The sequence below is a fragment of the Leisingera sp. SA32 genome, from assembly GCF_056033425.1.
Genome location: NZ_JBVYHB010000002.1, coordinates 151,191 through 206,813 on the forward strand (window position 1 = coordinate 151,191; position 55,623 = coordinate 206,813).

General features: G+C 63.2%; 55 protein-coding genes. 25 read left to right on the plus strand and 30 right to left on the minus strand.

What is annotated here, in order from left to right; all coding sequences use genetic code 11:
- Positions 1-145 precede the first annotated feature (145 nt).
- The 7 genes from preA to AC0IPL_RS03375 all read right to left on the minus strand — a co-directional run bounded on the left by preA (position 146) and on the right by AC0IPL_RS03375 (position 7,453).
- Positions 146-1,450 (minus strand): NAD-dependent dihydropyrimidine dehydrogenase subunit PreA, encoded by a 1,305-nt coding sequence (preA, locus tag AC0IPL_RS03345; RefSeq protein ID WP_474272195.1) that lies wholly within the window; start codon positions 1,448-1,450, stop codon positions 146-148.
- Positions 1,451-1,504: 54 nt separating this feature from the next.
- A complete protein-coding gene (locus AC0IPL_RS03350; RefSeq protein WP_474272197.1) occupies positions 1,505-2,839 on the minus strand; it encodes an NAD(P)-dependent oxidoreductase in 1,335 nt (444 codons plus the stop codon).
- 164 nt (positions 2,840-3,003) lie between these two features.
- Positions 3,004-3,402, minus strand: coding sequence for a RidA family protein (locus AC0IPL_RS03355; protein WP_474272198.1), 399 nt, complete (start codon positions 3,400-3,402; stop codon positions 3,004-3,006).
- Between the two features lie 109 nt (positions 3,403-3,511).
- The gene (locus tag AC0IPL_RS03360) at positions 3,512-4,249 is read right to left on the minus strand and encodes an SDR family oxidoreductase (RefSeq protein WP_474272199.1); all 738 of its coding nucleotides are present in this window, start codon (positions 4,247-4,249) and stop codon (positions 3,512-3,514) included.
- Entirely contained in the window at positions 4,246-5,574 is a 1,329-nt protein-coding gene (locus AC0IPL_RS03365; RefSeq protein ID WP_474272200.1) for an FAD-binding oxidoreductase, read from the minus strand. The genes AC0IPL_RS03360 and AC0IPL_RS03365 overlap by 4 nt, the downstream gene beginning before the upstream one ends.
- Positions 5,571-5,993 carry a GtrA family protein gene (locus tag AC0IPL_RS03370; RefSeq protein ID WP_474272201.1) on the minus strand — a complete coding sequence of 141 codons (423 nt, stop codon included), beginning with the start codon at positions 5,991-5,993 and terminating at the stop codon, positions 5,571-5,573. The genes AC0IPL_RS03365 and AC0IPL_RS03370 overlap by 4 nt, the downstream gene beginning before the upstream one ends.
- A gap of 11 nt (positions 5,994-6,004) precedes the next feature.
- Positions 6,005-7,453 (minus strand): UbiA family prenyltransferase, encoded by a 1,449-nt coding sequence (locus AC0IPL_RS03375; RefSeq protein WP_474272203.1) that lies wholly within the window; start codon positions 7,451-7,453, stop codon positions 6,005-6,007.
- A gap of 199 nt (positions 7,454-7,652) precedes the next feature.
- Between AC0IPL_RS03375 and AC0IPL_RS03380 the strand changes: the two genes are divergently transcribed.
- Positions 7,653-9,053, plus strand: a complete 1,401-nt coding sequence (locus AC0IPL_RS03380; protein WP_474272204.1) for a hypothetical protein — start codon at positions 7,653-7,655, stop codon at positions 9,051-9,053.
- A gap of 40 nt (positions 9,054-9,093) precedes the next feature.
- Here the strand turns inward: AC0IPL_RS03380 and AC0IPL_RS03385 are convergent, their stop codons facing one another.
- Positions 9,094-9,357, minus strand: coding sequence for a DUF2312 domain-containing protein (locus AC0IPL_RS03385; RefSeq protein ID WP_474272205.1), 264 nt, complete (start codon positions 9,355-9,357; stop codon positions 9,094-9,096).
- A 210-nt stretch (positions 9,358-9,567) separates the two neighbouring features.
- Between AC0IPL_RS03385 and AC0IPL_RS03390 the strand changes: the two genes are divergently transcribed.
- Positions 9,568-9,786: a hypothetical protein gene (locus AC0IPL_RS03390; protein WP_474272207.1), complete on the plus strand. Its 219-nt coding sequence runs from the start codon at positions 9,568-9,570 to the stop codon at positions 9,784-9,786.
- A 109-nt stretch (positions 9,787-9,895) separates the two neighbouring features.
- Here the strand turns inward: AC0IPL_RS03390 and AC0IPL_RS03395 are convergent, their stop codons facing one another.
- On the minus strand, positions 9,896-10,111 hold the full coding sequence (locus AC0IPL_RS03395) for a hypothetical protein (protein ID WP_474272208.1): 216 nt from the start codon (positions 10,109-10,111) through the stop codon (positions 9,896-9,898).
- Between the two features lie 253 nt (positions 10,112-10,364).
- On the opposite strand from AC0IPL_RS03395, the gene AC0IPL_RS03400 reads away from it, so the two are divergent.
- Both AC0IPL_RS03400 and AC0IPL_RS03405 read left to right on the plus strand, forming a co-directional pair.
- The gene (locus AC0IPL_RS03400) at positions 10,365-11,228 is read left to right on the plus strand and encodes an MBL fold metallo-hydrolase (protein WP_474272209.1); all 864 of its coding nucleotides are present in this window, start codon (positions 10,365-10,367) and stop codon (positions 11,226-11,228) included.
- A 134-nt stretch (positions 11,229-11,362) separates the two neighbouring features.
- Positions 11,363-11,788: a protein tyrosine phosphatase family protein gene (locus AC0IPL_RS03405; protein WP_474272210.1), complete on the plus strand. Its 426-nt coding sequence runs from the start codon at positions 11,363-11,365 to the stop codon at positions 11,786-11,788.
- A gap of 231 nt (positions 11,789-12,019) precedes the next feature.
- On the opposite strand, the gene AC0IPL_RS03410 is transcribed toward AC0IPL_RS03405, so the two are convergent.
- The 5 genes from AC0IPL_RS03410 to AC0IPL_RS03430 all read right to left on the minus strand — a co-directional run bounded on the left by AC0IPL_RS03410 (position 12,020) and on the right by AC0IPL_RS03430 (position 18,360).
- The gene (locus AC0IPL_RS03410) at positions 12,020-13,333 is read right to left on the minus strand and encodes a FliM/FliN family flagellar motor switch protein (protein ID WP_474272212.1); all 1,314 of its coding nucleotides are present in this window, start codon (positions 13,331-13,333) and stop codon (positions 12,020-12,022) included.
- A gap of 84 nt (positions 13,334-13,417) precedes the next feature.
- Positions 13,418-16,096, minus strand: a complete 2,679-nt coding sequence (locus AC0IPL_RS03415; RefSeq protein ID WP_474272213.1) for an ATP-binding protein — start codon at positions 16,094-16,096, stop codon at positions 13,418-13,420.
- Positions 16,096-16,398, minus strand: a complete 303-nt coding sequence (locus AC0IPL_RS03420; protein ID WP_474272214.1) for a hypothetical protein — start codon at positions 16,396-16,398, stop codon at positions 16,096-16,098. The genes AC0IPL_RS03415 and AC0IPL_RS03420 overlap by 1 nt, the downstream gene beginning before the upstream one ends.
- Before the next feature lie 184 nt (positions 16,399-16,582).
- Positions 16,583-16,963: a response regulator transcription factor gene (locus tag AC0IPL_RS03425; RefSeq protein WP_474272215.1), complete on the minus strand. Its 381-nt coding sequence runs from the start codon at positions 16,961-16,963 to the stop codon at positions 16,583-16,585.
- Between the two features lie 98 nt (positions 16,964-17,061).
- Positions 17,062-18,360 (minus strand): helix-turn-helix domain-containing protein, encoded by a 1,299-nt coding sequence (locus AC0IPL_RS03430; protein WP_474272216.1) that lies wholly within the window; start codon positions 18,358-18,360, stop codon positions 17,062-17,064.
- Between the two features lie 231 nt (positions 18,361-18,591).
- Here AC0IPL_RS03430 and AC0IPL_RS03435 point away from each other — a divergent pair, with 231 nt between their 5' ends.
- The 9 genes from AC0IPL_RS03435 (at position 18,592) to aat (ending at position 27,287) form a co-directional block, all read left to right on the plus strand.
- Entirely contained in the window at positions 18,592-19,938 is a 1,347-nt protein-coding gene (locus AC0IPL_RS03435; protein ID WP_474272217.1) for a substrate-binding protein, read from the plus strand.
- A 147-nt stretch (positions 19,939-20,085) separates the two neighbouring features.
- Positions 20,086-21,108 carry a branched-chain amino acid ABC transporter permease gene (locus tag AC0IPL_RS03440; protein WP_474272219.1) on the plus strand — a complete coding sequence of 341 codons (1,023 nt, stop codon included), beginning with the start codon at positions 20,086-20,088 and terminating at the stop codon, positions 21,106-21,108.
- Positions 21,109-21,112: 4 nt separating this feature from the next.
- Complete coding sequence (locus tag AC0IPL_RS03445; protein ID WP_474272220.1) at positions 21,113-22,315, plus strand: branched-chain amino acid ABC transporter permease; 1,203 nt, start codon at positions 21,113-21,115, stop codon at positions 22,313-22,315.
- Positions 22,316-22,327: 12 nt separating this feature from the next.
- Entirely contained in the window at positions 22,328-23,083 is a 756-nt protein-coding gene (locus AC0IPL_RS03450) for an ABC transporter ATP-binding protein (RefSeq protein WP_474272221.1), read from the plus strand.
- Positions 23,084-23,095: 12 nt separating this feature from the next.
- Positions 23,096-23,851 (plus strand): ABC transporter ATP-binding protein, encoded by a 756-nt coding sequence (locus AC0IPL_RS03455; RefSeq protein WP_474272222.1) that lies wholly within the window; start codon positions 23,096-23,098, stop codon positions 23,849-23,851.
- A gap of 177 nt (positions 23,852-24,028) precedes the next feature.
- The gene (locus tag AC0IPL_RS03460; protein WP_474272224.1) at positions 24,029-24,565 is read left to right on the plus strand and encodes a LuxR C-terminal-related transcriptional regulator; all 537 of its coding nucleotides are present in this window, start codon (positions 24,029-24,031) and stop codon (positions 24,563-24,565) included.
- Positions 24,566-24,720: 155 nt separating this feature from the next.
- A complete protein-coding gene (gene accB, locus AC0IPL_RS03465) occupies positions 24,721-25,212 on the plus strand; it encodes an acetyl-CoA carboxylase biotin carboxyl carrier protein (protein ID WP_474272226.1) in 492 nt (163 codons plus the stop codon).
- 9 nt (positions 25,213-25,221) lie between these two features.
- Positions 25,222-26,571, plus strand: coding sequence for an acetyl-CoA carboxylase biotin carboxylase subunit (accC, locus tag AC0IPL_RS03470; RefSeq protein WP_474272228.1), 1,350 nt, complete (start codon positions 25,222-25,224; stop codon positions 26,569-26,571).
- Between the two features lie 83 nt (positions 26,572-26,654).
- Entirely contained in the window at positions 26,655-27,287 is a 633-nt protein-coding gene (aat, locus tag AC0IPL_RS03475) for a leucyl/phenylalanyl-tRNA--protein transferase (RefSeq protein ID WP_474272229.1), read from the plus strand.
- On the opposite strand, the gene AC0IPL_RS03480 is transcribed toward aat, so the two are convergent.
- The 6 genes from AC0IPL_RS03480 to AC0IPL_RS03505 form a co-directional block, all read right to left on the minus strand.
- Entirely contained in the window at positions 27,251-27,625 is a 375-nt protein-coding gene (locus tag AC0IPL_RS03480) for a DUF2155 domain-containing protein (protein ID WP_474272230.1), read from the minus strand. The two genes, aat and AC0IPL_RS03480, sit on opposite strands and share 37 nt — an antisense overlap.
- Entirely contained in the window at positions 27,625-28,074 is a 450-nt protein-coding gene (gene mlaD / locus AC0IPL_RS03485) for an outer membrane lipid asymmetry maintenance protein MlaD (protein WP_474272231.1), read from the minus strand. Before mlaD ends, AC0IPL_RS03480 begins: the two co-directional genes overlap by 1 nt.
- A 24-nt stretch (positions 28,075-28,098) precedes the next feature.
- Entirely contained in the window at positions 28,099-28,485 is a 387-nt protein-coding gene (locus AC0IPL_RS03490) for an NADH:ubiquinone oxidoreductase subunit NDUFA12 (protein ID WP_474272232.1), read from the minus strand.
- A 141-nt stretch (positions 28,486-28,626) separates the two neighbouring features.
- Positions 28,627-28,986 carry a Rid family hydrolase gene (locus AC0IPL_RS03495; RefSeq protein WP_474272233.1) on the minus strand — a complete coding sequence of 120 codons (360 nt, stop codon included), beginning with the start codon at positions 28,984-28,986 and terminating at the stop codon, positions 28,627-28,629.
- 119 nt (positions 28,987-29,105) lie between these two features.
- A complete protein-coding gene (gene clpX, locus AC0IPL_RS03500) occupies positions 29,106-30,374 on the minus strand; it encodes an ATP-dependent Clp protease ATP-binding subunit ClpX (protein WP_474272234.1) in 1,269 nt (422 codons plus the stop codon).
- A gap of 147 nt (positions 30,375-30,521) precedes the next feature.
- Positions 30,522-31,154, minus strand: a complete 633-nt coding sequence (locus tag AC0IPL_RS03505) for an ATP-dependent Clp protease proteolytic subunit (RefSeq protein ID WP_474272236.1) — start codon at positions 31,152-31,154, stop codon at positions 30,522-30,524.
- Between the two features lie 254 nt (positions 31,155-31,408).
- Between AC0IPL_RS03505 and AC0IPL_RS03510 the strand changes: the two genes are divergently transcribed.
- Positions 31,409-32,416, plus strand: a complete 1,008-nt coding sequence (locus tag AC0IPL_RS03510) for a GlxA family transcriptional regulator (protein WP_474272237.1) — start codon at positions 31,409-31,411, stop codon at positions 32,414-32,416.
- Between the two features lie 58 nt (positions 32,417-32,474).
- On the opposite strand, the gene AC0IPL_RS03515 is transcribed toward AC0IPL_RS03510, so the two are convergent.
- From AC0IPL_RS03515 to AC0IPL_RS03555, 9 genes are all read right to left on the minus strand, one after another.
- Positions 32,475-33,584: a c-type cytochrome gene (locus AC0IPL_RS03515; protein ID WP_474272238.1), complete on the minus strand. Its 1,110-nt coding sequence runs from the start codon at positions 33,582-33,584 to the stop codon at positions 32,475-32,477.
- A complete protein-coding gene (soxC, locus tag AC0IPL_RS03520) occupies positions 33,568-34,836 on the minus strand; it encodes a sulfite dehydrogenase (protein ID WP_474272239.1) in 1,269 nt (422 codons plus the stop codon). The genes AC0IPL_RS03515 and soxC overlap by 17 nt, the downstream gene beginning before the upstream one ends.
- Positions 34,837-34,945: 109 nt before the next feature.
- Entirely contained in the window at positions 34,946-36,643 is a 1,698-nt protein-coding gene (gene soxB, locus AC0IPL_RS03525; RefSeq protein WP_474272580.1) for a thiosulfohydrolase SoxB, read from the minus strand.
- Positions 36,644-36,742: 99 nt separating this feature from the next.
- Complete coding sequence (gene soxA / locus AC0IPL_RS03530) at positions 36,743-37,591, minus strand: sulfur oxidation c-type cytochrome SoxA (RefSeq protein ID WP_474272240.1); 849 nt, start codon at positions 37,589-37,591, stop codon at positions 36,743-36,745.
- Positions 37,592-37,666: 75 nt separating this feature from the next.
- Positions 37,667-37,996, minus strand: coding sequence for a thiosulfate oxidation carrier complex protein SoxZ (soxZ, locus tag AC0IPL_RS03535; protein WP_474272241.1), 330 nt, complete (start codon positions 37,994-37,996; stop codon positions 37,667-37,669).
- Between the two features lie 42 nt (positions 37,997-38,038).
- Positions 38,039-38,455 (minus strand): thiosulfate oxidation carrier protein SoxY, encoded by a 417-nt coding sequence (soxY, locus tag AC0IPL_RS03540; protein WP_474272242.1) that lies wholly within the window; start codon positions 38,453-38,455, stop codon positions 38,039-38,041.
- Between the two features lie 57 nt (positions 38,456-38,512).
- The gene (soxX, locus tag AC0IPL_RS03545; protein WP_474272244.1) at positions 38,513-39,025 is read right to left on the minus strand and encodes a sulfur oxidation c-type cytochrome SoxX; all 513 of its coding nucleotides are present in this window, start codon (positions 39,023-39,025) and stop codon (positions 38,513-38,515) included.
- 128 nt (positions 39,026-39,153) lie between these two features.
- Positions 39,154-39,735 carry a thioredoxin family protein gene (locus AC0IPL_RS03550; protein WP_474272245.1) on the minus strand — a complete coding sequence of 194 codons (582 nt, stop codon included), beginning with the start codon at positions 39,733-39,735 and terminating at the stop codon, positions 39,154-39,156.
- Positions 39,736-39,757: 22 nt separating this feature from the next.
- Positions 39,758-40,495, minus strand: coding sequence for a cytochrome c biogenesis CcdA family protein (locus AC0IPL_RS03555; RefSeq protein ID WP_474272581.1), 738 nt, complete (start codon positions 40,493-40,495; stop codon positions 39,758-39,760).
- Between the two features lie 116 nt (positions 40,496-40,611).
- Between AC0IPL_RS03555 and AC0IPL_RS03560 the strand changes: the two genes are divergently transcribed.
- The 11 genes from AC0IPL_RS03560 (at position 40,612) to mdoH (ending at position 54,634) form a co-directional block, all read left to right on the plus strand.
- Positions 40,612-40,995 carry a hypothetical protein gene (locus tag AC0IPL_RS03560; RefSeq protein ID WP_474272246.1) on the plus strand — a complete coding sequence of 128 codons (384 nt, stop codon included), beginning with the start codon at positions 40,612-40,614 and terminating at the stop codon, positions 40,993-40,995.
- Positions 40,996-41,047: 52 nt separating this feature from the next.
- The gene (locus AC0IPL_RS03565) at positions 41,048-41,386 is read left to right on the plus strand and encodes an ArsR/SmtB family transcription factor (RefSeq protein WP_474272248.1); all 339 of its coding nucleotides are present in this window, start codon (positions 41,048-41,050) and stop codon (positions 41,384-41,386) included.
- Between the two features lie 11 nt (positions 41,387-41,397).
- A complete protein-coding gene (locus AC0IPL_RS03570) occupies positions 41,398-42,456 on the plus strand; it encodes a YeeE/YedE family protein (RefSeq protein ID WP_474272249.1) in 1,059 nt (352 codons plus the stop codon).
- Between the two features lie 138 nt (positions 42,457-42,594).
- The gene (locus AC0IPL_RS03575; RefSeq protein WP_474272250.1) at positions 42,595-44,628 is read left to right on the plus strand and encodes a PhoX family protein; all 2,034 of its coding nucleotides are present in this window, start codon (positions 42,595-42,597) and stop codon (positions 44,626-44,628) included.
- 158 nt (positions 44,629-44,786) lie between these two features.
- Positions 44,787-45,266: a DUF302 domain-containing protein gene (locus tag AC0IPL_RS03580; RefSeq protein WP_474272251.1), complete on the plus strand. Its 480-nt coding sequence runs from the start codon at positions 44,787-44,789 to the stop codon at positions 45,264-45,266.
- Between the two features lie 162 nt (positions 45,267-45,428).
- On the plus strand, positions 45,429-47,042 hold the full coding sequence (locus AC0IPL_RS03585; RefSeq protein WP_474272252.1) for a thiamine pyrophosphate-binding protein: 1,614 nt from the start codon (positions 45,429-45,431) through the stop codon (positions 47,040-47,042).
- On the plus strand, positions 47,029-48,228 hold the full coding sequence (locus tag AC0IPL_RS03590; RefSeq protein WP_474272253.1) for a CaiB/BaiF CoA transferase family protein: 1,200 nt from the start codon (positions 47,029-47,031) through the stop codon (positions 48,226-48,228). Before AC0IPL_RS03585 ends, AC0IPL_RS03590 begins: the two co-directional genes overlap by 14 nt.
- Before the next feature lie 262 nt (positions 48,229-48,490).
- Positions 48,491-49,852: a tetratricopeptide repeat protein gene (locus AC0IPL_RS03595; protein WP_474272255.1), complete on the plus strand. Its 1,362-nt coding sequence runs from the start codon at positions 48,491-48,493 to the stop codon at positions 49,850-49,852.
- Between the two features lie 59 nt (positions 49,853-49,911).
- Positions 49,912-51,192, plus strand: a complete 1,281-nt coding sequence (locus AC0IPL_RS03600; RefSeq protein WP_474272256.1) for an OpgC family protein — start codon at positions 49,912-49,914, stop codon at positions 51,190-51,192.
- Positions 51,189-52,697, plus strand: a complete 1,509-nt coding sequence (locus AC0IPL_RS03605; RefSeq protein ID WP_474272257.1) for an OpgD/OpgG family glucan biosynthesis protein — start codon at positions 51,189-51,191, stop codon at positions 52,695-52,697. The genes AC0IPL_RS03600 and AC0IPL_RS03605 overlap by 4 nt, the downstream gene beginning before the upstream one ends.
- 26 nt (positions 52,698-52,723) lie before the next feature.
- Positions 52,724-54,634, plus strand: coding sequence for a glucans biosynthesis glucosyltransferase MdoH (gene mdoH, locus AC0IPL_RS03610; protein WP_474272582.1), 1,911 nt, complete (start codon positions 52,724-52,726; stop codon positions 54,632-54,634).
- A 124-nt stretch (positions 54,635-54,758) separates the two neighbouring features.
- On the opposite strand, the gene AC0IPL_RS03615 is transcribed toward mdoH, so the two are convergent.
- On the minus strand, positions 54,759-55,580 hold the full coding sequence (locus tag AC0IPL_RS03615; protein ID WP_474272583.1) for a CE1 family esterase: 822 nt from the start codon (positions 55,578-55,580) through the stop codon (positions 54,759-54,761).
- Between the last annotated feature and the right edge of the window lie 43 nt (positions 55,581-55,623).

Genomic DNA, 55,623 nt, shown 5'->3' on the forward strand with positions numbered 1-55,623 from the left:
AGCCAGTTGGGGGGACACAACCTTGTGGGGGGGGGGTGGGTAGCAGCAAAGGGCGCGCCCCCCGGCCCAACGGGAGGCGTGTCTCCTGAACAGGAGACCAACGACGGGCGGGAGCCGCAGCCGCCCCGGATCCATCGCCATTGGGTTATTCTGCCGCCTGCGCGGCCGGGTTGTTGGGATGCGTCGTCCAGTTTGCATAGTCGTCTGACACCACCTCACCGGTGCGTTCGTCGACTTCCCCTGCGGCGACCTCCTCCATGGTGATGCAGCCTTCGACCGGACAGACATTCACACACAGGTTGCAGGCGACGCATTCATCGTCCTTCACGGTGAAAACCCGGTCCTCACTCATCGCGATGGCCTGATGCGAGGTGTCCTCGCAGGCCGCGTAGCAGCGGCCGCATTTGATGCAATCGTCCTGGCTGATCCGCGCCTTGGTCACGTAATTCAGGTCCAGATATTGCCAGTCGGTCACATTCGGCACCGCCATACCGATGAAGTCCTGGGTAGAGGTATAGCCCTTCTCGTCCATCCAGTTCGACAGACCGGAGATCATCTCCTGCACCACCTTGAACCCATAAGTCATCGCTGCGGTGCAGACCTGCACGTTGCCGGCCCCGAGGGCCATGAACTCCGCCGCGTCGCGCCAGGTGGTGACCCCGCCGATGGCCGAGATCGGCAGGCCGCGGGTCTGCGGATCCCGAGCGATCTCTGCCACCATGTTCAGCGCAATCGGCTTGACCGCCGGGCCGCAATAGCCGCCGTGGGTGCCCTTGCCGCCGATCGTCGGCTCCGGGGCCATGTTGTCCAGATCGACCGAAGTGATCGAGTTGATGGTGTTAATCAGGCTGACCGCATCGGCGTTGCCCGCATGCGCCGCCCGCGCCGGGTGGCGGATGTCAGCGATGTTCGGGGTCAGTTTCACGATGACCGGTTTGGAGTAGTACGTCTTGCACCATTCGGTGACCATCTGGATGTACTCCGGCACCTGCCCCACGGCGGAGCCCATGCCGCGTTCGGCCATGCCGTGCGGGCAGCCGAAATTCAGCTCGATACCGTCAGCGCCAGTGGCCTCCACCTGCGGCAGGATATCCTTCCAGGCCTGCTCCTCACAGGGCACCATGATCGACACGACCACAGCACGATCCGGGTAGTCTTTCTTGACGCGGGTGATTTCCTCGAGATTGGTCTGCAAGGGCCGGTCGGTGATCAGCTCGATATTGTTGAGCCCCAGCAGCCGACGGTCAGCGCCCCAGATTGCGCCGTAGCGCGGACCGTTCACGTTGACCACCGGCGGGCCTTCGGCGCCCAGGGTCTTCCAGACCACTCCGCCCCAGCCCGCCTCAAAGGCGCGGCGGACGTTGTATTCCTTGTCGGTGGGCGGCGCCGAGGCCAGCCAGAACGGATTGGGGGATTTGATGCCCAGAAAATCTGTAGTCAGATCAGCCATTTGATCTCTCCTCTTAAGGCTAGCGCAGAGCGGCACTTCCGCTCCGCGGCTGGCTCAGTCCATCAGGCTGGAGTGAATGTCCATTGCGGCGTCGCGGCCCTCCGCCACGGCGGTCACGGTCAGGTCTTCGCCGCCAGAGGCGCAGTCCCCACCGGCCCAGACCCCGGCGATAGAGGTGCGCCCGGTCGCGTTGACCTTGATCTTGCCGCCCTCCAGCGCCAACGCCTCCGGCTGATCCTCCAGCCGCTGACCGATTGCCTTGAACACCTGATCCGCCGCCAGTCGGAACCGCTCGCCGGTGCCAGTCACCTTGCCGCCCGTGACCTCAGTGTACTCCAATTCGATCTCTGCCGCTGCCCCATTGCCATGCACGGCAACCGGCATCACGTTGAACATCAGCTTGACCCCCTTGGAGGCCGCCAGATCCTGTTCGAACCGGCTGGCGCCCATCTCCGCACGGCTGCGGCGATAGACAATGGTGACGTTTTCTGCGCCCAGCAGTTTCGACTGCACCGCCGCATCCACCGCCGTCATGCCGCCGCCGATCACCACCACATTGCGGCCCACAGGCAGGGTCGTCAGATCGTCCGCCTGGCGTAGTTCGGCGATGAAGTCGACCGCGTCGCGGACGCCGTCCAGGTCCTCCCCCGGCGCGCGCAGGGCATTGACGCCGGTCAGCCCGATGGACAAGAACACCGCGTCATATCGGGACTGTAGATCGTCCAGCGACAGCGCGTCCCCCAGTTTCTGATCGTATTCCATCGTGATGCCACCGATTTGCAGCAGCCAGTCGACCTCACGTTGCGCAAAATTCTCGGTGGTCTTGTAGGCGGCGATGCCAAACTCATTCAGCCCGCCGGGTTTGCTGCGCGCATCGTACACCACCACGTCATGCCCCAGCATCGCCAACCGGTGCGCCGCGGCCAGACCGGCGGGACCGGCGCCGACAACGGCCACCCGTTTGCCGGTTGCGGCCGCGCGGGTAAACGGATGCAGGCCTTTCATCATCAACTGGTCTGTCGCGTAGCGTTGCAGGCGACCGATCTCCACCGGTTTGCCCTCCGCGGCCTCGCGCACGCAGGCCTCTTCGCACAGGGTTTCCGTGGGGCAGACCCGCGCGCACATGCCGCCGAGGATGTTCTGGTCCAGAATGGTCTTGGCGGCGCTGTCGGCATGGCCTGCCTGGATTTCACGGATGAATTGGGGAATGTCGATGCTGGTCGGACAGGCCGTCATGCAGGGCGCGTCATAGCAGAAATAGCAGCGGTCCGCCGCCACCGCCGCCTCATGCGCGTCATAGGCTGGATGCAGGTCCGAGAAGTTCTCGGCAATTCCGACCGCGTCCATGCGCGCGGTGCGAATTCCGGATGCCTGATGGCTGGTCGCCATTGGGTGTCTCCCTGATTTTATGTGTTCTTACCCTTCAGAGTGCCACAGTCCTGTTTTTTATCAACTGGTAAAATTTTCTGCGGGTGCACAAAAAATGGCCGCCCCGACGGGGGCGGCCTGCAAGGTGTTGATTTAACATCCGTCTTCAGACGAGGCGCGGCCCGTCAGCTGGGCAGAACCGCGGTTGCTTCAATCTCGATCTTGGCCTCATCTTCGACCAGAGCGGAGACCACGACCATCGTCATCGCCGGGAAATGGTATCCCATCACTGCGCGGTAGGCTTTGCCGACCTCGGCCTGATGCGCCAGGTATTCTGCCTTGTCCGTTACAAACCAGGTCAGCCGGGTGATGTCCGTGGCGCTGCCACCCGCGGCCTCCACCACCTCCAGGATATTGCGCAGCGCTTGGCTCATCTGGCCAATGAAATCCGATGCCTCAAACACCTGATCGGCGGTCCAGCCGATCTGGCCGCCGACAAACAGAAGGCGGCCCTCGGCCACCATGCCGTTGGCATAGCCTTTTGCAGGTTTCCACCCTTCGGGATGCACGCTGATGGCCGGCATGGTGTTGTTCCTTCCTTGATACGGGTCCGAGACGAGCTTTCGGCGACCATAGCGGAGGAGCGGAATTTATTTCAAGCTTAAAACTTCCACCTGTTGCACTGGCGTGGATTCAAAGTTTCAGCTTCTTGAACAGCGGCTCCGGGATATTGCGGATGATCGCCATCACCAACTGCCAGACCGGGCGGACATAAATGATGTTGCGGCGCTTGCGGGTGGCAGCAACGATGGCGGCGGCGACCTCCTGCGGCTGGGCGGTCAGCTTGGCGGGCAGATCCATGCCCTCGGTCATGCGGGTGGCAACAAATCCCGGCAGCACCGTCACCACATGTACGCCCGCCCCGGCCAGCCGGTTGCGCAACCCCGACAGAAAGGCGGTGAAGCCTGCCTTGGCAGAGCCGTAGACGTAGTTGGTGGCGCGGCCGCGCTCTCCTGCGACGGAACTGATGCCGACCAACACACCGCTGCCGCGTTGTTCGAACCGATTGGCGAGATGGGCCAGAATGCTGGCCGGTCCTTCGAAATTGCTGCGCAGCACAGGCACGGCGTCGGCAGGGTCAGCCTCGCAGGCGGGCTGGTTGCCCATGTAGCCCACTGCGCAGACGGCCACCCCCGGCAATTGCGGCAGACCATCGAGAAAGCCTGCGTGGTCCGCGAGCGCCAACGCGTCAAACTCATGCAAGCTCACCGGCTGATTGTGGCGCAGCTCCAGATCGGTTTTCTCTGCTGACAGCGCCTCCGCGTTGCGCGCCGCCAGCTGTATGGGATGCCCTTCGGCCGCAAAGGCATGCGCCACCGCCAGCCCGATGTCAGAACGGGCCCCAAGGATCAGGACCGGAAGTTTTGTCATAGCGATAGCCTTTGTGACTGGGCGGAGCGGAAGCGGCTGTCCAGCCCGCCCGCCTTCCGCATATCCGTAAATGCATCCACACGCGGATCCGACTGGCGCAGCATCTCGGCGGACATGCGGCTGTCCTTGGCCAGATAGAACCGTCCGCCATGGTCCAGGGTGATCCGGTCCAGCTCTGTCATCAGCGCGAGGCTGCGGCGGCTGACCGGGAAATCCAGCGCCAGCGTGTAGCCTTCCATCGGGAAGGAGAACGGCCCCGCGCCCGGCCCAAGCCGTTTCAGCACGGCCAGGAACGATCCTTGCTCGGCGGCAGAGGTCGCCTCAAGCAGCGCCCGAAGACCGTCGGACGCGCGGTCCAGCGGCAGCACACACTGGAACTGCATGAAGCCCTTCCGGCCATAGATCCGGTTCCAGCCCAGCAGCGCGTCCAGTGGAAAGAAATAGCTGTTGCAATCGGTCAGCCGAAAGCCGGAGCGGCTCTGCCCGGCCCGAAAATAGGCGGCATTGAAGGCCCGCACACCGTGGCGGTTCAGCAGGAAGCCCGGAAACAGCGGCGGCAGGCGGTGGCTTCGCAGCGGCGGCAGGGCAAATGGCCGCGCAGCCTGCTGCGGGCCCAGATCCCGTGGCTCAGCATGTTCGCCCAGCATCACGATTGAGCGCCCCAGCTGCGCCCCGCGGGCCAGGCAGTCAATCCAGGCGACGGAATAGGTGGCCTTGCCTGCGCTGTCCAAAGCTGCAATCGCAGCGTCCAGATCGGCGGCTGGGAGGGTCTGCTGGCGGATCCAGGCCGAGGGCACCCGCCGCAGCCGGAGCCCCGCGCGCAAAATCACCCCCGTCAGCCCCATACCGCCCGCGGTCCAGTCGAATATCTCGCTGTTGTCCTGCGCTGAGCAGCGGCGCACGGTCCCGTCGGGGCCCATTACATCCACCCAGTCCAGGCAGGTACGGAAGCTGCCGTCGCGGTGGTGGTTCTTGCCATGCACATCCGCGGCAATGGCGCCACCCAAGGTGATGAATTTCGTGCCCGGCACCACCGGTGGGAACCAGCCGCGCGGCAGGAAGGCGGCGATGATATCGCCCAGAAGTACACCGCTTTCGGCCTCCAACACCCCGGTGTCGGCGTCAAAGCCCAGCATCTTGTTGAAATGCCGCATGTGCAGCGTGGTCGGCACGCCGATGGCACTGTCACCATAGGCGCGTCCGTTGCCGCGGGCGATCACGCTCGGGTGGCCGACAACCCGTTCGCGCAGCTCCGCCACGCTGCGCGGAGCCAACAGCTGTGCCTCTGCGACGGGGTAATTGCCCCAGCCCGACAGCCGCGTCATCGACCGGCCTCCGCCGTTGGGTGGGCAAAGACAAAATGCCGATCCAGCTGGTATTTCACCGCGTAGCCGACCGCGAGCCCCAGGATCGCCCCGATTTCCCGCGCGGTCTCGGTGCCCCAGCTGAGCCAGAAAAGCGTTTCGGTGATCCAGAACAGCGCCGTCGTGGCCAGCCCCATCAACGAATACTTCAGAAACGTCCGCCCGTGGTGAGCCGCCCCACGACCCTGGTCGTGAAAAATCCAACGCCGATCCAGCAGGTATTTCGCTACCAGACCGCTCAGCGTGCCTGCCGCCATCGCCAAGACAAACACCCCCGCCCCTGGCCCCAGGATCAGCACCATACGCTGGGTCGCCAGGTTTACCCCAGTGGCAACTATGGCAAAGGCCACATAGAGGATCAGCACAGGTGGCAATTTCATAGGTTGCCCTCTCATAGGCTGCTGCTCCAGATCGCAAGGCACAGGGTCAGCAGAAAGCACAGCTGGCTGCTGCGATCACGTGCAGCATAAACAACCGGATCGTCCTGCATCTGGCCGCGGTGCGCCAGCATCACGGTCTTGGTGATCCAGTACAGCAACAGCGCGCAGATCCCCCACAACCCCTGCGGCGTGGCATAAAGCCCCGCCACCGCCGGGGAATTCACATAAAGCGCCAGCACCAGAACCGACACGTAGCCCGCCGCGATCGCAATCATCGAGATCATCGGCAAATCATCCACATGATACCCGCGCCCGCGCGCCGTCAATTGCTTGCGCCGGGCACTGTCCACCAGCTCGGCCTGACGTTTTACCGCCGCCAGGGCGAAAAAGAAGAAAAGCGAAAACGCCAGCAGCCAGACCGACAATTCAATTCCGGTTGCGGTGCCGCCCGCAATGATGCGGATGGTGTACAGCCCAGCCAGCAGGCAAATATCCATGACGATGCGACGCTTGAAGTACAGAGAGTAAGCCGTTGTCATTGCGTAATAAAGCAACATAACAGCAAGAAAGGGCAGCCCCAGTGGCAGCGCCACCGCCAGCCCCAGCGCAAACAGGCCTGCCGCCATCCAGCTGCCTTGTTCGATGGGAATTGCCCCTGCCGCAAACGGACGGAACCGCTTGCGCGGATGGGCACGGTCTGCGTTCAGATCCAGCAGGTCATTCACCACGTAAACACTGGAGGCAATCAGGCAGAAACTCACAAAGGCGAGCAGCGCCTGCATCAGCGTGACCATATCCAGCTGATGCGCGGCAAGCATCGGCAGGAACACAAGAATGTTCTTCAACCACTGATGCGGGCGCAGGGCGCGCAGATAGGCCCGAGGCGTGGGCGCTTCGGTGGCAAGGTGTTCCACTTCAGCGGCAGCGGCCTCTGCCTGACGCCGCAGAGCGGGCGGTGCATTCACCGTTACCCCCCGCTGTGCAGCCTGCCAGACCGGAAGATCCGCGTAGGCATCACCAACGTAGGAAAACCCGCCTGCGCCGAAACGCTGGGTCAGAAACTCTGCTTTGATCACGCCTTTCAGATTGCGCCCGCCGCCAGAGCCATGCACCTCGTCAAAGAGGTTCAAATGGGCGGAAATGCCCTCGGCAACCGCCTGGTCGCTGGCAGTCACCAGTGCCGTGCGCCCGCCTCGGCCACGCCAGTTTTCCACATACGCCACAACCTGCGCATCATAGGGCAAGGTCGCCGCATCGACATAGGCAGTTTCGGCCAGGTGCCGCTTTAGCGCGGCCCGTCCGCGAAGAAGGGCATAGGCGGCAGTGAAGGGGCTTTTCCAGTCGCGACCAAAAGAGGACCAGAAAGTCTCGTACAACATATTGCTCCGCAGCAATGTCCCGTCGAGATCAACGGCGAGCATGCCGGGTTGGCCGGCCATTGGCGTGGGGTCTGTCGTCACGTCTGGTCAACCAAAGAGTTCATCATTTCCGTTGCATGTTTGTATCAACGCAACCTTGGCGTGGCTAGACGCGCGGCCATTGGCTCGGTGCGCAGCTGCAGGGGTGTTGCGGCCCTGCCCACCCAATGACGGCAAAAATGCCCAGCAATTCCATAGCGGCAGCGTATCGCCTATAATCGGGGCAAAGACCGAGGACAGCATGAGATCCGCCCACAGCTACACCACCCATGCCGCCGTCCCCCTGCGCGGCGGCACGCTGATCCGTGAAACGCTGCTGATGACGCTGATCCTCGGGGCGCTTGTGCTGCTGAGCCGATTGTTCAGCGCGCAGGTCTTGCAGATCCTGCCGGACCCCATCCATCTCAGCACCGCCTACCAGCATCTCCCGGTGCAGCAGCTGCATGACGATCTGTTGGGCGCACTGCTGAGCCTGCATTCGCAGCCGCCATTGTGGAATTTTCTGCTGGGACTTAGCGCCAAGGCCTGCGCGGCGGATGAGGCCTGCATGATCCAACTGATCTGGCAGGCGCATCTAGTGCTGACGGTGGCAACAGCCGCCTGTCTCTATGCATGCCTTCGCCTTCTGGCACGCTCCGCCCGCTTGGCAGCCTTGCTTGCGCTGAGCTATGCGCTGACCCCGGCGGCATTCTACTACGAAAACTTTGTCCAGTATGCCCATATCACCGCAGCCTTATTCGCCCTGTCCAGCCTCGCCGTGCTGCTGTTATTGACCACTGGAAAGAGCCGCTATTTCGCCCTGTTCTGCGCCTGCCTGTCGGTGCTGTCACTGATCTGGACGCTGTTTCACCCGGTTTACATCCTGCTGGTGGGCGGTCTGCTGCTGTTCAAGGCCGGTGCGTCCCCCCTGCGCGTGGCGATGCTGGCGCTGACCCTCGTGGTAACGCTGTTGCCCTCGGTCAAGAACAAGGTTGTGTTCGATTTTTTCAGCTCTGGCAGCTGGCTGGGACTGAATGTCTCGCAAGTGGCCCCTACCCCGATCGAGGGCTGCTCGTTCAAAACGTTTGCCGAGACCCATGGGCTGATCGGCCGCCATATCGGATCTGCACTGAATGATCCGCAAATGATCCCTTATTCCAAGGGCTGCCTGGAAAAATCGCTGCGCGTGATCGCCGCCAGCCCGCTGGACTACGCGCGCGGGGTTGTGGTGCGCATGGCAACCAGCCTGTCGCTCTGGCCCAATGAATACCTTTTTCCACCGCTGAACTGGGACCGCTTCCCAAAAATCCCGGACACCAACCGGGTGCTGACGGCGGATAACAAGATCATCATCGACCCCAGCCTGTCACGATTTCTGACGCTGGCGCTGAACCTGTTTGCGCTGATCGCCTTGGCAGAACTGGCCCGGCGCGCCAGCGCGCCCGCGCATCGCGCGTTCTTTCAGGTCATGCTGCTGTCGGTGGTGCTGTTCCTGGGCCTCGCCCACGCGGTCAACGGGCCAGAACAGGAGCGCATGCGGTATACGCTGCATCCGCTGTTCTGGGGGCTATATGCCATTGTCGGGTTGGAAGCGGCAGTCAGGTTGCGCCGCTGGGGGCGCCGGTTGCGGCCATCCGATCCGGCCCAAAGCGGCGAGACCTGAGCCCCGCCCGGCAGCACACGCCGGGCGGGCAGGCGCGGGCTTACATACCCAGCGCTTCCTTGTACATCTCCAACACGGCCTCTTCCTCGGCGATGTCGTTTTCGTCGCGCTTGCGCAGGGCGATGATCTTGCGCAGCACCTTGGTGTCGTAGCCACGGCCCTTGGCCTCCGCCATGACTTCCTTCTGCTGCTCGGCGATGGTCTTCTTTTCCTCGTCCAGCCGCTCGAACCGTTCGACGAACTGGCGCAATTCGCCTGCTGTCACACGGTAGTTTTCGCTTTTTTCGTCTTCGGTGATATCCATCTGCGGCTCCGTCGGCACATGCTGTCAGTTGCTGTCAGCGCAAGGGGATAGCGCCCTGCCCGCCGCGCCGCAAGCCGGCAAAGTCTTCGGGCGCAAAATCCGGCCACCCGCCTTCGCTGACGCCTTCGCTGACAAGTGCGCGGGGGCAGCCGACTTGCACCGGCGTACAGGATCGGCTAGGCGCTGCGCCAAACGCGCAGGAGCAAGCACATGTTCGATCTCATCGTTTGGGCCGGAGCCGCCCTGTCCGTCGCCGGACTGATAGGGCTCCTGTGGTGTATCCTCAAAGTCGCACGCGCCCGGCGCCAGCACCTGGACGACGAGGCGATGCGCGCCGTGGTGCAGTCTGTTCTGCCATTCAATCTGGGCGCGCTGTTGTTGTCAGTCCTGGGACTGATGCTGGTGATGGTCGGTATCTTTCTGGGCTAAACGCCACAGCTTGCATCGGCACGGTTTCACCGTCGACCGCCGCACGGTCAGCGCGAAGGGCCACCTTCGGACAGTCGCCACAGAAATCGACACTGACGTCGCTGTCGAATCACACCGGGATATTGTCGAACATCGCTTCCACAGCATCCTGGCTTAACGTCGATTCCAGGCGTCGCAGACGGCCCGGCACCTCTGCCCCGTTGCGGCGCAAACGCTCCAAAACTCGGCTGAATTCTGGCTGCAGGGCCAAGCGGTCGGCGCCACTGTGGTCAAGGATACGTGTCTCCAGTGACCGCGCGCGGCGCATCAGATCTTCATTGGTCATGATCGGTCCTCCCTACCTGCGGGAAGTATGCCAGATTTTTGCGACAGCGACGCGAAACCTGCATGAGAATCTTTTTATTCTTTTTGGGGGGTGACGATAATTTGTGCAGTGTTTGCGCACCGCGCAGGATCGGTGCGCAAAATCCGCAGCTATCAGACCGGCCTGGTGCGACGCTCCGCGCGCTTGCAACATATTCCAGAACGACTATATGATTGACCGACCCCTCAGCCCAAACCTCAAGGGAGCGCCGCTGATGACGCCCGACGTACAGGCCTTTTTTGACGAGGCCACCAACACGGTCTCATACGTGGTGACGGATCCGGAAGGGCGTGCCTGCGCGATCATCGACCCGGTGCTGGATTATGACCAGGCCGCCGGGCGCACCGCCACCCATTCTGCCGATGCCATCGTCGAATGGGTCAACGGGCGCGGTTTGCAAACCGAGTGGATCCTTGAGAGCCATGTCCACGCCGATCACCTGTCCGCCGCACCGTATCTTCAAGAGCAGCTGGGCGGCAAGATCGGCATCGGCGACCAGATCACCGTGGTGCAGGACACCTTCGGCAAGGTGTTCAATGAAGGCACCCGGTTCCAGCGCGATGGCAGCCAGTTCGACCGCCTGTTCCGCGAAGGCGATGTCTTCATGATCGGCCAGATGCGCGGCGAGGTTCTGCACACCCCGGGCCACACACCAGCCTGCCTTACCTATGTCATCGGGGATGCGGCTTTTGTGGGGGATACGCTGTTCATGCCGGATTTTGGCACTGCACGGTGCGACTTCCCCGGCGGCTCATCCACAGCGCTGTACCAGTCGATCCAGAAGATCCTGGCGCTTCCTGACCAGACGCGAGTTTTTGTGGGCCATGATTACAAAGCACCGGGGCGCGGCGACTATGCATGGGAAACCACCGTTGGCGAGCAAAAGGCGCTGAATGTACATATCGGCCAAGGTCGCAGCCTGGAAGAGTTTGTGGCGATGCGCGACGCCCGCGACGCCACCCTGGGCATGCCTCGGCTGATCCTGCCGTCGCTACAGGTAAACATGCGCGCCGGCCAGATGCCAGAACCCGACGATCGGGGCGACGTGTTTCTGAAGATCCCCATCAACAAGGTCTGAGCGCGGGCCGCAGGATGTGACTTTTGGCTGGTGCGAAAGCCACCAGCCGCGTCGCGAGGGCCTGCGGCATGTTGTTCGGGCACAGCGGCATCCCGCATCTGGACCGGCGGCGCGCAACCGCGTAAAGACACATCATGGAAGCACGTGAAATCACCCCCCGCTACTCGGTCTCGCCGCAGATCTCGGTCGAGGATCTGCCCGCCATCGTCGCCGCCGGTTTCAAGACGGTGATCTGCAACCGCCCCGACGAGGAAGTTCCACCCAGCCACCGCGCGGACACCATCCGCGCCGCCGCTGAGCCCCTCGGTCTGCACTTCGAGGTGCTGCCGCTGACGCACCAGACGATGACGCCGGAAAACGTGGCGCGCCAGCGCGCCTTGTATGAGGGCTGCGAGGGACCGGTTCTGGCCTATTGTGCCTCCGGCACCCGCTGTTCGGTGGTCTGGGCGTTGAGCCAGGCAAGTGATCTCCCTGCGGATGATATCCTGGCCCGCACGCAGGCCGCGGGATACCAACTGGACGGTCTGCGCCCGGCGCTCGACTCGTTGGCGGCTGGCTGACACAACAGGCAGCACGGGCGGCAGACGGGCCTTCTGCTCTTCACCTCGCCTTTTCTGGGATACGGATCTGGAGTCTGGCACGACGGGCTGCCCCTGGTCAGCCCGCCGGAGGCGCCGCGCCTTTCGGGTGGGTCAGGCCTTTGCACATATCGAAATTTAGATTGCCACCGTCCCTTGGGCGTCGGGACCGCGCCGCGCGGTCACAGGCCAGCGCGATACGCGTGGCTCAGGTCAGCTGTTTTCCTGCAACGCCGGGTCCAGTCCGGCCAGTTGCGAGATTTCCAGGGCGGCATCGCCGGGATCGAAGTCGCCAAGATCCGCCGCGGGCAAGTCCGGCAGATCCGGCAGCCCGCCATCCAACCCGCCGCTGAATTCGCCCGTCAGATCGTCGGCCAGATCACCAGTCAGGCCGCCAGAGAGATCACCGTCAAATTCCGCAGACAGATCGCCGCCTGCCATCGCATCCAGGCCACCACCGTCGCCCAAAGCCGGTGCCGCCTCCAGCTGAGGCACACCGCCCAAATCCATCGGATCCTGCAAGTCGTGCGCCGCGATGCCCATGTCCAGCGTGGGACCACCTGACATCCCGTCCGAAGCCGCAGCTCCGCCTTCCGAGAAGGCCATGGCATCCGCGCCTGCGTCGCTGACCAGGCGGGTGCGCGTTTGATTCAGCCGCACCGCACGCGCGCCGTTCAGCTGGCCAAGACGCCCCTGCGCCACCGAATGGCCGCCGATTGTCAGCAGATCTGTCTCGTAGAGGAAGGCCGCATCCAGCGGCAACAGGTCCCCTTCCTTGAGGCTGGCAAAATCCTGCAAAGGCACCCGCATCTTGCACAGAACCGCGGACAGTTCGGCCCGGATCGCCCCCATGTTCGCGCCCAACGATGGCCCCTTGGGTGCCCCGCCATTGGCTTCCTGCAGCTCTTCCGCAGTGGGTTCCGGCAGAATGAGTTTCATCACACCCTGCATCGCGCCGGAGGCAAGATCCATGTTCAGCTCGATCACCCGGTAATCATCGGCCTCCAGCCCCAGCACAAGACTGCGGACCGTGTCGACCTGGGCACCGAACCGATAACCGGTGAACATGCTCTGGTCCGTCTGCCCCTCCAGCATGGCCACGACCTTGGCAAAACTGCGTTCAAGGAATTCGGCCGTCATGGCCGCATCGGTCGGGGTATAGGTGCGTCCATCCGGCGCCATGCCCAACACGGTGCCGATGGTCTGTTTCTGGATCAGCGCCGTAACCGTGGCCGCATCCATGCAAACCGCGCCCATCCGCCCTTGCGGGCAATCGAGAACCACCAGCAGGTCCTGGTCCGACAGCTGCGCGGCCAAGTCCTCTGGGGGGCGATTGCTCTGCCGCGCCGCCAGTACCGCCACCGGAAGATCGCACAGATCCGCCGCCGCGCGCGCAACAGACCGGCGCAAAGCCTTCAGCGTCGGAGAGCTGCCAGTCGAGCTGGTTCCCTCCTTCGTCGCTGCCAACTTGCGCGCAAGCACGCTTTGCTTGCCGCCGCCTGCCTCTGCTGGTTCCATTTCAGACATAGGCTGTCTTACCCGCCCTTCACGCGTCCCGTTTGCCTGTTTGTACCAGCAGAAAGGTTAACAACTCCTGTATTCAAGCCGTTGTCAGCCCGTCTTTATTTCAATCTCCGGTATTGAAACCCTGAAGGCGCCGCCATTGTGACCCGCCAGGTAACTTATGTCGCCACCCAGCCGCTGCATCACCTCGCGGCAGATCGCCAGCCCGAGCCCTGCCCCACCTGCGCGTTCTGGGCGGACGCGGGCGAATTTTTCAAAGATCATTTGCCGAAACTCAACCGGAACGCCGCCGCCGTTATCGGTGAAATCCACTTGCAGCACCCCGTTCGACACACTAGCCGAGATCGTCAGCTCAGGCTTGCCGGCGTCGCAGTACTTTTGGGCATTCGCGATCAGATTGATAAACACCTGCGCCAGCCGGTCCAGGTCGGAAGACAGACGAAACCCTTCCGCCTCCGGGTTGCGGCAGACCCGAAGCGGCCGCTCGGACCCCGCCAACGCCGCTGCCACTGCGTGGTCCAGCACGCCCGCCAGGGTGCCAACGCTGAGGTTGAGGCTGACCTGGCCGCTTTCCAGCACGCTGAGGTCCAACAGGTCATTCAGCAACCGGGTCAAACGCAAGGTCTCGTCATGGATGATCCCGGCATAGTGGCGCTGCTCGTCAGCACTCAGCTCGACGTCGTCGCGCAGGATCTCCGAGAAGGCCCGGATTGAGGTCATAGGCGTGCGCAGCTCATGGCTGACCTGGCTGAGAAAGGCGTCCTTCTGCGCAGAGATCTGGGTAAGTTTCTCGTTTGTTTCCCGAAGCTTGCGCGCCGTATCCGACAGCTCCGCAGATTGCGCCTCAAGGCGGTTCGAGTACTCCAGCATCTGGGCTGTCTCATCCGCCACGGCCAGCAGATCCTGCACCGAAACCGACGACCCGCCGACGATCTGCCCGATCATCGCATGCGCCGCAGCCGCCCCGATGGAAGCGCTCAGCTCGCGCTCCAGCCGCTCCAGAAACACCGGTGTCGGTTCTGGCAGAGGGCCGCGCCCCCCCTGCCGCCGCAGTTCGCTCTGAAACAGGGCCTGGGCCTCGGTGGCACCCAGAATCCGCTGTGACATGATCATTAGATCTTCACTTTGCGCCACGGACCCGGTCCAGCCGCGCGGTGCCGCGGAATGTTCGAATACATTAACGAACTGTGCGCCCTGCAACCGCTCCAGCGGGCTGGGAAAACTGATCAGCGAGACGAAGCAGAACACCAACGCATTGAGGGTCATCGACCACATCACTGCATGCACCGTGGGGTCCAGCCCCTCAATGCCGAACAGCGCCTGAGGGCGAAGCCAGGCGAGGCCAAACAGCCCTTCGCGCAGGATATGCTCTGGCAGCAGCCCGCCACCGAGGGCCGGCAGCAACATCGTGTAGAGCCAGATCGAAAATCCCACCGTCAGCCCGGCAAGCGCCCCGGTTCTGGTGGCACCGCGCCAGAACAGCCCCCCCACCAGCGGCGGCAGGATCTGTGCCACGCCGGTAAAGGAGATCAGCCCGATCGCCGCCAGCGCCGCCGCGCCGCCCGACAAATGGTAATAGAAGTACCCCAAGCCCATGACCGCGGCGATCGACACCCGTCGCGCCAGCAGCACCACGTCGCGCACATCGCCCGACACAGACGCCCGGCGTTTTTGCAACCGCAACCAAACCGGCATAACGATGTGGTTCGAAACCATCGTGGACAGGGCCATCGCCGCGACAATCACCATTGAGGTGGCAGAGGAAAACCCGCCCAGAAACGATAACATCGCCAGTCCCTGCTGCCCTTGTTGCAGCGGCACCGTCAGCACGAACATGTCGGGATTGCTGCCCTCGGGCATCAGCTCCAGCCCGATTGCGGCAATGGGCACCACAAACAACGACATCAAGAAGAGATACAGCGGGAAGGCCCAGGAGGCGATGCGCAGATGCCGTTCATCTTCGTTTTCAACCACCATCACCTGGAACATCCGCGGCAAGCAGACAAAGGCGGCCGCCGCCAGGAAGGTGATCGTGGCCCATCGGCTGCCATCCACGTTCCACTGGCCAATCTGCGAGGCGTCGATCCGCTCCAGCGCCTCACTGGCGCCACCGGCGATGCCCCAGACCACGAATATGCCCACAGCGAGCAAGGCCGCGAGTTTCACGATGGCCTCAAACGCCACGGCGGTCACCACACCGTGGTGGCGCTCGTTGGCGTTGAGATTGCGCGTGCCGAACAAGATCGCAAAAACCGCCAGCCCGCAGGCAACCCAGAACACGATCGAGGTCTCATTGTGGCCGCGCTGGGGGTCTGCCTCGGCAAAGATGGCAAAGGACAGGGTAATGGATTGCAGTTGCAACGATATGTAGGGCGTGACCCCGATCACCGCGAGAATGGTGACGCCGATGGCCAGCAGATTGGATTTCCCGTAACGCGAGGACAGCAGGTCAGCGATCGAGGTAATGCGCTGGCTGCGACCGATCCGCACCAGCTTGCGCAGCCCCCACCACCAGCCGACCATCACCAGGGATGGGCCGAGGTAGATCGTCACGAACTCTAGCCCCGAACGCACTGCATAGCCAACCGCCCCATAAGAGGTCCAGGCGGTGCAGTAGATCGACAGCGACAGCGTGTAGAGCAGCGGAGAGCGCATCCAGGCTGCACCGCGCCCACGGATGGCCATCCGGTCGGCCCAGAAGGCAATGAAAAACAGGAACGCCACATAGGCAAGGCAGACGAGGACCAGCAGGTTCAGTGAGGCCATCAGCGGGCCTCCGGGGGACCAGAACTTGCGGGCGGATCCGTGTCGCCGCCGATCCAGTGTTCGGCCCACCGCCGAACCGCAAGACTGAACGCGAAGCAGGCCGCAATCAGCCCGGCCCAGACCGCAAAGACATAGATGATCGCCGTTGACATGCTGACACCGTCGCGCGCCGCAGGGTGGGTCGACGCCTCCGCCCATAAGAGCGGCAACGCCAGCAGCAACGCGATCAGCACCGGCAGCAGCCGCGCAATGTCCATCAGCCGCCGCCGACGATACGTCAGGCGTTCGGCGCGCGTGCCCATCTCACTTGCCGCAGTGCCGCGCACATCTGGTCCACCCAAATCTGGCCCGCGCGGAACAGGCCCGCGCCGCCCCGTCTTGCCCGCCGTTGCCCGGTCAGAACTTGTCCTGCGCGGCCCGGCATTTCCTGGCGTGGATGTGGGCGGCGGGGGCGTATGCTGCTTTGGGCCGCGGTTCATCGCGGTGTCATCCCAGCCCTGCCTGCGCATGCAGATCGCGGACCGCGGTCAGCACTTCGGCGTTGGAAAAGGGTTTTGTCATGAACCGCGTCACCCCGGCTTTCTCCGCCATCTCCCGGTCGCGCAGCTGGCCGCGGGCGGTCAGCATCAGCACCGGCAGCGCCTGCATTTCCGGCTGAGCGCGCAGTTCGCGCACGATTTCCAGGCCGCTTTTCCCCGGCAGCATCAAGTCCAGAATCACCAGATCCGGCCCAGCCTCGCAGATCCGCTCAACCGCGGTGCCGCCCTCGCTATAGGCATCCACCTGCCAGCCATCGCGCGTCAGCAGAAACCGGATGGCCTCGGTGATATTCGGTTCATCTTCTATCAGAACAACATGCCTGCCCATCCGCAGTTTTTCCTCCCAGCGTGCCGCGTCCGGGCTGGCCGGCGCAGAGACGCTATCCCCATTTTTTGACGCAGGTTAGCGCCGGAGCTGCTCAGCTGTCAAAACTGTTCCTTCAGGATCGAGGCCTCCCGACGGGCCGGACACCCCCGACGGGGGCAGATCCGGCAGCTGGCCCCAACCGGCTGGGCCTCCTGTTCCGTGCGCCCGCCGGGCAAGATCAGCATCACCGCGCGGTAGACGGGATCGCTGCCAAACTCAGGAATATCCTGCGCCCAAGCTACCGCCATGCAGTCAAACGGCGCCGCGCTGCGCCCCTGCTGCACCACCTGGCGCCGCACCGGCACATGCGGATGCACAAGCGCAGTGTACAACGGCCACAATGGGCAGGAGGCCCCAAAGCGCGGCATCGCGAATCCTGTCACGGGCTTTCGGAACAGCAGCGTGCCGGAGGCATCGCAGATCACCAGTCCCGCCTCCTGCCCCAGCACAGGTTCCGGCAGCGCTGCCAGTCGCCGCAGCACAGTCGGCAGATCACAACCAAACCGCCGCGCCAATGCAACCGGGTCGATGCCATGGGCGGCGATTTCCTCCGCCACTGGCGCCAGCGGCAGGGCGCGGGCATCCGACAGATATTGTTCCAGCCCCACGCGAACCAGGCTGCGGGCAGCCGCGCTCAGCTCCGTGGGGGCAGATTCGAGCACGGCCTCGGGACTGCTGCTGCCATCTTCCAGCGTCGGAAAGTGAAACCCCTGAGTCTGAAAGTAATTCTCCGCTTCTTCCTGCGGCATACCACGCCGCGGGGTATCGGCGTCTCGCTCATCCAGAAAGCTGACAAGAGCGCGGCTGCTTTCCGACAGCCGCAGCGAATCCTCGTTCAGGTTCTTGTGGAACCGGTCACGCCACTGCGGCTCCAGCTCCCCCGGTTCGGCCAGGATCGAAGCGGTGGAGCGGATCGCCGCCGCCGTCGACAACACCTCATGCACTGAGGCCGCCAGATTGGGGTCATGGGTCAGCCGGTCAGACAGGGTTTCTACCATCTGCTCCAGCGTGGCGATGCGGCGATGGCCTGCTGCGAGAACTTCCGCCCAGCCGGGGAACCGGCCCGCAAATTCATCAACCCTGTCCAGCTCTGCTACCGGCACACCGCTGTCCGCCGCCGCCTCGCGCAGGGTGGAGATCAACGCCGCCTCTGCCCCTTCGCTCAGCATCGACGGCTCAACGCCCAGCACCGCGGCGATGTCCACCAACAATTTACCGCCGATTCTGCGCCGATTGTGTTCGATCAGATTGAGGTAAGAGGCGGAAATCCCGGCCTTACGCGCCAATTCGGCCTGCCGCAACCCTAGGATGAGCCTGCGTTCGCGGATCCGACTGCCGGTGAGCGTATCGCGTGCCATGAGGTCGGCACCTCCCAAAATGCTTCCGTTTCAAGGGCTTTCTGCGCCGCAACATAAGGTTCTTTACAGAAGCCCCCCAACCACTGTTCAGTTATTTACATAATTTTCAAGCTACCAAAGGGTTTTATTGCCTGAATTTACATACCGCTCTCATACTGATTTTGCACGAAAGTGCTGATACCGCGCAGAAGTGAGGAGCTGCAAGGTGTCAATCATCTTAGGGAGGAATACATGTCCAAATCTGACGTTTCACGCCGTGGCGTGCTGAGAACCGGTGCCTTGGCCGGCGCCGGCTTGGCGCTGCCGACAATCTTTACAGCTTCATCCGCCGCCGCCTTTACTAACGAGCCCACAGGCAGCAGCGTGACCCTGGGCTTCAACGTGCCGCAAACCGGGCCCTACGCTGATGAGGGTGCCGACGAGCTGCGCGCCTATGAGCTGGCGGTCGAACATCTGAACGGCGGCGGCGACGGCGGCATGATGAACACCTTCAGCTCCAAGGCGCTGCAGGGGAACGGGATTCTGGGCAAAAAGGTGGAATACGTCACCGGCGACACCCAGACCAAATCCGACGCCGCCCGCGCGTCCGCCAAGTCGATGATCGAAAAGGACGGCGCGGTGATGATTACCGGTGGGTCGTCCTCGGGCGTGGCCATCGCCGTGCAGGGCCTCTGCCAAGAGGCGGGCGTGATCTTCATGGCCGGGCTGACCCACTCCAACGACACCACCGGCAAGGACAAGAAAGCCAACGGTTTCCGCCACTTCTTCAACGGCTACATGTCCGCGGCAGCACTCGCGCCGGTGCTCAAGAACCTCTATGGCACTGACCGTGTCGCCTATCACCTGACGGCCGACTACACTTGGGGCTGGACCCAGGAAGAATCGATCGCCGCGGCCACCGAGGCCTTGGGCTGGCAGACCGTGAACAAGGTCCGCACCCCGCTGGCGGCCACCGACTTCTCCTCCTACATCGCGCCGGTTTTGAACTCGGGCGCGGACGTGCTGGTGCTGAACCACTACGGCGGCAACATGGTCAACTCGCTAACCAACGCGGTGCAGTTCGGCCTGCGCGAGAAGGTTGTGAACGGCAAGAACTTCGAGATCGTCGTGCCGCTCTACTCGCGCCTGATGGCCAAGGGTGCGGGCGAGAACGTGAAGGGCATCCACGGCTCGACCAACTGGCACTGGACCTTGCAGGACGAGGGCTCCAAGGCATTCGTGAAGTCCTTTGGCACCAAATACGGCTTCCCGCCGAGCCAGGCCGCGCACACCTGCTATGTGCAGACCATGTTGTATGCGGATGCGGTCGAGCGGGCGGGCAGCTTCAACCCCTGTGCTGTCGTGGAAGCCCTGGAGGGCTATGAGTTTGACGGCATGGGCAATGGGCCGACCCTGTATCGTGCCGAAGATCACCAGTGCTTCAAGGATGTTCTGGTGGTGCGCGGGAAGGAGAACCCAACGTCGGAGTTCGACCTGCTGGAAGTGGTCGAGGTCACGCCGCGCGCGCAGGTGGAATACGCTCCGGATCACCCGATGTTTGCCGGCGGCAACCTCGGCTCTTGCAATCCGGGCGCATAAACGCAGCATCTCTGGCCGGGCGCGAAATGCGCCCGGCCTTCCATCCCGGACCGGCAACAGGACGCGCGGCGTCTGAACAGGGGCACCGCGCCGCTGAACCGACCGGTATTATCTCTACCACCCAGACTAACCCCGGGGGCGGGATCCATGGACGCAATCCTTTTGCAAATCTTGAACGGGCTCGACAAGGGCTCTGCCTATGCGCTGATCGCGCTGGGCTTGACACTCATCTTCGGCACGCTGGGCGTGGTGAACTTTGCCCATGGGGCCCTGTTCATGATCGGCGCTTTCTGCGCCGTCACCCTGCAACGTATTCTGAGCCTCAGCTTTGAAACCGTCGACGCGACCCAGACCGACTTTCTGGGCAACCCGCTGAAGGTGAAGACACCCTATGTCGAAGCCTGGTTCGGCCCCGAGTTCGGCGGCACGCTCATTGACTGGGCGGTGCCACTGGCCATCCTGTTTGCGATCCCGATCATGATCGGCGTCGGCTACGTGATGGAGCGCGGGCTGATCAAGCATTTCTACAAACGCCCCCACGCGGATCAGATCCTTGTGACGTTCGGCCTGGCCATCGTTCTGCAGGAGGTGGTTAAGTATTTCTACGGCGCCAATCCGATCCAGACCCCGGCCCCGGACGCGCTGAACGGGGTTGTGAACCTGGGTGCCGCCATCGGCATGGACATCGTCTATCCGGTGTGGCGGGTGGTCTATTTCTTCTTTGCCGTTGTGATCATCGGCGGCATCTTCAGCTTTCTGCAATTCACCACCTTTGGCATGGTGGTGCGGGCCGGCATGGCCGACCGCGAGACGGTGGGTCTCTTGGGCATCAACATCGACCGCCGTTTCACCATCATGTTCGGGATCGCCGCCGCCGTGGCAGGGTTGGCGGGCGTCATGTACACGCCGATCAACTCCCCCAATTACCACATGGGCATGGACTTTCTGGTCCTCAGCTTCGTGGTGGTGGTTGTCGGCGGCATGGGCTCATTGCCCGGCGCGGTTCTGGCAGGATTCCTCCTGGGCATTCTCGAAAGCTTTGCCTCGATGAATGAGATCAAATCGCTGATCCCAGGCATCGACCAGATCATCATTTATGTGGTGGCAATCATCATTCTGTTGACCCGTCCCCGAGGCCTGATGGGCCGCAAAGGCGTGATGGAGGACTAAAGACATGTTCGGACTGGACAAAAAAGACACCTCATTGCTGATCATCGTGGCCTGCCTGACGATGTTCGCCCCCTTCATTCTGAACCCCTTCCCCACCGACAGCGGGCTGGCGCAGTTCAACGCGGGCTATCCGGACCTGATGCAGCGCTTCGTGATTTTCGGGATCTTCGCCATCGGCTTCAACATCCTATTCGGGCTCACTGGCTATCTGTCCTTCGGACATGCGGCCTTCCTCGGTGTCGGCTCCTACTCGGCCGTGTGGATGTTCAAGCTGATTGGCATGAACGTGATCCCGGGAATCCTGCTGTCGGTGATCGTCGCGGGCCTCTTTGCGCTGCTGATCGGGTTTATTTCCCTGCGGCGCTCCGGCATCTACTTCTCGATCCTGACGCTGGCGTTTGCGCAAATGTCGTTCAACCTCGCCTACTCGGTGCTGACCCCGATCACCAATGGTGAGACCGGCCTGCAACTGACGCTGGAAGACCCCCGCATCCTGGGCGTCTCAGCCACCGCGGACGGCTCGATCCCGGTGACCAACCTGTTCGGGCTTGAAATGCGGTCCACCTTCGAGATGGCACTCGGCCCCTGGGCGTTCCAGTTCAACGCGGGCTACTATCTATGCGCCATCATCATGCTGGCGGCCTTCTACCTGTCGATCCGCATCTTCCGCTCGCCCTTTGGCATGATGCTGCGCGCGGTGAAATCGAACCAGCAGCGGATGAACTACACCGGTCTGAACACCCGCCCCTACACGCTGGCAGCCTTCGTGATCTCCGGCATGTATGCGGGTCTTGCGGGCGGGCTGATGGCCTCGATGGACCCACTGGCCGGGGCGGAGCGAATGCAGTGGACCGCTTCCGGCGAGGTCGTGTTGATGACCATCCTGGGCGGTGCCGGCACGCTGATCGGCCCGGTGCTGGGCGCAGGCTTCATAAAGTACTTCGAAAACATCTTCTCCAAGATCAATGACAACGTGCTGCACGGCTGGTTCAGCTTCATGCCCGACGGCATGGAAGACGCGGTGGTGTTCCTGATCCACCCCTTCATCGGCAAGGGCTGGCACCTGACGCTGGGCATCCTGTTCATGCTGGTGGTGATCTTCCTGCCCGGCGGCCTGGTTGAAGGCGGTCAGCGCATCAAGGGCTGGATCCAGGGCCGCAAGGCCAAGGACAGCAGCACTGCCAAAGAAACCAACCCCGCGGAATAAGGAGACAAAGCAATGGGTATCCTTGAAGTCAAAGACGTGGGGAAACGGTTCGGCGGGCTGCAGGCCCTGTCCGATGTGAACCTCAGCGTGAAGGAAAACTCGGTCCACGCCATCATCGGGCCGAACGGCGCGGGCAAATCCACTCTGCTCAACTGCCTGGTGGGCAAGCTCATCCCCGACACCGGATCGGTGATGTTCGACGGCCAGTCGGTACTGGGACGCGCTCCGTATGAGATCAACCAGATGGGGATCTCCCGCGTGTTCCAGACGCCCGAGATCTTCGGCGATCTTACGGTACTGGAAAACATGATGATCCCCTGTTTTGCCAAGCGCGATGGCGCGTTTGAGCTCAACGCCCTGTCCTCCGTGGGGAAGCAGAAGGACATTCTGGAGCGCGCCGAAGCGATGCTGGTGGAGATGAACATGGCGGACAAGCGGCACATGAATGCCGCCGCCATGTCCCGCGGCGACAAACGGCGGCTGGAGATCGGCATGTGCCTCAGCCAGGAGCCGCGGCTGCTGTTGCTGGATGAACCGACAGCCGGCATGGCGCGGGCCGACACCAACAACACCATCGACCTGCTGAAACAGATCTCGGATCAGCGCGACATCACCATCGCCATCATCGAGCACGACATGCATGTGGTGTTCAGCCTTGCCAACCGGATCACCGTACTGGCCCAGGGCACGCCGCTGGTCGAGGACGATCCGCAGAACATCCGTGGCAATCCCAAGGTACGCGAAGCGTATCTGGGCGAGTCGGCGTAAGGAGCAAACCCAATGAACGTAAAACCCGATTTCTCCAAGAACGCCAACATGGCCACCACCGCGCCGGCCTTCCTGTCGGTCTGGGATGTGCACGCCTACTACGGCGAGAGCTACATCGTGCAGGGCATCACCTTCAATGTGCACGAGGGCGAGATTCTGGCGCTTTTGGGCCGCAATGGGGCCGGCAAGACCTCAACCCTGCGCTCGATCGCGCGCATCGGCTCACCCATGGTGACCCGCGGCGAGATCTGGCTGGACCACAAGCCGCTTCATAACATGGCCTCGCATGAGGCGGCGACCGCAGGTCTGGGTCTGGTGCCCGAAGACCGCCGCATCATCCCAGGCCTGACGGTGGAGGAAAACCTGCAACTGGCGCAGATCGCGCCCCCCGTCGGCTGGTCGCTGGAGCGTCTTTATGACCTGTTTCCACGACTGGGTGAGCGCCGCAAGCAAGAGGGCGTAACCCTTTCGGGCGGTGAGCAACAGATGCTGGCCATCGCTCGCGCCCTGGCCCGCGACATCAAGGTGCTGCTCCTGGATGAACCCTATGAAGGGCTTGCGCCAGTCATCGTGGATGAGATCGAAAAGACCCTCATCCACATCAAGGAACAGGGCATGACAACGATCATCGTCGAGCAGAACGCGGTGCGGGCGCTGGAGCTGGCTGACCGCGCCGTGATCCTCGATACGGGCGGCATCGTCTTTGATGGCACCGCCGCCGAAGTTCTGCAAAACGAGGAACTGCGCGCCGAATACCTGGCGATCTGAGGTCAGCTGCACCTTCCGCCGCCCTCGCTTCCACTGAAAGCAGGCGGCGGTCCGGCAGATTGGTGCCAAAGTCGCGCGCGCCCTGCCGTGCAGTTCACAGCTGCGCTGCGACGCCGATTGGCGCTACAGGGATCTACCCTCTTCTATTCCCGGGGCCGGACAGGGTAAGACCCCCGCATGAGTGACCTTGCCTTCGAATATGCCCCCGTCGGCCTTGCGGTGCTGGAGCGCCGCATCATTACCCGCTGCAACGTGCAATTCGCCACCACCTTTGGTGGCGAGCCGGGCGAGTACACCGGCCTGCCGGTCGCGGAGCTGTACCCCAGCCAGGAGGACTACAACCGCATCGGCACCGTTTTGCAGCAACCCGAGGCGCGCTGTGGCAATTACAGCGACGAACGCATCATGCGTCGCCGCAGCGGCGCGTTGTTCTGGTGCCGTGTGCGCGGGCGGTCGGTCACGCCCGAGACACCGTTTCAGACCGGTGTGTGGTCCTTTGCGGACATCTCCGACGACCGCCCCGTCGTGTCGCTGACCCCGCGCGAACGCGAGGTCGCCATTCTCACCTGCAAGGGCCTGTCGGCCAAGGAGATCGGCAAGCAGCTGGACCTGTCCTATCGCACGGTGGAAAGCCACCGCGCCCACCTGTTGCAAAAATTTGGGGCCCGCAAACTCCCGGAACTGGTGGCAAAACTGACGGGCATGCCGCTCTGAGCCGAAAATCCGTGCAGCAATTGCAATTCGGGCCGCGGACCTCCATGTTACGGCGCAGATCGACAGCGCTTTCCTTGCGGTAATCCTTGCCCTATAAGCGCCCTAATTTCCCGCCCGCCTGCCCGGCGGGCCTGTCGGAATTGGCTGAGGACAAAATGACCAACAAATCTCACGAAGCTGACGTGGCATTCATCAAAGCGCTGGCGGAACTGCTGCGCGAAAACGACCTGACCGAGCTGCAGGTGAAACGCGAATACGGCGAGGATGATAGCCTCAACGTGACTGTGTCACGGCAAACCGCAATGTCCGCCGCACCGGTGCAGGTGGCGGCACCCGCCCCCGCGGCCGCGCCGGCCGCAGCCCCGGCGCCCGCCGCTGCGCCTGCCGCCGCCAACGACGATCCCGCCAACCACCCCGGCGCGGTGACTTCGCCGATGGTCGGCACCGTCTACTTGCAGGCTGAACCCGGTGCGCCGTCGTTCATCTCTGTCGGCAAGCAGGTCAGCGAAGGCGAGACCCTGCTGATCGTCGAGGCGATGAAGACCATGAACCACATCCCGGCGCCCAAGGCCGGTACCGTGAAGCGCATCCTGGTCGAAGACGGCGCCGCCGTAGAGTTCGGGTCGCCCCTGGTCATCATCGAGTAAGGATCGCGCATGTTTGACAAGATCCTGATTGCCAACCGCGGCGAGATCGCCCTGCGCGTGATCCGTGCCTGCCGGGAAATGGGCATCAAGTCGGTGGCGGTGCATTCCACCGCCGACGCCGACGCAATGCACGTGCGCATGGCCGACGAATCCGTCTGCATCGGCCCGCCCTCCGGCGCGCAAAGCTACCTCTCGGTGCCGGCCATCATCTCCGCTTGCGAGATCACCGGCGCCCAGGCGATTCACCCCGGCTATGGCTTCCTGTCGGAAAACGCCAACTTCGTGCAGATCATCGAAGACCACGGGCTGACCTTCATCGGCCCCTCGGCTGAACATATCCGCATCATGGGTGACAAGATCACCGCAAAGGAAACCGCCCAGAAGCTCGGCATCCCGGTGGTGCCCGGCTCCGAGGGCGGCGTGCCGGATCTGGCCAGCGCCAAGACGGTGGCGGCCGACATGGGCTATCCCGTCATCATTAAGGCCACCGCCGGTGGGGGTGGTCGCGGCATGAAAGTCGCGCTGAACGAAGCCGAGCTCGAAAAAGCCTTCATGACCGCGCGGTCCGAAGCCAAGGCCGCTTTTGGGAATGACGAAGTCTATATGGAGAAATACCTCCAGAAGCCACGTCACATCGAGATCCAGGTCTTTGGTGACGGAAAGGGTACGGGCATCCACCTGGCTGAGCGCGACTGCTCACTGCAGCGCCGCCACCAGAAAGTATTCGAGGAAGCCCCCGGCCCCTGCATCACGGCTGAAGAGCGCGACCGGATTGGCAAGATCTGCGCCGACGCCATCGGAAAGATGGGCTATTCCGGTGCTGGCACGGTGGAGTTCCTTTACGAGGACGGTGAGTTCTATTTCATCGAGATGAACACCCGCCTGCAGGTGGAACACCCGGTGACCGAGGCCATTTTTGGTGTCGACCTGGTGCGCGAACAGATCCGTGTCGCCGAAGGGCTGCCGCTGTCGTTCACCCAAGACGATCTGGAGATCAACGGTCACGCGATCGAAGTGCGGATCAACGCCGAGAAACTGCCGAACTTTGCCCCCTGTCCGGGAAAGATCACCGCATTCCATGCCCCCGGTGGCCTGGGCGTTCGGATGGATTCGGCGCTGTATGACGGCTATTCGATCCCGCCCTACTATGACTCGCTGATCGGCAAGCTGATTGTCCATGGCCGCGACCGTGCCGAGGCGCTGGCGCGTTTGCATCGCGCCCTGGGTGAGCTGATCATCGACGGGATCGACACCACCGTGCCGCTGTTCCACGCGCTTTTGGCCGAGGAAGACATCCACAGCGGCAATTACGGCATTCACTGGCTGGAACGCTGGCTGGAAGAGAACCAGCCGGGCTAACGGCCACAGATCAAAACGGGGCGCGCCACTGGCAGCGCCCCGTTTTACTTTTTCACCACAACCTGCCCATACTGGCGACCATCATGAGCCTGACTGCGGATCTTCTGTTACACGCGTATTCCGCCGGTATTTTCCCAATGGCAGAACACCGCGACGACCCGGAGGTGTTCTGGGTTGACCCCAAGCGGCGCGGCGTGCTGCCGCTGGATGGCTTTCATGTGTCGCGTTCCCTGGCAAAACGGATCCGCAATGGCGGATTTGAAATCACCGTGAACCGCGACTTTGACGCCGTGGTCGACGGCTGTGCCGACCGGGTCGAAACCTGGATCAACGCCGAGATCCGCGCCCGCTATCTCGATTTGCACCAGATGGGCAATGCCCACTCATTAGAGGTCTGGCAGGACGGCACGCTGGTGGGCGGCACCTACGGGGTGTCACTGGGCGGGGCCTTCTTTGGCGAAAGCATGTTTTCCCGTCGCCGCGACGCTTCCAAGGTGGCGCTGGCCTATCTGACCGACCGTCTGCGGCAGGCTGGCTACGTGCTGTGCGACACCCAGTTCCTGACGCCGCACCTGGCCTCATTGGGCGGGGTAGAGATCCCCCGCGCCCGTTATCGCGCCCGGCTGCGCGAGGCGCTTCAGCTTGAGGCCGATTTTACCCGTCCATCAATCCCCAGCCCTCAGCTGCTGATACAGCGCATCACCCAGACGTCATAACGGCTGTGGTCCAGCGCATTCAGCGCCGGGCTGGAGGCGATCATCCAGCCCTCAAAATGGGCTGTGCCATCCTCGGGGTCATGCACACTGAGAAAGCCATAGGCGTCACCGGTGGGGTTTTCCGCCGGGTAGCGGCAGTCACGCACCGTCACCAACAGGCCGAACATCGCGGCACTGGCACCGACGGCCACTTCGGCGTCAATGGTGTGGCCGTTGACCTTGTCCAGTGCGCGCAGAACCGCGGCACTGCCCTGCTTGGCCTGCTCCTGCGCCTGTCCTGGCAAAACCCAGACCGGCAGTGCAATGGCAGCCGCAATCAGCAAGCCGGTCAGACGCATCAGGACTCGTCCCCGCCAGCCACAAATTTCACCAGGAGGGAGATCAGGCTGACCGCGCCCTGTGTATCGAGGATCTCATCCCCAGCCTCAAAGGCGAAGGGCGAGCCGCCCGGCATGACTTCCACAAAATTGCCGCCCAGCAGCCCCTCTGAGGAGATCACGGCGGCACTGTCGTCGGGAATGTCGATGCCCTCTTTCACCGAAAACACAGTGTCGGCGCGGAAGGTTTCCGGATTCAGATCGACCCCGGTCACGGTGCCGATTTTGACCCCGGCCAGCCGTACATCGGTGCCGACGCCAACGCCCTCAAGCGACCGGAAAGAGGCGCTGAGGTCATAGGTCGCGCCACCGCGCGCGAGGCCCGCGGCCTGACCTGCGTAAACGGCAAAGGCGACGGCGGCAGCCAGCACGACGCCGCCAGCAAAAACTTCGGTTGGGTTATGGGACATTGTAGTCGGCCTTCTGGCGATGGTTTATTCGGGCACCCAGGCCTCGTAGTCGCGGCGCTCCTTGGGTTCGCCGCCCGCGCGGATCGACCCGGCCGGCGCATAGGCCAACATGGTGCCGGTCAGGTTTTCCTGATGCGGTTTTTCCCATGTCTTGTGCGCCAGCGGCTTTTCGGTCGGCACGTCGTCAAAGGTGCGGTGGAGCCAGCCGTGCCAATCCGGGCTGACCCGCGAAGCTTCGGCCTCGCCATTGAAGATCACCCAGCGTTTGCTGTCGTCGGCATTGTGGTAGAACACGTTGCCCTGATCGTCCTCGCCCACCTTGATGCCCTTGCGGGCCGTGAAGATCGCGGTGTTCAGGGTGCTGCCGTTCCACCAGGTCACGGCGCGCAGTAGAGTGTTCAGGATTCCCATGGATGCCTCCGCATTTATCCGCACCTGATATGGCCTAATTCCCCGCCAAGGTCCAGTGGATTGGCCCTGACACACGGACAGGATGGCGGGAAATGGCAGTTATGTACCGACAGGGTTTCGATCGGGCTAACACCCTGCGGATCAGACCGGGGCGACCGCCGTCACCTCAATTTCGATCCGGTACTTCGGGTCGATCAGGTTGCATTCGATCATCGTTGCCGCCGGCGGGTTGGCGCCAAAGGTCTCCTTCAGCAGCGGCCAGCAGGGCGCGAACTCCGCCGCGTCCGGCAGGTAGTAATTGACCCGCACCACATCTGCAACGCTGGCGCCTGCTTCGGCCAGTGCTGCGGCGATCACCTCCAGCGCCGAGCGACACTGCGCCACGACGTCTTCGCCCTGCCCGACCGTTCCGGCCACATGCACGAAACCGCCCGCCACCACGGCGCGGCAATAGCCGACCCTGGCCTCAAACTCACCACCTGAGGAAATCCGCCTGATCATACCCTCATGCCTCCCTCTTGCCAAAATCTCTGCGGGGTGGGAGGGGTCGCGTCTCACCCGTCTTACCAAAAGAAAACGGCGCGGATAACTCCGCGCCGCCTGTCTCATCTCCCGTCAGCTCAGCTGGCCGAGGCCGGTTCTTTTTCCGCGTCCGCGTGTATCATCAGCGGCTGCGCCTCCGAAGTCACGGCCTCTTCGTTCACGACCACCTTGGTGACGCTCTCCATGCCGGGCAGGTCGAACATGGTATCCAGCAGAATGTCTTCCATGATCGAGCGCAGGCCACGCGCACCGGTCTTGCGTTCGATCGCCTTGCGGGCAATCGCGCTCAGCGCCTCGTCGGTGAAATCCAGCTCTGTGTCTTCGAGCTCAAACAGGCGCTGGTACTGCTTGACCAAAGCGTTCTTGGGCTGGGTCAGGATGATCACCAGCGCATCCTCGTCCAGATCCTCCAGCGTAGCCAGAACCGGCAGACGACCGACGAATTCCGGGATCAGCCCGAATTTCAGCAGGTCTTCCGGCTCCAGGTCCTGGAAGATCTCGCCCACGCCGCGATCATCATTGTCGCGCACATCCGCGCCAAAGCCCATTGCCGAGCCCTTGCCACGGGCCGCGATGATCTTGTCCAAACCGGCAAAGGCACCGCCACAGATGAACAGGATGTTCGTGGTGTCCACCTGAAGGAACTCCTGCTGTGGATGCTTGCGCCCGCCCTGGGGTGGCACGGACGCCACGGTGCCTTCCATCAGCTTCAGCAGCGCCTGCTGCACACCCTCGCCCGACACATCGCGTGTGATCGAGGGATTTTCCGACTTGCGAGTGATCTTGTCGACCTCGTCGATGTAGACGATGCCGCGCTGCGCGCGTTCGACGTTGTATTCAGAGGCCTGCAACAGCTTGAGGATGATGTTCTCGACATCTTCGCCCACGTAACCCGCTTCGGTCAGCGTGGTCGCATCGGCCATGGTAAAGGGCACATCCAGAATCCGCGCCAGCGTTTGCGCCAGCAGGGTCTTGCCGCAGCCGGTAGGGCCAATCAGCAGGATGTTGGATTTCGCCAGTTCGATATCCGACCCCGCCTTCTGCGCGTGGTTCAGACGTTTGTAGTGATTGTGCACCGCAACGGACAGCACCCGCTTGGCGGTGGCCTGGCCGATCACGTAATCATCCAGCACCTGGCAGATGTCCTTGGGCGTCGGCACGCCATCGGTTGCCTTCAGGCCAGAGGCCTTGGTCTCTTCCCGGATAATATCCATGCACAGCTCAACGCATTCATCACAGATGAACACTGTGGGGCCTGCGATCAGCTTGCGCACTTCATGCTGGCTCTTGCCGCAGAAGCTGCAATAGAGGGTGTTTTTGCTGTCGCCGCCTGAATTCGTTGCCATGGTCTACCTTTCAGTCCGCTCGGTCTTTGGTGTCCGCAGTGCGGAGCAATCCAACTTTGTGCCAGCTTATGCCAGTGCTCAACCCGCCACAATGTGAAAGTGCGCCCCAGTAAAAACCGGGGCGCCGGTTGTTCAGATCAGTGCCGCTCAGGCCTGTTCATCGCCGCCCTTGGCGCGATTTTCGACGATTTCGTCGATCAGGCCAAATTCCTTGGCCTCCTCGGGCGACATGAAGTTGTCGCGCTCCAGCGCATCGACGATCTTGTCGTAGCTCTGGCCAGTGTGCTTGACGTAGATCTCGTTGAGGCGCTTTTTCAGCTTCAGCGTTTCCTCGGCGTGGATCATGATGTCGGTCGCCTGACCCTGGAAGCCGCCGGAGGGCTGGTGCACCATCACGCGGGAATTAGGCAGGCTGAAGCGCATGCCAGGCTCACCGGCGGTCAGCAGCAGCGAGCCCATCGAGGCCGCCTGGCCGATCACCAGTGTCGAGACCTTCGGCTTGATGTACTGCATGGTGTCATAGATCGACAGGCCGCTGGTCACCACACCGCCGGGGCTGTTGATGTACATCGAGATTTCCTTGGACGGGTTTTCCGCCTCGAGGTGCAGCAGCTGCGCCACGATCAAGGAGCTCATGCCATCGTGAACCGGACCGTTCAGAAAGATGATCCGCTCCTTCAGCAGGCGCGAAAAAATGTCATAGGCGCGCTCGCCCCGGCTGGTCTGCTCAACCACCATCGGGACCAGGGTATTCATGTATGTTTCTCTGGGATCAATCATTTCGACCTGCCTGCGTTGTTTATGTCCGGCACCATACCCGACACAGTGTTACCCGAGTCTTAGTCTCGCCAATTTTTGGCTGCAAGGGGCGGCGGTGATTTTCACGATGACGCATCGCTGCATCCTGTGTCGCAAATTACCAGAGCGCCGTCGCAAATTTCGGGCTGTACCGCGGCGCGGCACCTTAGGAAACAAACAGAAGACTGCAACGTGCCGGGACCCGATTACCCCGGCTTTCGCATTGGGATCCCATCATGACCGATGACAGTTTTGTTCAGAAAGGGGCTGCGGCCAATCTGGCCATCCCCTTTGATGGCGCGCCAAAAGACTTCTATTTCCTGCTGTTGCCCAAGGCGACCATGCTGCCGGTGGCTGCGGCCATTGAGCCGTTGCGGATTGCCAACCAAGTCACCGGGACGCGCCTTTTCCGCTGGTTTATCATGACGGAGGACGGCCAGCCTGTGCGCTGCTCCAACGGCATGGTCGTCACCCCGGACATGCCGTTGCAACCGTTGCCCGCGGACTCGATTGGGTTTGTCTGCGCCGGGGTCGAGCCACAGAACGCCGCCAGCGAAGTGACCCTGAACTGGCTGCGCCGCGAGAGCCGCTTTGGCCGTGCCATCGGCGGCATCTGCACCGGTGTCTTTGCGCTGGCGCAGGCTGGCCTGATCAAGGGGCATAAATTCACCCTGCACTGGGAGAACCAGCCAGGCTTTCTGGAAAGCTATCCAAATCTGGCGCCCTCGCCCAACATCTTTGAGATCTCCGGCCCGCTGATGACCTGTGGGGGTGGCAATGCCGCCACCGACATGATGCTGCACCTGATCGAAGAACACCATGGCAAGCAGCTGGCGATCATCGTTGCCGACATGTGCCTGCATGTGCGCTCCGGCGGTCAAGCGGCACCGCAGAAGTCCAACTATGCCGTTGCAATCGGCAGCCGCAATCAAAGGCTGCTGAACGCCCTGCAACTGATGCAGGAGTCGATCGAAGAGCCGCTGTCCATCGGGGAGCTGTGCGACCGTCTCGACATTTCCCGCCGCCAGTTGGAGCGGCTGTTCTCACGCTATCTGAACCAGAGCCCGATGCACGTCTATTTCGATATGCGTCTCAGCCATGCCTTTGCGCTAATGAATGAAACGTCGATGAGCGTGACAGAAATCGCACTGGCGTCGGGTTTCAATTCGGCAACGCATTTCTCGCGCCAGTTCAAGCGCAAGTTCGGCGCCAGCCCTCATTTTTTCCGCAAGGGCTGGAGCTGATCCCTTTCAGGCCAAAGCCGTGGCGCGGGGCTATCGGTACCGCGCCACGCGCCATTTGTTACTCCGCCTGCGATTGCAGATAGGCGATGACGGCCGCCACATCCTCGGACTTGCGCAGCCCCGCAAAAGACATCTTGGTCCCCTTGAGAAAGGCTTTTGGTTTGGCAAGAAATGCGCCGAGCGACCCGGTATCCCAAACCAGCCCTTCGGCGGCGGCCGTTTTCATTGCCTTGGAATACCTGAAGCCCGACACCTGCGCGGCCGGCGCGCCGACGATCCCGTTCAACGCCGGACCGCTGCGAGACTTGGCCTCCGGGCCGACCTGGTGGCAGGCTTTGCATTTCCGGAACACCTTTTCCCCGGCCGCGACCAGCTGCGGGTCGGGCGCCGGGCTGATGGGGGGAGCCTCCGCGGTATCGGCTGCGGACTTCGACGCCACGTCCTCGGCAGCAGATTCCAACGCGGCGACCTGCGGCTCTGATGGCGTCACATCCAGCGCCCGCGCCCGCATGGTGATCTCGACCGTGTCCTTGCAGTTGTTCATGCAGGGGGCATCGGTCCAGAAATGCTGCTCCGCGGCGAGCCTGTCGTCCACCACAAAGCCCGTGCGGTTGGGCAAGCTGATTTCAAGAAGGTTTTGTTCCGTAAGGGTAAAATCCTCATCCACAAGATCATTGGAATAAAGGATATAGGCTGTCACCGCATAGACTTCATCCGCTGTCAGGGACTGTGCATCGCCAAATGGCATCGAGCGGTTGATGTAGTCCCACACCGAGGTGAGATGCGGCCAGTAGCTGCCCACGGTCTTGACCGGATCGTCATGGTCCAACGTATCCCAGCCGCCCGCCAGCTTGGGCCAGTTGCCAACGCCCTCGGCAAAATCGCCATGGCAGCTGGCGCATTTCTCGGCAAAGACCTCCTCGCCGGTCAGCACATCGCCCGCGCCCGCGGGCAGGCCGCTGCCGTCGGGTGCCACGTCCAGATCCCAGGCCGCGATTTCCTGCGGCAACGCAGGGCGGCCAAGGCCGAATTTCCCGGCAGACGCCGGCCCGACGCCGAGAGCGGCAAGCGAAACCGCAAGGACGATGGCCCGTCCCGCGGAAAATGCGGGCAGTGTCCGGACGCGGCCCGCCACCGTGGTGTTCACCTTTTCAAGAAACCTCGACATTTTCCGCCTCCCCGTTTGCCTTGACCCACCAGGTCTGGATGGCGTTGTTGTGGTAGATCGAATTCAGACCGCGCACCTCGCGCAGCTGCGCCTTGCTGGGCTGGACATAGCCGCTGGCATCCCTGGCTCGGCTTTGCAGCAGCATCTCGGAGCCATCCCAGTCAATATCGAGATAGAACCGGCTCAGAGCCTTGTCCGCTCCGGGTGCGGCCAGTCGCGCCTGCTGCCAGTTCTTGCCACCGTCCAGCGACACATCCACGCCGGTGATCGCGCCACGGCCGGACCAGGCCAGCCCGGTAATCACCAACGGCCCCGCTCCATGGGTGATCGGCGCTTGCGGGCTGGGGCTGGTGATGACGGATTTCGCATCCATCTCCCAGGTCCATTTGCGGCTGGTCCCATTCGCCAGCGTGTCGGTGTACTTGGACGTCTCCTCGCGGCTTTCGACGGGCTGGTCCATGACCTCCACCCGACGCAGCCACTTGATCCACATGTTGCCTTCCCAGCCCGGCACAACCAGCCGCACCGGATAGCCATGCTCCTTGCGCAGCGCCTCGCCATTGGCCTTGAAGGCGACCAGAACGTCGTCCATCGCCTTGTCCAGCGGGATCGAGCGCCCGTTGGAGGACGCATCCGCCCCCTCCACGTAGATCCACTTGCCCTCGGGCTTTACTCCGGCTTCCTCCAGCAGGGTACGCAGCGGTACGCCGGAGTATTCCATATTGTGGATCATGCCGTGGGTGAATTGCGCGCCGTTCAGCTGCGCGCCGGCCCACTCCATGCCGGAGTTCGCCGCGCATTCGCAGAAATACACCCGGTTCTCGCGCGGAAAGCGCTCCAGATCCGCATAGGTGAACACCAATGGCGTGTCGACCAGCCCATTGATCATCAGCCGGTAGTCTTCCTTGCGCAGCTCGATCGCCCCCGAATGGTGCCGCTCAAAGGCGCAGCCTTGCGGCGTGATCGTGCCGTCCAGCGCGTGGATCGGAGTGAAGTTGATGGAGCTGATGGTGTCCGCCGTCAGCCATTCAACATTGCGGCGCACAACGTCGCTCTCGTATTTGATCGGCAGGCCATAGGGGGTGACATCCACGCCGTCGCCCAGACCACTGGCCCAGTCCTGAACCTTGGTGATCAGCGGATCGGGGGCGGCGGCACTGGCAGCTCCGGCTGCCACCGCGCCCGCCCCTGCTGCCGCTCCGGTCAGGAATTGGCGACGCGAGGGCGCCGCGCCTTTGGCATCTTCATTCATTAATCTTGCCTCCTCACATAGATAAATTCACGTTCGTGAATTCAACTGCGCAAATTTTTTTCAGTACCGCCGGAACAGGGTCACCCCGTCCCGGCGTCAACCAGCGTCCTCAGACGCCCGCCACCTGCACTGAGTTGTTCGGGTCCAGCCGGACAGTGCCCAGCTTGCGGATATGGTCCTCGACCACGTCCCAGATCATCGGGCCTTCGGTGCCTTCGTTCACACTGGCCCAGCCGGCCACCACGTAGGATTTCGCCGGATCAATCGCCTCGCCGGTTTTCAACAGCGTCATCTCGCTGATGCGGTCGCCCTGCGGCTTGCTGATGTCGATGCGGTAACCCATGCCGCCGATCCGCACCATGTCGCCTCCTTGCTGGTAATAGGGGTCGGGGTTGAAGATGTTGTCGGCCACGTCCTCCAGAATCACCTTGATGAACTCGCCCGTCATCTCCGACCGATAGGCCGCGCCATAAGACATCGAGGTGACGTTCCAAATGTCCTCCCGCGTGATGTCGTCGCCGGGCACCAGCGATGGCCCCCAGCGTACACCTGGCGACATGGCGATATCCGCCTCCCGCTCGCTCAGCAGCGCGTCGCAGATCAGGTCGTCCCAGGAGCCGTTGAAGTTGCCGCGCCGGTACAGCAACGTATCGGTCTGACCGATGACCTCCGCCAGCTGTTTCTTGAAGGGTGCGCGTTCCGCCTCGATCAGCTGGGCCACGGCCGGGTCGGGCGCGATCACGTCCGAGAAAACCGGGATCAGCTTGTGCCGCAGGCCCATCAGCTGGCCGTCGCGCACGTCCAGATCCACGCGGGACACGAATTTCCCGTTGGAGCCTGACGCGATGATATGAGTCTTGCCCACCAGCACCGGTTCGGGCAGCGCGTCATGGGTGTGGCCCGACAGGATCACGTCGATGCCCTGTACCTTGCCGGCCATCTTCTTGTCGACGTCAAACCCGTTGTGGCTGAGCACCACCACCAGATCAGCGCCCGCGGCGCGGACCTCATCCACCATTGCCTGCATATTTTCATCCCGGATGCCGAAGGAATACTCCGGGAACATCCAGCCTGGGTTGGCGATCGGCATATAGGGGAAGGCCTGCCCGATCACGGCCACCTTGGCCCCGCCACGTTCGAAGAACTTGTAGGGCTTGAACAGCTCAGCCGGCTCATCCCATTCGGCATCAAAGATATTCTGCCCAAGCGCCGCGAAGGGCAGGTTTTCGACAATCTCCTGCACACGGTCTGACCCCAGCGTGAATTCCCAATGGAATGTCATGGCATCGGGTTTCAGCGCATTCATCACGTTGACCATGTCCTGGCCCGCGGTGTGGTGGCAGGTGTAGGAGCCGTGCCAGGTGTCGCCGCCATCAAATAACAACGCGTCAGGGCGGTCGGCGCGGATCGCATTGATGATTGTTGCCACCCGGTCAAGGCCGCCGACCCGGCCATAGGCCTGCGCCAGAGATGCAAAATCATTATAGGTCAGCGCATAGGCCGAGGGGCTGCCATCCGCGATGCCATAGGCCTTGCGGAAGTCGGCGCCTGTGATGTGCGGCACGTGCCCCTTGTTGGCACCCACTCCGATATTAACCGACGGCTCACGGAAATAGATCGGCTTCAGCTGCCCGTGAATATCCGTGACATGGATCAGGCTGATGTTGCCATAGGTGTCAAACTCCAGCAGCTGATCCTGGGTTAGTGACTGCTGTGCAGCCAGCCGGGCCCAGTTTCCAAAGCCGGAAGCCCCCACCAGCGCGGAGGTGGCCATCGAAACCTGCAAAAAATCGCGGCGCGAGATCATCGGTACACTCATCCTCTATGCACGCGCGACATATTCGCGCAAGTGAATGTTTCGAAAAAGAGACGCCCCGCACCTGGCACCAGGCGCGGGGCGACAAAATCAGTTGCGGACGGACGGTGCCTCGACCGACAGTCCGTTGCCGCGCGAGGCGACATACAGCTCCAGTGCGACGAAATCCGCCGATCCGGGTTTGTATGTTTCGGCGCGGGTGTCACGCACGCAGCCCTTGAATCGCGCATGCGCGGTGTTCAGCTTGGTGTTCTTCAAGCGGTACACCGGAAAGCCGTTGATATGGCCCTGGCTCAGATGGTCAGCTCGGATCATGTTGCCATAGTTGTCTTCATGGCAGTTGGCGCAGGACAGTTCCAGCTGGCCGGTACGGGTGTAGTACATCTCGCGCCCCTTCTCCCAGGTGGACTGGGCCGGGCCGTCGATCGCAACATCGACCGGCAGGCCGCGCGACTGGACGGAGATCAGCGCTTCCATGGCCGCCATCTTGCCGCCCGTGTACTTCCACGGCTCGGCCCCCATCTGGCTTTCGCGGCAATCGTTGATCTGCATGTTCAGGGTGCGAACTTCGCCGGCGGCCTCGTTCCACTTGGGATAGACGGCGCGCACGCCTGCCATGCTCTCTTCGACATCGCCGTGGCAGGAGGCGCAGGATTTGCCCTCGGAGCCGTCGACCGCCTCCCAGGTCTCCAGTGCCTGGTCGACATAGACCATCGCCGGGTTCTCAAAATCGTCCATCTGCAACGCCTGGGTCTCGTCCGAGCGGAAATGCCAGCCCGACATCACCTCGTCCATCACATCCGACAGATGCTCCGGTGCGGCGGTCTTGGTGACCATTTCGATCTCTTCGTTGACCACCAGCGTGTCATCATCGGGGCCAGCGCCCGCAGCCAGCGGCAGCGCCAGCACGACGGCGGCGGCAATTACCTGTGTCTTCATTCCTTGTCCTCCCGTGGGTGCCTGCCCTGCCCGAAGAGCCCCGGCCAGGGCGCGTGCCTGAAGATCCGGAACGGATCAGGAAACGGCGATTTTCTTGCTTGTGTCGTAGACCGAGCCATCGTCGTCATACCAGGTGAAGACGAACTCACCCGCTTCGGACACCATGGCGTCGAACTGGAAATAGGGGTTGGTCGAGATAGCGGGCTCCAACGCCACATCCACCACCATCTCGCCGTTGAAGGCGCAGGTGAACCGGTTGATGATCGAACGCGGGATGGTATTGCCGTCCTTGTCCTTGCGCTGACCGCTTTCCATCTTGTGGCTGATCAGGGTCTTGATTGTGACCGCCTCGCCGACGGCAGCGGTTTTCGGGACTTTGACGCGGGGTTTAACACCGGATGCCATGTCTTTGTTACTCCTTCAGAATACCGTTAGGCGCAGCGGCTATCAGCCGCCACAGCCGCCGATGGTGACCTTGATGGTGGCGCTGGTCTTGGCAAAGGTGCCATCCGCCAGCTTGGCCACGGCCACCACATCCTGCGTGCCCGCCAGACGAATCCGGGTCGACGCCGCCTGCTGGGCCGCCGCGGGGCCAAACTTGAAGGTCGCAACGCCAGGTTCAGGATTGCCTGTGGCCAGCAACATGATCGCGGTGGCGCCCGGCGCCTCGACCGAGATCGGCACGGTGTTGCCGTTTTCGGCAATCTCCGGTGCGTTCAGGGTAACGCCAGCATCCGCTAGCTCCGCACCACCGGTGAAGTCGGCGATCCGGTCTTCTGCCTTTGCGTTCACCTGGAATGGCAGCACGGTTGCCACGGCGGCGCCCAGGCCCAGGGCCAAGGTCTCACGGCGTGAGAACTCCATCATATTTCTCCTTTGATTGTCCCGCGCGCGGCAGGCGGCCTCAGGCCGCGCCGTGCGTCATTCTTCTTTCAAGGTTCCCAGAAAGGCAACGACGTCCTCGATTTCCTGTGCCGTCAGGATCGGCGGCAACGGCTCGGTGCCGGCCTCCCCGGTATAGGCATCGCCAGGCCGGATAAAGCCTTCGACCTTGTAAAAGGCCGGCATCATGGTGCCCTCGAACGTCATTTTGGCATTTGCCACCAGGCCGCGCAGCTCCGCCTCGGTCCAGCGGTCACCTGCCCCGTCCAGGGAGGGGCCGATTTCGCCGTGGAACGGCACGTCTGCCAGCGCGCTCAGCTGGTGGCAGGCGACGCAGTTGCCCTTGGACTTGGTGCCCGCGATGACGGCGCCGGCCTCAGGATCGCCTGCAGTCCCGGTCAGCGAGCTTTCCACTTCGCCGTATTCGCCGTATTGCACCGCGTTCGGGGCAATCTCGCCCGCCAGCGCCGCGGTCCCGGCCAGAGCCAGACCAGCGCCCAGACCGGCGACGATACTGGCGGTCCGCGCCAATGTCACAGATAGATGCTTCATATGTCCTCCCGTTGGCTGCCGCACGCGCCCGGCGGCTTGGCTAACTGCGAACCAGCCTAGGCGGCAGGCAGACCAGTACGCAACAACAAATTCAATCATGTGAATTTTTCCAGAAGCTGCGCAGCCCTCTAATCCGTGGACCCATTGTTGCGCTCGCGGATGCGACGAGCGTGGTAGCGCTGGAAATCTTCCTCATTCTCAAGCGCATAACGCTTTTCGTTGACCCATGTAAACATATCCAATGTGGTTCCCGGCCCAAAAGCGCCAGGCATCACCGCTACTGCCGCCTGCGGCGCGGTTTTGTCCTCGATTACCGCTTCTGGCAGGAACAGAATCGTTGGTGTGAACAGCAATCCCCATTTGCGCGCCATGTCCTTTTCCGCCAGCACCTCGCCGTCGAAATCGGTTACCTCAATGTCGCCATGCAGGTTCAGCTGCACCACAAAGAAGTTCTCGGAGATGTACTGGCTGATATCCGGCCGCGACAGCACCTCCTCGTGCATCTTGGTGCAATAGATACAGCCGCGCTGCTCAAAGATCAGCGCCAGCCGCTTCCCTTCGTCGTTGGCCTCCTGCAAGTCTTCGCGCAGATCCTTGAAGGTATCTCGCATCCAGGGCGCCTTGTGCAGCCCGTCGTCGCCCAGTTCCGCCGCCGCCAGCGGCGCGGCCAGAGCCAGCGCCAAAATGGTGTTGGTTATCGTCTTCAGCATCGTTTTCCCTCCCAGGTTTCGGTCATCCGATTGTGCTGAATGCAGGCATCCAGCGGATCATTGCTTCGGCAATCAGGCGCACGCCGCCGGTGGCGATCAGCACCGCAAACAGCACCAGCATTGCGCCCATGCCCTTTTCAACCCAGGCAAAAGCGGCCCGGTGGCGCGCCACCCAAGCCAGAAACGGACGCGCAAACAGCGCCGCCACCACAAATGGCGCGGTCATGCCCAGGCCGTAGATCAGCAGCAAAAGTCCCCCACGCCAGATCTCGCCCATGCCCGATGCGATCATCAGGATCGAGGCCAGTGCCGGCCCGACGCAAGGAGTCCAGCCAAAGCCGAAGGCCAGCCCCATTAGATAGGCGCCAAGCACGGTCGACGGCTCGGCGCTGCTCTCCATCCGCGCCTCGCGGTACAGCAACGGTATCCTGACCACGCCCAGAAAATGCAGCCCAAACACCAGCAGCAACGCCGCCGCACCATAGGACAGCAGCTCCAGATACTGGCCAAACAGCTGCCCCAGCGCTGTCGCCCCCATGCCCATCAGCATGAAAACAGTGGTTACACCAGCCGCAAAACAGACCGCCGAGACCAGCAACCGCCGCTGTGCGCCCGGCGCAATCGCCCCGTCGCCCCGCAGCTCACTCATCGACAAGCCGCCCATATACGACAGGTAAAACGGCACCATCGGCAGGATGCACGGGGTGAAAAAGCTCAGCAGCCCCGCCGCCAGCGCACCAAAGAGGGAAATTTCCAGCATCCCGTCACACCCTTCGATTGCCGCGCCCATAGGGTCGTCATCGGGTCCGGCTTGTATCATTCACATATTCGAATTACGTTGAGTCTCAACGAACCGTCAACAGGTGGATGACACGGATGCGCCGCTTTCGGCAACTGCTGACATTGGCAGCCTTGACGCTTGCGCCGCTGCCCTTGCTGGCGGCAGAGCTGGTCATGGTTGAACAGCCGGGCTGTGAATGGTGCGCGCGCTGGCATGCCGAGATCGCGCCCGTCTACCCCAAGACCACCGAGGGCCGCTTTGCGCCGCTGCGCCGGGTGGATCTGCGCGACATGCCGCCCGAGTTGGACGTGCAGCGCCGCGTGCTTTTCACCCCGACCTTTCTGCTGGTCGAGGACGGACAGGAACGGGCGCGCATCGAAGGTTATCCGGGCGAAGATTTCTTTTGGCCTCTGCTCACCAATTTGCTAAGCGCCCATACGGGTTTTGTTGACAATTCGCACACAGCGGACGGCAGCTGACCGCGCCGCCGCAGGACAGGGACACAAGGCGCAACGCCGCCGGGAGACACAGATGGCCTTACCGCAGTTTTCTGCCGACATGCCGCCCGAGGACATGGATCGCATGGTTGGCAATGCCGCCAAAGCGTCCAATTTCCTCAAGGCGATCAGCCACGAGGGGCGCCTGATGATCCTGTGCCACCTGGTCTCGGGCGAAAAATCGGTGACCGAGCTGGAAGAGCTGTTGTCAGCCCGTCAGGCGGCGGTGTCCCAACAACTGTCCCGGCTGCGACTGGAAGGGCTGGTCGTCCCGCGCCGCGAAGGTAAGGCGATCTATTACCGGCTGGCCGATGACAAGCCCCGCCGCATACTGGAGGTGGTCTATGACCTCTTTTGCAAGGAAAGCATCTGACACACCATGACATGCTCGACCTCCTGACAGAGCACCAATCTGCAGCCCTGGTCGGGCTGTTTGGCGGCGTGCTGCTCGGGCTAGCCGCCCGGCTGGGACGGTTTTGCACCTTGGGCGCAATCGAGGATCTGCTCTACGGTGGGACTTCTCTGCGGCTTCGAATGTGGGGCGTCGCCATCGGCGTCTCCGTCATCGCAACCTTTGCACTGTCCGCAGCCGGGCTGGTGGAAATGCAGTCGTCGCTTTACCTGTCCACGCGCTGGATGCCGCTGGCCTCGATCCTGGGCGGGATACTGTTTGGCTACGGCATGGCGCTGAGCGGCAACTGCGGCTATGGCGCGATTGCCCGGCTGGGCGGCGGCGACCTGCGCAGTTTTGTCATCGTGCTGGTGATGGGAATTGCAACCTACGTCGTATTGGCCGGCCCGCTGGCCCCTGTGCGCCACTGGCTGTTTGCCCAACAGGACGTGACCATCGGCCTGCCGCCCGGTTTGGCCCATTACGCGGCCGCCTGGACCGGCCTGTCGCCAGCCACAATCGGTATCCCAGCAGGCGCGCTGATCCTGCTCGCATCGCTCAGCGGCGGCGGACTGTTGCGCGATGTGCGCGCGGTCTTCTGGAGCTGCGTCGTCGGTCTGGCAATCACCTCCGGCTGGGCGGGTAGCAGTCACCTTGCCAGCACCGGCTTTGATGCCCTGCCGGTGGTCTCACACTCCTTTTCCGCGCCATTGGGCGAAAGCGTCCTGTGGTGGATGACCGGCAGCCTGCGCCCTGTGTCCTTCGCTGTCGGCTCTGTCGCCGGGGTCTGGTGCGGGGCATTTATCGGCTCGCTGATAAAGGGGCATTTTCGCTGGGAGGCCTGCGAAGACCCACGCGAGCTGCGCCGCCAGATCATCGGTGCCGCGCTCATGGGGGCCGGGGCTGTGATCGCCATGGGCTGCACGGTCGGCCAGGGGCTCAGCGCTTTTTCCCTGCTGGCCCTTTCGGCGCCGATAACCTGTGCAGCGATCTTTGTCGGTGCGGCCCTGGGGCTGCGCCAGCTGATTGTCGGTTTCCGCCCCGCGGTCTGAGCGGAGTGCAATTGTGATAACTTGATGACCGCCCCGGATCCGTCAAACCCCTGTTACAGTTCTGTCGAAGATGCAGGCAACCCGCAGCCCCCCTCCGGCCGCGGCGCCAACCCAGCGACTGGATTTTGGAGCCACATCATGGATCGCAAACAGATCATCGACGACCCGCAAACGGGCAACAAGGGCGAGGCTTTTGAGGCCTTCGACGACATTCCGGCCAACCCCAACCTGCACCGCACGATCGGCGACGTCATCGCAGCCCGATATGGCCGCCGCGACCTGCTGAAGGGGCTGCTGGGGGTCTCTGCCACGGCGGCCTTGTTCGGCGCCACGGCGCTCAGCGCCCCGCGCCAGGCCGCCGCTGCGGTAGCGTCGGCGCAGGGGCGCTACGACTTTGAAGAACTGCGCTGGGGGAATGACGAAACCCACCACGTCGCTGAAGGCTATGACGCCGACATCCTGCTGCGCTGGGGCGACCCGATTACCGCCGACGCGCCGGATTTCGACGTGATGAACCAAAGTGCTACCGCGCAGCTCAAGCAGTTTGGCTACAACAACGATTATGTCGGCTTTGTGCCCCTGAACCAGGAAGGCAGCCGCGGGCTGCTCTGCGTCAACCATGAATACACCAACGAAGAAGTGATGTTCCCTGGCCTCGGTCGCCAGGATCGGGCGGATTTTGCCGATATGACGCGTGAGCTGGTCGAAACCGAAATGGCGGCGCATGGCGGCTCGGTGGTGGAAATCGCCCGCGGCAGCGATGGCAAATGGCGTGTGGTGCGGGACGGTCGCATGAATCGCCGCATCTCGCCCTTGCACACAGAGATGACACTTGACGGCCCTGCCGCGGGCCACCCGCGCATGCAGACCAGCGCCGATCCCAGCGGCACCCGCGTGATTGGCACGCTCAACAACTGCGCCGGCGGCCTGACCCCCTGGGGCACCTGGCTGATGGCCGAGGAGAACTTTCACGGCTATTTCTGGACCGACAAGCTGGACGCGGACGGCAAGCCTGACCTCACCGGCCAGCCAGAGGCGAAACAGATGAAGCGCTACGGCGCCCCGGGGCGCTGGTACGCCTGGGGCAAATATCACGACCGTTTCAATGTCGACAAGGAACCCAACGAGCTGAACCGCTTTGGCTGGGTGGTGGAGGTCGACCCGCGCGACCCCACCGCCATGCCGGTGAAACACACCGCATTGGGGCGCTTCCGCCACGAGGGTGCGGAGACCACCGTCTCCAGCTCGGGCCATCTGGTTGTCTACATGGGCGATGATGCGCGGTTCGATTACCAGTACAAATATGTTTCTGCGGGCACGGTGTCGGATGATCCCGCCGCCAATGCCCACCTGCTGCGCGACGGCACGCTTTATGTGGCGCGGTTCGATGCAGACGGCACCGTGACCTGGCTGCCGCTGGTGCATGGTGAGGGACCGCTGACGGCGGAAAACGGCTTTGCCAGCCAGGCAGATGTGCTCATCGACACGCGGCTGGCAGCAGACGCGCTGGGGGCCACCCCCATGGACCGGCCAGAGGACGCCCAGCCGCGCGGTGATGGCACCGCCTATGTCATGCTGACCAACAACACCCGTCGCGGCGCCGATCAGACGGACGCTGCCAACCCGCGTGCGGGCTCTGACTTTGGTCATATCATTGAAATCAAGGAAGACAACGGCGACCACGCGGCCCGACACGGCGCATGGTCCATCCTGGTAAAATGCGGCGATCCCACCCTGGCAGAGGTGGGTGCGGCCTGGAACCCGGAGACCTCGGAAGACGGCTGGTTCGGCTCCCCCGACAACTGCGCCTTTGATGCGGACGGCCGCCTGTGGGTATCCACCGATCAGGGCAGCGGCTGGGGCAAGACCGGCAAGTCCGACGGGCTTTATGGCGTTGAAACCGAAGGTGCCTTGCGCGGGCATTCAAAACTGTTCTTCCGCTGCCCGGTGGGTGGAGAACTCTGCGGCCCCTATTTCACGCCTGATGGCGAGACCCTGTTCCTGGCGGTGCAGCATCCCGGCACCGATGGCACCAAGGCGCTGAAGGGGTTCGAACGCGCCTCAACCTTCGAAGATCCGGCGACCCGCTGGCCGGATTTTGACCCCCGAATGCCACCACGCCCTTCGGTGGTGGTGGTGACCCGGCAGGGCGGCGGCAAGATCGCAGGTTAACCGTAACATCCGACGAGCCCAGCGGAGCGCGCCCCATCCGGGGCGCGCGCAGGTATCTGCCCTGGCGGGCGCACGGCCGCCTGTCGCACGCGATTGTGAAACCTCTCAACCGCGCGCATGGGCTAGGGTCAGGCGCAATCCAATCCGGAGACCTCCGCATGACCGGCACTCTCGTGACAACAGCCGCCTTTCTGATCGCGACCCTCGGCACAGCTGCCGTTGCGGACGCGATCCCCCCGCGTGATGGCTGGGCGGTACATCCGACACGCAAACCCCATGCCCAGTTGATTGAAGATGTAAAGACAGCTGCCCGCGCCGAAGGTCTCGGCGTGGTCACAGAGGCCGGGCCTACGGCGGCTGCCGCCGCGCGCGGCATCACCATTCCCGGCAACCGGGTCATCGGCGTGTTCAACAATGACTATGCGGTGCAGATCCTCGGCCTCAGCACCGCCGCCATGATCGAAGCACCGCTGCGCATCTACGTGACCGAAAACCCGGATGGTACCGCGACCCTGTCCTACAAGCTGCCATCGTCTGTCTTTGCCCCCTACAGCGACGAGGGTGGCGCCGCGCTTGCGGAACTCGCCACCCGCCTAGACCGGCATTTCGCCAGCATCGCCGCGCAGTCCAGCCGGTAAATTCGCCGCCAAGGCGCGCCGCATCTTGCAGGTCTAGAATACTCAGATGCACGGCAGATGCGCCGATTTCCGCCGTCGGTAATCTCACACTGGCGTGAGAGGGCTTGCGCACGGCGACACGCTCGGCAATCTGGCGTTGTTTCAACAATTTGGACCGCACGCATGACACAGATCCATCGCGCCGCCGACGTTCTGGCGCAGCGTCTTTACCGGGCTGGATGCCGCCACGCCTTCGGCATGCCTGGCGGCGAAGTGCTGACTTTGGTGGATGCCCTGACGCGGGCGGGCATTACCTTTCACCTGGCCAAGCATGAAAACTGCGCAGGCTTCATTGGCGAAGGCGTGTATCACGCAGATGGCGCACCGGTCATCCTTGTCGCAACCCTCGGCCCCGGCGCGCTGAACGGGGTCAATGTCGTGGCCAATGCCCTTCAGGACAGGGTACCGATGCTGGTGCTGACCGGCTGTGTCGATGCCGCAGAGGCACACAGCTACACGCATCAGGTGCTGGACCACCAGGCGGTGCTGGGTCCGATCACCAAGGCCAGCTTCCGGCTCGACGCCGAAGCGGCCGGGCTCATCACCGACAAGGCCGTCGCCATTGCAACCGCGCCGCGTAACGGGCCGGTGCATATTGATGTGCCGATCTCGGTCGCAGATGCGCCGGCTGCGGGCGCCCCCGCCTGCTCCGCGCCTGCGACGCCAACCGTGCCCAGCGGCGCGGCGCTGGCGCAGGCGCGTCACTGGCTGGCAGAAGCAGAACGCCCGTTGGCGGTGATTGGCCTTGATGCGCTACAGGAAGACGCCGGACCTGCCCTGCGCGCGTTTCTCGAGCGTTTCCAGATCCCCTTTGTCACCACCTACAAGGCCAAGGGCCTCCTGCCGGAAGAGCACGCCCTGTGCCTCGGCGGTGCCGGGCTGTCGCCGCTGGCCGACCGCCATCTTCTGCCGCTGGTGCGCGCGGCGGATCTGGTGCTCTGCCTCGGCTATGACCCGATCGAAATGCGGCCGGGCTGGCGCAACGCCTGGACTGTGGAGAGCCAGCGGGTGATCGACATCGCCCCCGAAGCCAACACCCACTACATGCACCAGGCGGGGTTGACCTGTGTCGCAGCCCTCGCGCCGACGCTGGCGGCGCTCAGCGCAGGCGCACAGCCGCGCGACACCTGGGCCTCGGGCCGCCCGGCACAGGCGCGGGCGGCGCTGGCCGACGCCTTCCCACAGACAGATGCTTGGGGGCCAGCGGGCGTCATCGCCGAATGCCGCGCCACCCTGCCGCCCGAGACCCTGGCCACAGCCGACAGCGGCGCGCATCGGATCCTGCTCAGCCAGATGTGGCACTGCGCCGAGCCGCGCGGGCTGATCCAGTCCTCGGGGCTTTGCACGATGGGCTGCGCTGTGCCGATGGCAATCGGACGCAAGCTGGCGCAGCCAGACCGTCCAGTGGTCAGTTTTTCGGGCGACGCCGGTTTTCTGATGGTGGCGGGCGAACTGGCCACCGCCGCCGAGATGCGCCTGGCGCCGATCTTCGTCGTCTTTGCCGACGCCAGTCTCGCCCTGATCGAGCTGAAACAACGCCAGCGGCAACTGCCCAATGGCGGCGTCGATTTTGGCCGCCATGACTTTGCCGCCATCGGCCGCGCTTTTGGCGGCAACGGCGTGTCCGTATCCGACCGCGCCCAGCTGCGCGCCGCGCTCCAAAACGCCCTGAGCGCAGACACATTCACCGTGATTTCGGCAGAGATCGATGCAGGAGGCTACGATGGCCGGATCTGAACAGCTGCCGCATGGCGCATTGCAGGGCGTCAAGGTCCTGGACCTGTCGCGCATTCTTGCCGGCCCAACCTGCACGCAACTTCTTGGCGATCTGGGCGCCACCGTCATCAAAGTGGAAAACCCTGCCACCGGCGGCGATGACACCCGCCAGTGGGGTCCGCCCTATGTGACGGATGCCGAAGGCAGCCAATCCGACCTGTCGGCCTATTTCATGGCCGCGAACCGCAACAAACACTCCATCGCGGTGGATATTTCCAGCGCCAAAGGCCAGCAGACAATTCGCCGCCTCGCAGCACAGGCCGACATCCTGATCGAGAACTTCAAACCCGGCGGCCTTGCACAATACGGGCTGGACTACCCCAGCCTGCGCGATGACCTGCCGGGGCTGATCTACTGTTCGATCTCCGGCTATGGCCAGACCGGGCCGAACAGCCACAAACCCGGTTATGACATCATGGCGCAGGGCTTCGGCGGCATCATGTCCCTGACAGGAGAGCCGGATGGCCAGCCGATGAAGGCCGGTGTCGGGATCGCTGACGTGATGTGCGGCATGTACGCCTGCATCGGCATCCTGTCGGCGCTGCACCACCGCGACAAGACCGGCGAGGGGCAACAGATTGATCTGGCGCTGGTTGACGCCCAGATCGCCTGGCTCATCAATGAAGGCGTCGCCCATCTCAACACCGGCGAGCTCCCCAAGCGGCGCGGCAACGAACATCCCAGCATCGTTCCATATGGCGTTTACCACACCGCCGACGGCCATGTGATCCTGGCGGTGGGCAACGACAGTCAGTTCCGCCGCTTCCTGGCGTTCCTGCAACTCGAAGGCCTGGCCGACGACCCCCGGTTTGCCACGAACCCCGCCAGACTGCAGAACCGCGACGCGTTGAACGCGGTTCTGGTCCCGGCAATCGCACGCCACAGCACCGATGCGATGCTCTTGGCAATGGAGACACGCAAGGTGCCTGCGGGTCCGGTGCAAAACCTGCAGAGCCTGTTCGCGACGGACCAGGTGGCCGCGCGCGACATGGTGATCGGCATGGAGACCACGGCAGGCCCGGTCCGCCTGTTGGGCAACCCACTGAATTTTTCGCGCACGCCAGTCAGCTACCGAAAGGCGCCGCCTGTCTGCGGCGACAGCACCGACAGGATTCTGGACGCCTCCGACCCCTTTGATCTGCCCTGAGCTTGCGGCTCTGCGGCAGGTTTTCGCCAAGTGTTACAGTTTCCGGCAAAACACCGCCAAAACGGCATTACTGCTGTCGTTTCCCGACCTGCGCTCTTGCAAAAAAATCCCTAAAAATCCTACACCTGCGGCAAAACTAACCGTCTGGACCACACGGACAATCACCAAACCGCGAGCGGGGTTCGCCCGAAGCATTCCGATGCTCTACCCTTTTTCAAAACCGGCGCGACCGCAATTGCCATTTGACACAGATTGGACCCCCATGACGCTTGATATCTTTGGCCAGGACAGCAGCCTGACCCACGCCGACGCCCTGAACGACTGGAATGCGGTTCAACTGGGTGTGCTGTCCCACTCTGCCGTCACCGCTGACCACCTGAACGCAGTGCTGACGGCAGCGCCGCAGTTTGCCCTCGCGCATGCGATAAAGGGACTATCGCTGCTGATGCTGGGCCGCCGCGAGCTTCTGCCAGCGGCAGGCAACGCGCTGTGTGACGCCCGGGCCTGTTACGACGGAGCGCTGCCCCGCGAGCGCAAGTACATCGAGGCGCTGGACAGCTGGATGCAAGGCAAACCCAGCCAGGCGATCTGCCGGATGGAAGAGGTTCTGGCCCGCTGGCCGCAGGACACGCTGGCGATGAAGTTGAGCCATGGCATCCGGTTCATCCTCGGCGACGCCAGGGGCATGCGCGCCTCGCTTGAACGCGTGATCCCGACCTATGCGCCGGACCACGCCGGGCGCGGATATCTGCTGGGCTGCCACGCCTTTGCGCTGGAGGAAACCGGCGACTATGAGCGTGCCGCTGTGACCGGGCGTCAGGCGCTGTGGATGGCCCCCGACGACGCCTGGGGGCTGCATGCGGTTGCCCATGTGCACGACATGACAGGCAACGCCCGCGCCGGGTTGGACTGGCTGCATGGCCGCGAGGCGGCCTGGGCTCATTGCAACAACTTTCGCTACCACGTCTGGTGGCACAAGGCGCTGATGCATCTGGACCTCGGCCAGATGGACCAGGCACTCGCGCTTTATGACAGCGAGGTCCGAAAGGACAAGACCGACGACTACCGCGACATTTCCAACGCGACCTCGCTGCTGATGCGGCTGGAACTGGAAGGGCTCGATGTCGCCCCCCGCTGGGAAGAACTGTCGGATCTTTGCGCCAATCGCACAGAGGACGGCAGCCTGATCTTCGCCGATCTGCATTACCTCATGGCGCTGACAGGCCACCGCAAGGAGGCTGCCCACAGGCTGGTACACCGCATCCACGCAGACGGGCGCGCTGCTGCAACCGAGGCGCAGGCCCGCATGGCCGATCCCGGCTGTGCCGCCGCCGATGGGCTGGAAGCCTTTGGCGAAGGCAACTATGCCGCTGCCTTCGCCAATCTCAGCGCCGCCCGTCCGACCCTGCAACTGGCCGGCGGCAGCCATGCCCAGCGCGACGTCTTTGAACGGATCACCATTGACGCCGGTCTGCGCGCAGGCCAGCTGGATGCCGCCGAGGCGATCCTCGACCAGCGCCGCACCTTGCGCGGCGGCGCAGAAGACAATTACGCCCTTGCCCGCCGCAATCTGATTGCCGAGGCACGGAACCCATCCAGAGCAGCAAGCGTTCCTGCGGAATAGACCGCAGCGGCGTGCCGTTGTGCCGTCACCATCAACCCACCAAGGACCAGAAACGACAGATGTCCACCGTTGCGCCCTTTCCCGGGCCCGTCAAAGACCCCGGCGCCGCCAACCGCGTGGTGCCACCGCTGCAAGCGGCCGAAAACAGCCACACCGCATCCCCGCGCCCGCGCGATCCGCGGCTCGATTTTTATCGCGGCATCGCCATGTTCATTATCCTGGTGGCGCATGTCCCCGGCAACCGCTGGGCGGGATGGATCCCGGCCCGCTTTGGCTTTTCCGATGCGACGGAGATCTTCGTATTCTGCTCCGGCATGGCCTCGGCCATTGCTTTTGGCGGTTCTTACGCGCGTCAGGGCTGGTGGCTGGGCACGGCGCGAGTCGCGTTCCGGTGCTGGCAAGTGTTCTGGGCGCACATTGGGCTGTTTTTCTTTCTCACCATGTCGATGGCCGCGCTGGATCTTTATGGCGGCTTTGACAAAAGCTACGTGAACTCGTTGAACCTTGGGCATTTCTTCAACGATCCGATGCAGCAGATCGTCGGCGTTTTCAGCCTGACCTATGTGCCCAACTATTTCGACATTCTGCCGATGTACCTGGTGGTTCTTATGCTGCTGCCGCTGATGATGGCGCTGCACGGCCTTGGACTGTGGGCGGTGGTGCTGGCCAGCTCTCTGATCTGGCTGACCGCCAATCCATATATGATCGGCCTTGGTCCCAATGGTGTTTCGCTGCCTGCCGAACCCTGGTCCGCGCGCGAATGGTTCTTCAACCCCTTCGGCTGGCAGTTGCTGTTCTTCACGGGCTTTGCCTTCATGAAAGGCTGGTTGCCGCGTCCGCCTGTGTCGCGCGTCTTGATCGCTTTGGCGTTGGCGTTTGTGATCCTGTCCGCCCCCTATGGCAGCTACAAAGTCTTTACGTGGGTCAAATCCGCGAGCCCCGGTCTGGCAGATCTGATTGTACCTGGCCGTGAAGCGATTGCCGAGTGGCGCGAGAAGACCGACTTCGGCCTTCTGCGTTATGGTCATTTTCTGGCGCTGGCCTATTTGGGCTGGGTCGCGGCGGGAACCGGCGGCAAGCGCCTGATCGCGTCGGGGCAATCTATGGCGTCGCGTGTCTGGGCCGTGCTGCTGCGCCTCATCACCAAGGTTGGACAGCAGTCGCTGGCGGTCTTTGTGTTCTCCATGGCGCTGGCGCGGTTCATCGGCTTTGCGCTGGACCAGACCGACCGCGCCATCCTGACCACCGCCGCCGCAAACCTGGCCGGGTTTGCGCTGATAATCGGCTGCGCTTATGGCGCTGCCTGGTTCAAGTCCCAGCCCTGGAGGGCCCGCAGATGAGTCCGCTGTCTCGCCGCTCCTTCCTGGCTGCCGCACTTGGCAGCACCATGCTGGCGGCCCTGCCCGCCCGCGGCAGTCCCGCCCGCCCCTTCAGCCATGCGACCGTGGTTGAAAAGGCCCGCGCGCTGGCGCAGCAGGACTATGCCGAACGCCCCGCCGTGCCGCAGGACTGGTTGGCGCAATCCTACGACGACTACAAGGCACGCTGGTTTCGCACCGCAGACGCGCTTTGGGCCGACACCCGGCGCAGCTACAACGTCGACTTCTTCCTGCCGGGCCTCTATTACCCGCGCGCGGTGCAGATCAACACCGTGACCGGCGGGATGACGGAACGGGTGCCCTTTGACCTTGCCCTCTTCGACCAGAGCGATACGGCGCCCGCTCTGACAACCGAGGGGCACCTCGGCTATTCCGGTCTGCGCCTGCGCACCCATCTCGACACCCCGGACCAGAAGACCGAGTTCTGTGTCTTCCAAGGCGCCAGCTATTTTCGCGCCATCGGCGCCGGGAACACCTACGGGCTGTCGGCGCGCGGGCTGGCGTTGAAAACCGCCGACCCCGAGGGCGAGGAGTTCCCCGAGTTCATCGAATTCTGGCTCGAAGCCCCAGCCCCCGGCCAGCGCCACATGGTGGTGCATGCGCTGATGGATTCGCCCTCCGTCTCTGGCGCCTATCGGTTCCACATCACCCCCGGCACCCACGCGGTGATGGAGGTGGAAGCCACCCTGTTTCCCCGCTCAGAGCTGAGCCACACCGGTCTCGCGCCACTGACCTCCATGTTCCTGTTCGACGCCACCAACCGCAACCGCTTTGACGATTTCCGCCCCGCGGTTCACGACAGTGACGGGCTGTTGATGGTCAATGGCAATGGCGAGACCCTTTGGCGGCCGCTGGCCAACCCTTCCCGGCTGCAGGTGTCGTCTTTCGTCGACGACAATCCCTGTGGTTTTGGCCTGATGCAGCGGGCGCGCAAACTGTCGGATTTCAACGATCTCGAAGCCTTTTATCACCAGCGCCCGTGTCTGTGGGTCGAACCCATCGGCGATTGGGGCGAGGGAGCCGTCACCTTGGTCGAGATCCCCGCGGATAAGGAGATCTACGACAATATCGTGGCCTACTGGCGCCCGCGCGATCCCTATGCTGCTGGTTCGGAGGTTCACCTCAGCTACCGGCTCAGCTGGGGGGGGGAACCTGCACTGGCTCTGCCCCGTGTAATTGACACCGCAAGCGGCGCCCGGATCTTCGGCGGACCCGGGCGCATCGTCACGCTCGAATTCGCGGCGCACCCGCTGTTTGACGATGGTCCCGACAGGCTGGAGATGCACATCCACTCTCCCCACGTGGAAACCAGCGAGGGCGTTTTGCAGCGCAATCCTGAAACCGGCGGGTTGCGGCTGGCGTTCCACTTTGATCCCGGCGAACGCGACCATGTCGAGCTGCGTGCGCAGCTTCGCAAGGATAGCGCCCCCGCATCCGAGGTCTGGCTCTACAGGTGGACGGCATGACCCGGCATCACGCCCCGCGCAGCTCCATGACACAGGAAATCGCGCAAGGCATCGCACGAGAGGACGGCGGTGATTTGATGCCGCCCGAGCAACCGCTGGCAATGCCTGCCCAGGATTTCACCCGTGACTTTCACGACACCGCCGCCCCACGGCAGTCACCGCCGCGACAGGTGGCGCTCTGGCGCCTTCTGGCCTTCTCTCCCGCCATGCTGGCCACAGGCACGCTGTGCTGGGTCATGCAGGGCTGGTTTGCCGCCGACGGCGTCATGGTGTTGGAAATGGTGCTGCTGGCGCTGATCGGTTTCAACTTCTTCTGGATCGCCTTCACCGTTTCTACCGTTCTGCTGGGCCTATACGGTCTGTCGCGTCGCCCGCGCACCCGTATCGACGGCCCCGCGCAACCAATGAAGGTGGCCCTGCTGATCCCCATCTACAACGAGGTGCCCTGGTACGTGCTGGGCAACGCCCACACCATGCTACAAGAGCTGCACGCCCGCGGTGGTCAGCATGAGTACGAGATGTACATCCTGTCGGACACCCGGGATGAGGCGATCGCCGACCAGGAACGTGCCAGCGTCGAGGCGCTGCGCAGCATGCTGCCACCGCAGAGTCGCCTGTATTACCGCCGCCGTGCGGACAACGCGGGGCGCAAGGTTGGCAACATCGCCGACTGGCTGCGCCGCTGGGGGGCGGGATATGAGGCGATGCTGGTGCTGGACGCCGACAGCCTGATGACCGGCCGCGCCATAGCCCGGCTGACCGACGCGCTCTCGCGCGATCCCGGCGCCGGGTTGATCCAGAGCTACCCGCAGCTGATTGGCGCGCAATCGGTGTTTGGACGCATGCAGCAGTTCGCCAACGGCGTCTACGGACTGGCGCTGGCCGAGGGTCTCGCGCGCTGGGCCGGCCATGAGGGCAACTATTGGGGGCATAACGCCATAATCCGCACCCGCGCCTTTGCCGCCTGCGCTGGTCTGCCGCTGCTGCGCTCACCTTTTGGCGGCGGCAAGAAGTTGATCATGAGCCATGATTTTGTCGAGGCGGGCCTGTTGCGCCGGGCGGGCTGGTCGGTGCGCTTCCTGCCCCGCATCCGCGGTTCATATGAGGAAACGCCCGCCACATTGGTCGACCACATCCTCCGGGACCGGCGCTGGTGCCAGGGAAACCTGCAACACCTGAACCTGCTGGGCGCGCGCGGGTTTCGCGCGATCTCACGGTTTCACCTATTCCATGGAGCCATCGGCTATCTGATGGCACCAGTGTGGTTTGCTCTGCTGGTGCTATGGGCCATTATTGGCCGCAGCGAAGAAGCGTCAGTGATCCGCTACTTCAGCGAGGCCAACCCGTTCCGCCCCAGCTGGCCGGATATGTCGCAACCCAACCATGTGCTGGTGATCATTCTGATCTACGCCATGCTGCTGGCGCCCAAACTGCTGGCGGCGGTGGCACTGCCGCTGACCGGCAGCCGGTTCTCCGAATACGGTGGCGCGCGGCATTTTGCGCTGTCCTTTTTGTCCGAGGTCATTCTGGCGATCCTCTATGCGCCGATCCTGATGGTCCAACAGATGATCGCGGTGTTCCGCACCGCGTTCGGCTTGCAGCGCGGCTGGGACCCACAGGCCCGCGCAGGCGGCAGCTACGGTCTCAGGACGCTGCTTGCCTGCCACGCGCTTGAAACCCTCAGCGGCGCCGCGCTGTGGGCCGGGATCCTGTCTGGAGCGGTCTCTTGGTGGCTGGCTCCCATCGCCTTTTCATTGGTTCTGGCAGTGCCGCTGTCGGCATTGTCCGGCCTGCGGACGGCAAACCGCATCCGCCACTGGATGGCCACCCGCGAGGACTTTCGCGAACCCCGGATCACCCGTACCGCCCGCGCCGCACGCGCCGAACTGAAGGCTCTGCTAGACGGCGGCCCCCGGCACCAGACCCCCGCAGAGTGACCGCCACCGCGCCCCGTCTCTCGGAAGGAACGCAACCGCAGCGCGCCCGTCAGGGGGCGCTGCAACGCCCAAGGCTATGGCGGCACTCTTCGAATTCCGTCCTCAGACGCGAGAGCACGCCCGGTTACCGCGTATCTGCGGTGCCTTCGAACCAGTCTATCATCCAGTCAGCCCAGTCCGATGGCACCTGGTGCCCCCCATCGAACAGCAGCAAGTCTATGTCGTGCAGCCCGCCGCAGTGCCAGCGGCGACGCAAATGCCCCTCGTGGCTCCAACTGCGCTGCGGCGCATGCCACGCACAGCCATTGACCTCGCGCCACAGCGCCAGCGCCGCAAAGACGTCCCCCTGCTGCCAGCGCCCACCCCCCAGGGGCCGCCCTTCCAGCGGCACCACGGCGTCGCGCCACCCATGAACATGAAAGAGGCGCACCGGCCCGGCGCAGCTGTCGGGCTGTGGCTGCCAGAACGCCCCCGCGACCGGTGCATAGGCCGCAAAACCTTGCGGCGCGGCGCAGGCCAGATAATGCACCATGAATGCTCCCGCCGAAAACCCCGCGAGCACCGTGCGCGTTGACGAGACGCCGAACCGCGCAACGGCATCCGCGAGCACCTGATCCAAAAACGCCACCTCGTCGCGGCCGCCAGAGAACGGCCCGAAGCTCCAGGAGCGTGGGCCCTCACCGTCGCGCCGCAGCCCCTGCGGTGCGATCACCGCATATCCGCGCCGTGTCAGTGCGCGGCCCAGAGCCTGGTTGTTCAGTACCTGCCCGGCACTGCCCCCATACCCGTGCAGAAAGACCACCACTGGGACCGGCTCCGTTTCCTGCGAGGCGGCTGCCGCCTCCTTCTGCTGCGGCATGGCGATCACGTATTGTCCCAGGGGCACCGCGCAACCCTCATCAATCTCCCCGCAGCTTGCAAAGGCCGCGGTCGCGGACGCGGCCATCAGCGCCAGACCACCCAGCGCCGCACACGCCGCCCGGATCGCC

Bases quoted from the DNA above. Each gene is read 5' to 3' on its own strand.
- preA (WP_474272195.1), bottom strand. From the start codon at position 1,450: ATGGCTGATCTGACTACAGATTTTCTGGGCATCAAATCCCCCAATCCG.
- AC0IPL_RS03350 (WP_474272197.1), bottom strand. From the start codon at position 2,839: ATGGCGACCAGCCATCAGGCATCCGGAATTCGCACCGCGCGCATGGAC.
- AC0IPL_RS03355 (WP_474272198.1), bottom strand. From the start codon at position 3,402: ATGCCGGCCATCAGCGTGCATCCCGAAGGGTGGAAACCTGCAAAAGGC.
- AC0IPL_RS03360 (WP_474272199.1), bottom strand. From the start codon at position 4,249: ATGACAAAACTTCCGGTCCTGATCCTTGGGGCCCGTTCTGACATCGGG.
- AC0IPL_RS03365 (WP_474272200.1), bottom strand. From the start codon at position 5,574: ATGACGCGGCTGTCGGGCTGGGGCAATTACCCCGTCGCAGAGGCACAG.
- AC0IPL_RS03370 (WP_474272201.1), bottom strand. From the start codon at position 5,993: ATGAAATTGCCACCTGTGCTGATCCTCTATGTGGCCTTTGCCATAGTT.
- AC0IPL_RS03380 (WP_474272204.1), top strand. From the start codon at position 7,653: ATGAGATCCGCCCACAGCTACACCACCCATGCCGCCGTCCCCCTGCGC.
- AC0IPL_RS03385 (WP_474272205.1), bottom strand. From the start codon at position 9,357: ATGGATATCACCGAAGACGAAAAAAGCGAAAACTACCGTGTGACAGCA.
- AC0IPL_RS03390 (WP_474272207.1), top strand. From the start codon at position 9,568: ATGTTCGATCTCATCGTTTGGGCCGGAGCCGCCCTGTCCGTCGCCGGA.
- AC0IPL_RS03395 (WP_474272208.1), bottom strand. From the start codon at position 10,111: ATGACCAATGAAGATCTGATGCGCCGCGCGCGGTCACTGGAGACACGT.
- AC0IPL_RS03400 (WP_474272209.1), top strand. From the start codon at position 10,365: ATGACGCCCGACGTACAGGCCTTTTTTGACGAGGCCACCAACACGGTC.
- AC0IPL_RS03405 (WP_474272210.1), top strand. From the start codon at position 11,363: ATGGAAGCACGTGAAATCACCCCCCGCTACTCGGTCTCGCCGCAGATC.
- AC0IPL_RS03410 (WP_474272212.1), bottom strand. From the start codon at position 13,333: ATGTCTGAAATGGAACCAGCAGAGGCAGGCGGCGGCAAGCAAAGCGTG.
- AC0IPL_RS03415 (WP_474272213.1), bottom strand. From the start codon at position 16,096: ATGGCCTCACTGAACCTGCTGGTCCTCGTCTGCCTTGCCTATGTGGCG.
- AC0IPL_RS03420 (WP_474272214.1), bottom strand. From the start codon at position 16,398: ATGGGCACGCGCGCCGAACGCCTGACGTATCGTCGGCGGCGGCTGATG.
- AC0IPL_RS03425 (WP_474272215.1), bottom strand. From the start codon at position 16,963: ATGGGCAGGCATGTTGTTCTGATAGAAGATGAACCGAATATCACCGAG.
- AC0IPL_RS03430 (WP_474272216.1), bottom strand. From the start codon at position 18,360: ATGGCACGCGATACGCTCACCGGCAGTCGGATCCGCGAACGCAGGCTC.
- AC0IPL_RS03435 (WP_474272217.1), top strand. From the start codon at position 18,592: ATGTCCAAATCTGACGTTTCACGCCGTGGCGTGCTGAGAACCGGTGCC.
- AC0IPL_RS03440 (WP_474272219.1), top strand. From the start codon at position 20,086: ATGGACGCAATCCTTTTGCAAATCTTGAACGGGCTCGACAAGGGCTCT.
- AC0IPL_RS03445 (WP_474272220.1), top strand. From the start codon at position 21,113: ATGTTCGGACTGGACAAAAAAGACACCTCATTGCTGATCATCGTGGCC.
- AC0IPL_RS03450 (WP_474272221.1), top strand. From the start codon at position 22,328: ATGGGTATCCTTGAAGTCAAAGACGTGGGGAAACGGTTCGGCGGGCTG.
- AC0IPL_RS03455 (WP_474272222.1), top strand. From the start codon at position 23,096: ATGAACGTAAAACCCGATTTCTCCAAGAACGCCAACATGGCCACCACC.
- AC0IPL_RS03460 (WP_474272224.1), top strand. From the start codon at position 24,029: ATGAGTGACCTTGCCTTCGAATATGCCCCCGTCGGCCTTGCGGTGCTG.
- accB (WP_474272226.1), top strand. From the start codon at position 24,721: ATGACCAACAAATCTCACGAAGCTGACGTGGCATTCATCAAAGCGCTG.
- accC (WP_474272228.1), top strand. From the start codon at position 25,222: ATGTTTGACAAGATCCTGATTGCCAACCGCGGCGAGATCGCCCTGCGC.
- aat (WP_474272229.1), top strand. From the start codon at position 26,655: ATGAGCCTGACTGCGGATCTTCTGTTACACGCGTATTCCGCCGGTATT.
- AC0IPL_RS03480 (WP_474272230.1), bottom strand. From the start codon at position 27,625: ATGCGTCTGACCGGCTTGCTGATTGCGGCTGCCATTGCACTGCCGGTC.
- mlaD (WP_474272231.1), bottom strand. From the start codon at position 28,074: ATGTCCCATAACCCAACCGAAGTTTTTGCTGGCGGCGTCGTGCTGGCT.
- AC0IPL_RS03490 (WP_474272232.1), bottom strand. From the start codon at position 28,485: ATGGGAATCCTGAACACTCTACTGCGCGCCGTGACCTGGTGGAACGGC.
- AC0IPL_RS03495 (WP_474272233.1), bottom strand. From the start codon at position 28,986: ATGATCAGGCGGATTTCCTCAGGTGGTGAGTTTGAGGCCAGGGTCGGC.
- clpX (WP_474272234.1), bottom strand. From the start codon at position 30,374: ATGGCAACGAATTCAGGCGGCGACAGCAAAAACACCCTCTATTGCAGC.
- AC0IPL_RS03505 (WP_474272236.1), bottom strand. From the start codon at position 31,154: ATGATTGATCCCAGAGAAACATACATGAATACCCTGGTCCCGATGGTG.
- AC0IPL_RS03510 (WP_474272237.1), top strand. From the start codon at position 31,409: ATGACCGATGACAGTTTTGTTCAGAAAGGGGCTGCGGCCAATCTGGCC.
- AC0IPL_RS03515 (WP_474272238.1), bottom strand. From the start codon at position 33,584: ATGTCGAGGTTTCTTGAAAAGGTGAACACCACGGTGGCGGGCCGCGTC.
- soxC (WP_474272239.1), bottom strand. From the start codon at position 34,836: ATGAATGAAGATGCCAAAGGCGCGGCGCCCTCGCGTCGCCAATTCCTG.
- soxB (WP_474272580.1), bottom strand. From the start codon at position 36,643: ATGATCTCGCGCCGCGATTTTTTGCAGGTTTCGATGGCCACCTCCGCG.
- soxA (WP_474272240.1), bottom strand. From the start codon at position 37,591: ATGAAGACACAGGTAATTGCCGCCGCCGTCGTGCTGGCGCTGCCGCTG.
- soxZ (WP_474272241.1), bottom strand. From the start codon at position 37,996: ATGGCATCCGGTGTTAAACCCCGCGTCAAAGTCCCGAAAACCGCTGCC.
- soxY (WP_474272242.1), bottom strand. From the start codon at position 38,455: ATGGAGTTCTCACGCCGTGAGACCTTGGCCCTGGGCCTGGGCGCCGCC.
- soxX (WP_474272244.1), bottom strand. From the start codon at position 39,025: ATGAAGCATCTATCTGTGACATTGGCGCGGACCGCCAGTATCGTCGCC.
- AC0IPL_RS03550 (WP_474272245.1), bottom strand. From the start codon at position 39,735: ATGCTGAAGACGATAACCAACACCATTTTGGCGCTGGCTCTGGCCGCG.
- AC0IPL_RS03555 (WP_474272581.1), bottom strand. From the start codon at position 40,495: ATGCTGGAAATTTCCCTCTTTGGTGCGCTGGCGGCGGGGCTGCTGAGC.
- AC0IPL_RS03560 (WP_474272246.1), top strand. From the start codon at position 40,612: ATGCGCCGCTTTCGGCAACTGCTGACATTGGCAGCCTTGACGCTTGCG.
- AC0IPL_RS03565 (WP_474272248.1), top strand. From the start codon at position 41,048: ATGGCCTTACCGCAGTTTTCTGCCGACATGCCGCCCGAGGACATGGAT.
- AC0IPL_RS03570 (WP_474272249.1), top strand. From the start codon at position 41,398: ATGCTCGACCTCCTGACAGAGCACCAATCTGCAGCCCTGGTCGGGCTG.
- AC0IPL_RS03575 (WP_474272250.1), top strand. From the start codon at position 42,595: ATGGATCGCAAACAGATCATCGACGACCCGCAAACGGGCAACAAGGGC.
- AC0IPL_RS03580 (WP_474272251.1), top strand. From the start codon at position 44,787: ATGACCGGCACTCTCGTGACAACAGCCGCCTTTCTGATCGCGACCCTC.
- AC0IPL_RS03585 (WP_474272252.1), top strand. From the start codon at position 45,429: ATGACACAGATCCATCGCGCCGCCGACGTTCTGGCGCAGCGTCTTTAC.
- AC0IPL_RS03590 (WP_474272253.1), top strand. From the start codon at position 47,029: ATGGCCGGATCTGAACAGCTGCCGCATGGCGCATTGCAGGGCGTCAAG.
- AC0IPL_RS03595 (WP_474272255.1), top strand. From the start codon at position 48,491: ATGACGCTTGATATCTTTGGCCAGGACAGCAGCCTGACCCACGCCGAC.
- AC0IPL_RS03600 (WP_474272256.1), top strand. From the start codon at position 49,912: ATGTCCACCGTTGCGCCCTTTCCCGGGCCCGTCAAAGACCCCGGCGCC.
- AC0IPL_RS03605 (WP_474272257.1), top strand. From the start codon at position 51,189: ATGAGTCCGCTGTCTCGCCGCTCCTTCCTGGCTGCCGCACTTGGCAGC.
- mdoH (WP_474272582.1), top strand. From the start codon at position 52,724: ATGACACAGGAAATCGCGCAAGGCATCGCACGAGAGGACGGCGGTGAT.
- AC0IPL_RS03615 (WP_474272583.1), bottom strand. From the start codon at position 55,580: ATGGCCGCGTCCGCGACCGCGGCCTTTGCAAGCTGCGGGGAGATTGAT.